The following is a 57,201-nucleotide window of genomic DNA, read 5'->3' as shown; positions in this document are numbered from 1 at the left end:
GCCTGGATGTGGTACTACAAGAATGTGGGCGGCGAAAAGTGCCCGATCGTGGACACCTTCTGGCAAACAGAAACTGGTGGCCACATGATTACGCCACTGCCCGGTGCTACACCCTTGGTGCCCGGTTCATGCACATTGCCACTGCCCGGCATTATGGCGGCGGTGGTGGATGAAGTGGGTGGTGACCTGCCGAATGGCCAGGGTGGCATTTTGGTGGTGAAGCGCCCATGGCCATCGATGATTCGCACCATTTGGGGCGACCCCGAGCGCTTCAAGAAAAGCTACTTCCCTGAAGAATTGGGCGGCAAATTGTATCTTGCCGGTGACGGCGCGGTGCGCGACAAGGAGAGCGGTAATTTCACCATCATGGGTCGCATTGATGATGTGTTGAACGTCTCAGGACACCGCATGGGCACCATGGAAATTGAAAGCTCTCTGGTGGCCAACGAATTGGTGGCCGAGGCGGCGGTGGTGGGGCGCCCCGATGAATTGACCGGTGAAGCGATTGTGGCCTTCGTGGTGTTGAAGGGCGATCGCCCCACAGGTGAAGCCGGACAGAAACTGGCCATGGACCTGCGTAACTGGGTGGGCAAGGACATTGGCCCGATTGCCAAGCCCAAGGAAATTCGTTTTGGTGACAACTTGCCGAAAACACGTTCAGGAAAAATTATGCGTCGGCTTTTGCGCAGCCTGGCCAAGGGCGAGCAAATTACACAGGACACTTCAACCCTGGAGAATCCGGCCATTCTGGATCAATTGGGCAAGCCGCTTTAATTGAACCGGCCCCTTCCTTGAACAGGGAATATCTCGCAGTTCTGAAAACCAGTTCCACTTCGGTGGACTGGTTTTTTTTGTTTGAAAGAATCAAGTCACCGGGAGTAACTTCATGAGTTTTACACTCAGCCTAACCCGGTTTTTCTCGGTGCTCACCTTTGCTTTCATGGTTTGTATTGCCACTGCGGCAATCATGGAGGACTACGGCGTTGGGCGACAATGGATAGGTTACTTTTTCATTTTTATTACCTTGGGCGCTTACGCCGTTATTGGTCTGCTCAGCCGCACCTCGGATATGCACGAGTACTTTGTGGCCTCGCGTACCGTGCCTGCCGTGTACAACGGCATGGCCACAGCGGCAGACTGGATGAGTGCAGCGTCATTTCTTGGCGTCGCTGGCACGCTGTTCTACAGCGGCTTTGAGGCGCTGGCTTTGCTGGTCGGGTGGACAGGCGGTTTTGTGCTGATCGCCCTGTTGATTGCGCCCTATTTACGGAAGTTCGATTTCTACTCGGTGGGTGATTTCCTGGCCGCCCGATACGCAGGTGCAGACAAAGGAAAGGCAGTCAGACTGATCTGCGTGTTCATCACAGTCAGTATTTCTTTTGTTTATGTGATCGCTCAAATTTATGCCGTGGGTTTGATCACCTCTCGCTTTGCCGGTGTCGAATTTGGTATCGGTGTTTTCTTTGGGCTTGCAGGTATTTTGGTGTGCTCATTTTTGGGGGGCATGCGGGCCGTAACCTGGACTGCGGTTGCGCAATATATCGTGATGATTTTGGCGATTCTTATCAGTGTAGGCGCATTGATGGGGTTTACCGGCAAGGGCTCCGGCGAGCGCTTTGTGGATGGCGGCCCTACCAATTTTCCTGAGTATGTGCGCGCACAGGAACGCAAGTTTTTTGCAGACCCCGCTGAAGCAGAGGTGCGCAATGTTTACCTGCGGGAGGCGGATCGTTATCAGTTGCTGATAGATACCTTGCCATCATCTTGGGCGGAAGGGTATGAAGCACGCCGCAAAAACCTGGAGCTGGCCCGTTACGATGGCTCGACGTTTCAAGAAATCAAAGCAGCCGAGCGGGTGCTGACCAGCTACCCTAAAGACCCTCAAGATGCCAAGCGCAAATGGAGCCAGGAAAAGCAGCGTTACCTGGACAAGGTGAAAGCCAGCGTGCCGCACTTTGGTTCGGTGCAAGATGACTCCGGGTTATCCAACAACAAAGCCATGCTGAGTTTTTTGGCTGTGGCATTCACATTGATGTGCGGCACGGTTGCGTTGCCACACCTGATTGTCAGGTTTTTTACCACCCCGAATGCATCGCAAACGCGGTGGTCCGTTGTATTCGCCTTGGCGTGTATTTTGGGTGTGTATCTGGTTTCACCTTGGTTGAGCTTGTTGGCCAAGGTAGTGGTTTATGAAAACCTGGTGGGGTTAAGTTATAGCGATGTGCCGAATTGGGTTGCTGCGTGGTCTCGTGTCATGCCCGGTTTGGCGACTTTGCAAGATGTGAATCAGGATGGAGTGGTTCAGTTTGCCGAAATTGGTTTGAGCCCCGACATTTTGGTGTTGATTACGCCAGAAATTGCGGGCATGCCGTTTTTTCTTTCAGGTTTGATTGCCGCAGGTGGCCTTGCTGCCGCCTTGTCGACCGCCGATGGCCTGTTGCTGGCGATTGCAGGCAGTTTGTCGCATGACCTGTATTACCGGGTGCTCGACCCCGAGGCCACTGCACAGCGCAGGGTGACCATGTCGAAAATTGCGCTATTGAGCGCAGCGTTGATGGCTGCCTGGATCACCAGTTTGCAGCCAGGCAATATTGTGGTCTTGGTGGGCTCTGCATTTGCTTTGGCAGCCTCAAGCCTGTTTGTGCCACTTGTCGCCGGTATTTTCTGGAGCGGTGCCACACGCCGTGGGGCCTTGTGGGCCATGGGCACCGGGTTTCTCAGTTCAAGTCTTTGCCTTGCGTTGACCAATTCATCGTTCATGGCTTTGTTTAATCTGGATGCTGTGCAAATTGGGGGTTTGAGCGGCGTGGCCAGTGGTGTGTTTACCATTCCTTTAAGCGCATTGGCCATGGTGGTTGCCTCTCTGTTGGGTGGGCGCAAAGACGAAGCACCCGCTGTAATGCGTGTGTTGCGGCTGCCCGAATCGGAAGGAAAAGTGTGATGCCGAGAGAATGCACTGGATACCCAAGGCGATTCTTTGCTATACTCTCGCGCTTACCGCGGAGAGATGGATGAGTGGTTTAAGTCGCACGCCTGGAAAGCGTGTATAGGTTAATAGCCTATCGGGGGTTCGAATCCCCCTCTCTCCGCCAATAATTAGTTTATGTTTATCCGACATAGACCCATGAAAGCCCCAAAAGCCTCAGTGCTTAGGGGCTTTTTTGTTTTTTATCGTCCAATGTGAGGTATTGCAAGCCATGCAGACTAGGGGGTATCTTTGGGGGCATCGGTGAAAGATTTTGGGGGTATTACTCAAAAGCTGCCGAATCTGGAGTTTTACATGCCCTTGACCGACCAAGCCATCAAGAAAGCCAAGCCGGGTGCACGCCCCATTAAACTGAGTGATGAAAAAGGGCTTTACCTTTTGGTTACGGTTTCGGGTTCAAAACTATGGCGGTGGAAATACAGGGTTGATGGCAAAGAAAAAGTGATGGCCTTGGGTTCATATGGCGATGTTTCCTTGGCGCAAGCGCGTGAACTGATGGGCGAAGCGCGCAAGGTGCTCCGGGCTGGTACAGACCCAATGGCAGAGCGCAAAGCCACCAAGCTGGCAAAGCAGGTGGCGGCAGACAATTCATTTCAATCCGTAGCCATGCAGTGGTGGGAACAGTGGCGAATTGCAAAAAGCCCCCGCCATGCTGATGACGTAATCAGGCGGTTAAAGGCCGATATTTTCCCCGCTATCGGAAAGCGGCCCATTTCAGCGATTGAAGCGCCTGAACTGGTGGCAATGGTGAAGGAAATTGCAGAGCGTGGCGCTTTGGACATTGCCAAAAGAGCTTTGCAAACTAGCGGGCAGATTTTTAGGTACAGCATCGCCCACGGATTGGCCAAGCGAAATCCAGCAACTGAAATAAAGCCTGCTGATGTGTTGGCTTCGCGGGCAAAAGTGAACTATGCACGGCTGGACGCAAAGGAATTGCCCGAACTGATGCGCAATATCGAGGCTTACCAAGGCGCAACCGTAACCCGGCTTGCCATGAAATTGATGGCACTAACATTCGTTCGTACTTCTGAGTTAATTGGGGCGCGGTGGGATGAGTTCGACTTTGAAGGCGCACGCTGGAACATTCCGGCGGTGCGCATGAAAATGAAAACGCCCCACATTGTGCCTTTGTCATCTCAGGCAATTGATGTTTTGCAAACCTTGCACATTGTTTCTGGACGTTCTGCCTTGCTGTTTCCCGGTGAGCGGGATCATGCAAAGCCAATGAGCAACAACACCATTTTGAAGGCGCTGGAACGCATGGGCTACAAAGGCCGGATGACAGGCCACGGCTTCAGGGGTATCGCTTCAACCATGCTGCACGAGATGGGCTTTAGTCATGCACACATCGAATTGCAACTGGCCCACCAAGAACGCAACCAAGTGAGCGCAGCCTATAACCACGCGACCTACTTGGATGATCGCGCGAAGATGATGCAGCATTGGGGGGATTATCTGGAAAACTGCACAAAGGGCAATGTGGTGGCTTTTAAAAGCAAAACAGCCTAATCATAAACTTACGTTTTCGCCAGCCCTAGGCTGATCCCCGAAACCCCGTTTTCCCTGACGGATTGGGCTGGCAACTTAATAAAGGGGATCTTTGGGGAAGGTCATGCAATTCGGTAGGGATGTTTTCCGCTTCAATAGTTGCCTGAAGGAGATCAAGGAACTTTCTGAAAAGAAATACTCGGAGAAGCCAGATTTAAGTTTTGAACTATCTCCCGATGAAAAGGCTGAGCTGAATCGCTTTGTGAATCGTGAAATCGAGTACCGAGACCTTTCAATGAACGTTAGCTTACATGTTGCTTTGCAGAGTGTTGCGGGCCAGCATAAAAACCCATTTATGTACTCGCAACTCTCAAATTTGTTGGAGCTTGAAACGTGGGTTCCCACCGAGGCATTACAGATACTGGCAGGTATTGATCCCGATGCTGCAATCCTAGATTGGAGTTATGAAAACTTTATGGGCGCAGAAGTAAAGGAGCCAAGAATCAAACATGCGACTTGCTTCAGCGACAAGTCAGACCTGTATGACTATCCCGTAGAGGACGATTTTAAGTACAGTTCTAGCGAATTAAAGGGAATGATTCGGAAGGCTAGAGAAGATGGAAGTACCCAATCAGATATTGATGAGTTGCAAAGAAGATTGGCTGAGGTAGAACTTTGGGCCAACGATGAGACTTCGCAATTCAAAACTAAGGTTTTATCGTTGCGGGCGACCATGTTGGGCATTTTAAAGCGGAAGTGGGACAGCGGCGATCACGACCCTTCTCAAAGACAGAGCCCGGTTTATTTCGTGCGTTGGGCAGAAAAGCGAGGTTTTGAAATTGAATGGGTTGACTGGGCACGTAAGTATCAATTGTTACCGGAGGGCGAGTCTGCTGACACAGCCCCTTATTTTGACGCTGACAGTGAGCATTACCCAGAGTTGTTACATATTGCAGTCACCGCTTGGGAACATGCAAAAAACACTACAGGTAAGACGCCCAAGCAACGAGTAATTTCTTTTTTAAACGAGAGATATCCAGAACTTACAGTTGCATCGAAAGACGCAATTGCTACAGTCGTAAATTGGAACAAGAGCGGCGGTCGTCCCAGAACAGGGGGGTAGGTTTTCGTAAAAACCTCTCAAATATTTCATCTATTAAATTTTTGGCTGGCTTTTTAAAGTTCATACCGTACCCACTCACATTGAAAGGAACGGTATGAAACAAAATGAAACAGCAGCTAACCCAGCAAAACCCCAGTACGCACGAGCCAAGGCGGCTTGTGCCCACTTTCAAATTGCTAGATCAACCCTGTGGCAGTGGGTTAAAACCCGCAAAGGCTTTCCCAAACCATTGAAGGCCGGGGAGAAAGTCACGCTTTTCGATATCAACGCCATTGACGCTTTTCTCAAAGCGCAGGCAGAGAAATAAGGAGGGCGGATCATGAAAAAAGAAAAAGCCACTTCCCCCGAGAAGAAAGCGGCCCTTGAAGCAATCCGGGATCAGTTTAAGGGTAATGACAGCGCAACGCAAAGACGGCGGCTTATGGCGGCCTTCAAGCGCGGCTGGGCCATCTCTACGTTTGAGGCCATGCGTTATCTTGATGTTTACTTTCCACCGGCTCGAATCAAAGAACTCCGCGACCTTGGTGAAAAGATCAAAACCCTTTGGGTCAATGTACTGACCGAATCGGGCGAACTCCACAACATCGGATTGTATGTGCTGGAAAGCGGGGTAAATCATGAGTGTAATTGATGGCGTGATTTTGGCTTTTTGCATAGGCGCGGTGTTGCCGATTTGGTGCGCTATACCTACGCAGTACCTTGCCTACCTTCTAGAAAAACTGGGGTGGCATAAATGAGCGGGGCCGCTATCTTGAGAATTAAAAAGCTCACAGGTAGCGGCATTATCAGAAAAGCGGCGCGCCATAACAAGCGCACCATTCAAGCGGAGTTGGGTGCATCGTCATCGATTGATCCAACACGTTCCCACTTGAATGAAACCCTCTTGGGGCCGCTAACTGCTGATGCTGTGGCACAACGTGCCAAAGACCTAATGGCGGCGGCAGGTATAACAAACCTACGCAAAGACGCTGTGTTGGGGCTGGAATTGGTGTTCAGTTTGCCAGTGCAGCACGGCCTTAACGAGCGTGATTATTTCATGGCCTGTACGGCATGGGCTGGTGACTTTTTCGGCGGTGAAAAAAATCTGCTCAGTTCAGATTTGCACAGGGACGAGGTACAGCATCATTGCCATGTGTTGATTTTGCCGTTGATCGATGGGCGAATGAACGGAGGCAGGCTAATGGGCAACCGTCAAAAACTGATGGCGATGCAACAAACCTTTTTTGATGTGGTGGCCTCACGCTTTGGGCTGCACAAAGCCCCAGCAAAGCTATCCGGCCTCACAAGGCAGGTATGGGCAAAGTCTGTGCTTCAAGCCTTGCAGGCGGGCGCAGATTCGGTGTTAAAAAGCAAAGTGTGGGCGGTAGTGCGTGATTCAATTGAACGTGATCCAGCCCCTTACCTTCAGGCTTTGGGAATTGATGCGCCAACGCCAAAAAAGCGCATGAAAACGATGACAGAGATTTTTACTGGCAAGGGCAAAGGAAAAGAGCAAGAAACAAAGTCTATAGACTTCGGATCATGCCAAAAAATGCCAAGTCTATGCTCTGTAGACTTCGGCACAAAAACGCTGCTACCTGAAACCACTGAACCACCCAAAAGCAAACTGATGGTAGATGTCGTAAGGGTTCGAGATTCAGAACTTGACCCGTCAATGTTTGATTCAGAAACGGGCGAGTTTTACAGCCCACCGCCAAAAAATGACAGCCGTCAAAAGCAGGCGGCGCAGTGGGTCGAAAAAGCCTTAAAGGAAAGGCGAAACATGCTTGGCCCATCGACTGGCAAAGGCATGTAACAACATTTAGCCAAGAAATTTCGTTTTCAGTGGAGTTATAAGCATGGCGAAGGGTGGTTCAAGGTATGGGGCTGGCAGACCCGGTTACAGGCTCAAAGCTGAACAATTGCACCGGGTAGACGTGCGCATATGGGCGCGGCGTGGGCTGCTTGCTGATGAGCGGTCTTTTTCGTGGTGTTGGAACCGGGGAGGTGAGCCAAGCGGCACCATTACTGTGCAGGTGACGCCGCAAAGTGTGGTGAATCTGATTTATTCGGCAACGATTCAACAAACTACGCAGCACATAAATGAGCGGGTGAACATTATTCAAACACCGTGCAGGTTTGGTGGTCAGCGGCCTTGGTTTCAGTGCCCGCGCTGTGCCAGACAGGTGGCCTTGCTTTATATGCGGGCGGGGCGCTTTGCTTGCAGGCATTGCCAGCGGGTGGCGTACAGCTCGCAATCAGAGGATGTAATGGATCGCTCATGGCGAGAACAGGGGCGGATTGAGTCCAAACTTGGGGTGGATTGGCAGCGGCCAAAGGGTATGAGGTTGCAAACCTATGAACGGCTCATGAACAGGCTGGCTGATTGTGAGATGAGAAGGGAAAAAGCGTTTTGTGTGGCTGTGGCTCGATTGTTTCCAGAAAGATTCACAAATACAAGCAGCAGGTGATTGATGGGTATCTTCACGATTCTCATCACTAAAACCTTACTCGCTCATCAACCCTAGTGCTTTCAAAGCGGTAATTAAAGCTTGCTGCACTTTCCGATCGCGATCGCTATGTCGTCGGTCATTCCGTCAACTAGCGGAAGTAGTTCGTTGTGTGTCTTCTTTTCTTTAGGGCTTAGTTCTGAGAGGCTGGACCTGGACTCAAGATACTGCCCTTTGTAAACAGCCATAAAACGCTTGGTGTGGTTATTAAATGTAAATTCCATTCCACCAAGAGAGATACATTTAAAGTAACTGCTGGTTTTTAGGTCATCAGCAAAGCAGTATTGGCCTTTCTCGTCCCCTACATCTTTAATCTCATAGGCTCCGAATTTTAATTTTTCTTCTGTAGTTAAGGGTGAGACGCCTTTTAACGTGAAGTTGTCTTTGTTGTTAAAACCCTTACCTTGCCAACGCTTGGTTGCTTTATCAAAGCCAAGCCCCCCTGCCGCTTCGGTCGAGCATATCCAGGTAGATGCGTGCCATTGAGTTGGCGACAATTCGTTGGCTAATAACGTACTTGAATAAATTACCAAAGCAAGTGCAGTCAGTCTTTTCATTTCAGGTATCGCAGTTTCCAGAGTCTAAGGTTAGCATCAACGTTTAGAGCGTAAGGTTGATGATCTCAAGAGTTGTGTGCTTACGTTACAGAGAAATCGGGGAGGAAAGTATGCTTTTTGACGGTGATATAGAAAAAACAATTGTGGCCACTGCCGTAGTTGCTTGGTTCGCACATGGGTGGTACCTAAATGAGCGGCTGAAGTTGGTCCATGAAAAATTGGACTTAGTTTTGGAACAGTTCCACCAACATCGGGAATAATTTATACGACAACGCCCCTCTGCTCGATGATGAGAGCGAGTTAATGGGGGGCTAATAAGCAGGGAGAGTTCGGTTTTTGCACGAATGGTTCACATTGAGCCAATCAAAACAAGCAGTGAACAAACCTCCCTAAATTTCCACAATTTGTGGGATTGGTGGGAGATGGTGTCGGATAGGCATCAAAATATAGTGGGGGTATTTATGGGGGTATTTAAGGATTAATGTATTACAGAAACTCGACCTGAAGAGGCTTTCAGGAAATGATATGAACGACCCTCTCGCCAGAAATTACAAAAAGCCCTTAACCTAGTTCAGGGCTTTTTTCATTTCTGGGCGGCAGGGAAGCAAAGTCCCTGCGGACTTTGCGTGGGGGATTCGAAGCTTTTCGCCTATGAGCGAAAAGCCGGGAGAATCGACCTTGCAAGAGACGAACGTGAGTGAGGCTCGCGGCAGGGGCGTTAAGGTGGCAAACTAACGCCGGCAGTTAGCAGCATTCAAACCAGGAGTACCCCCATGTCTACTACCCCCATCAAAATTCAGGTCTGGACCGATTTCGTGTGCCCGTTCTGCCTTCTCGGAGAGTCAATTATCGAGAAGGCCATCGAAGGCTTAAATGTCGAAATAGAGTGGATGCCGTTCGAGCTTCGACCCTACCCAACACCCACCTTAAAGCCTGAGGATGAATACCTGCCGCGGGTGTGGAAGGCGTCGGTGTACCCCATGGCTGAACGCCTTGGGGTGCCCATTCAACTGCCCACCGTTTCCCCTCAACCCTACACACGCAAAGCATTCTTGGGACTGCAATATGCGAAGCAACAGGGGAAGGGCAACGAATACGCAACCGCCGTGATGAAAGCGTTTTTTCAGCAAAACCTGAACATTGGTGAAGATCAGGTACTGAAAAAAATTCTTGCAAATCTGGGATTGAACCCGGCCGGACTGGATGAGTTCGTCAGCTCGCCCCAAGCCAACGCGCAGCATGATGCTGATTTGCAATATGCAAAGCGGGTCGGTATTCAGGCCGTGCCATCTTTGGCAGTGGGTGCACAATTTTTCTCAGGCGTGCCCAGTGTGCAGGCCCTGCGGGATGCAATTCAGCGGGGGAGGTAATTGCCTGTCCTAGGGATACTGCGGGTTTTCCGCACATGTGTGCACGGGTTATTCTGTGGGCAAATATTGCATCCACCTAGAAGGCTTTCATGAATTTATTCTCCAAGCTTCAGCAGCGTGCGGCTGTTGGAAAACCCCTGCGCGTCGGCATGATTGGTGCTGGCAAATTCGGTTCCATGTACCTTTCCCAAGTACCACGCACGCCCGGCATTCACATGGTGGGCATTGCTGATTTGTCCCCGGCACGGGCGAAAGCTGCACTTAAAAATGTGGGCTGGAAAGAAGAGAGCTATGCGGCCAACTCCTTGGAGCAAGCCGCCAAACAGGGCAACACCGCGATTATTGACGACGGCATGAAGCTGATTGAATCGCCTTTTGTCGACATTATCATCGACTCCACAGGCAACCCGGCGGTGGGCATTGCCCATGTGCTGGCCTGTTGTGAATTTAAAAAACACATTGTGATGGTCAATGTGGAGGCGGACGCACTTGCAGGCCCCTTGCTGAAACGCAAAGCGGATGAGGCGGGTATTGTGTACTCGCTGGCTTATGGCGACCAGCCTGCGCTGATTTTTGAAATGGTGGACTGGGCGCGGGCCGCTGGTTTTTCTGTCGTGGCCGCGGGCAAAGGTACCAAGTACCTGCCTACTTATCATGAAAGCACGCCTGACACCGTGTGGAACAACTACGGTTTAACGGCGGAAGACGCAGCCAAAGGCGGCATGAACGCGCAAATGTTCAACAGCTTTCTGGACGGAACCAAAAGCGCGATCGAAATGGCGGCAGTGGCCAATGCCACAGGCCTTGCAGCCCCCAGTGGCTTGAAGTTTCCGGCAGTGGGTGTGGATGACTTGGCGCGAATCTTAAAGCCACGTGAACACGGCGGCATTCTGGACCAACGCGGGCAAGTGGAGGTGATCTCCAGTGTTGAGCGTGACACACGCCCAGTGTTCCGCGACTTGCGTTGGGGGGTGTATGTCACCTTCGCTGCCGACAGCGAATACGTGGCCCGCTGCTTCAAGGAATACGGCTTGATCACCGACCCCAGTGGACAGTACTCCAGCATGTACAAACCCTTTCACCTGATTGGTCTGGAATTGGGAATTTCGGTGGCGTCCATCGGTATTCGCGGAGAAGCCACTGGCGCTCCCATTTGCTGGCATGGTGATGTGGTGGCCACTGCCAAGCGTGATTTAAAGGCGGGTGAATTGCTGGACGGTGAGGGTGGTTACACCGTGTACGGCAAGCTGATGCCTGCACAGGAATCGCTGGCCTTGGGTGGATTGCCTTTGGGCTTGGCACATGGTGTGAAATTGCTCAAACCCGTGAAAGCCGGACAAGCCGTGAGCTGGAATGATGTGGCGTTTGACGCCAATTCCACGGCGGTGAAGTTTCGCCGTGAAATGGAGCAATCGTTTTAGAGAGGTTTGGCAAAGTCAGAGTTGGCGGGCGCCTGGCCTGGCTTGTTCAAAGCCACGCGGATCTCGTTTTGGTATTGCCACATGGCGCCAGTGATCATGTCGGTGATGCCCAAATCAATAAACGCACCACCGGCCACGCCTGCGGTGCTCGCACTGCTGACCAGGCGAATTGTTTTGTCTTCATAGCCGGGCGCCTTGCAGGCCACGATGATGTCGTCCTTGTCTTTGCCCACCGTGATGCTGTTCTCTTTTCCGGTCACCACGCCAAGTTCGCCTTCGCCGTCCCTGCTCAAGGTACACACGGTTTGCTGGGGCTCCATTTTAAAAATAAGCGTTTGACTGGTGCCTTGAGTAATCGAAGCGCAACCCGTGCAAAGAACGGCAGCCATTAAACCGAATTGACGAATCCCCATAGTCCCCTCGCATGGTGTTGTTGATTGAACACCATGCTAGGCATGTTATTGCTCTACGCCAATCTGCTGAATGTTGTAATCAAATTGACTACTCTGTTTATAGGATATATCCCGTAAGGCGAAGGGTTTAAATTGCTTCAACAAGTTCAAAGACATTGGGGGAGAACAAGCGATGGCGACAATACTTCGGGGGTTTTGTACATTATTGGCGGTGGCAGGAATTTTGGCAGTGAGCATGAGCGTGGGTGGATGCGGTGCCTTGAACAGCATGGGTGATGCCGTGGGTCATGGCATTGCTTCGCGCATGTTGGCCAAGCATGTTGGCCAGCCCTATGCGCCCATTCAAAATGATGCAACTTATGGAAAGTTTATTGGCGAGGAAAAACTTTCCAATGGCATGGTGGTGAAAAAGCATTTCACCGATCGTATGGACAACAACGCGATTCTTGACAACTCCCGTGAAGGAATTGGATTCGACAGCAAGAAGCGTATGGCTACTTATTTCCTGGTCGACAAGAAAGGTATTGTGCAGGATTGGGCCTTTGGTTATGTCACCGTGGGTACAGGATTTTCACTGGGCATGGTCAGCCTGACTGAAGCGTTCAACTCCAAAGACCGCGAGGTGTACATGGACGAAGTCGACAGCGTAGTGCGCACCAAGAATGACGAGCCCTACACCGTCTGGAAAAACGCAAAAAGCTGATTTACTTGGCGAATATTTGATCCATGTTGGCAAATGCCTTGAATTCAAGCGCATTGCCGCATGGGTCCATGAAGAACATGGTGGCTTGTTCGCCCACCTGGCCTTTGAATCGAATGTAGGGTTCGATCACGAACTTGGTGCCCGCAGCTTTTAGCCGGTCGGCCAGTTCGTTCCATTGATCCATGGTTAAAATCACGCCGAAATGTTTGGCAGGCACGGCATGGCCGTCCACACTGCTGTTGGCTTTGCAGCCCACTTCTTCGGGTGCCAAATGCGCCACAAGTTGGTGACCATAAAAGTTGAAGTCCACCCAGTGTGGGGCGCTGCGGCCTTCTTCACAGCCAATCACCTCGCCATAAAATTTGCGGGCTACCTCAATGTCGGTGACCGGGAATGCAAGGTGGAAGGGCTGAAGTGTGCTGTGTTTGGCTTGCGGAGCAGACATGTGATTTACCAGTGAATGTGCGATTGATCTTCACACACTATAGGGTTGTTCGGGTTTCCAGGCCAATCGTGGAAACCCGAATATTACTGACATGCCATGGGTTGGTTAAGGCGTCACAATGTTGAAGTTACCCGTTGCTTTCTCTAGCATTCCAAAAAATTGGCCCAGCTTGATCGTGCTGCCGTCAATTTTGGTTTGATCCGAAAACAGCAAATCAGTCGCACCCGCCTCACCAGTCATCATGTTCAAAAAGAATGGTTTGCTCAATGTGAGTGTGGCGGCTGAACCTGGTTCAGGCTGAGCTGCCTTGTGGTGCAGTACGCTGTTGTGAATGCGCAGGACGTAGCTTTCCTGCGTGTCGGAAAACACAAGGTTGATCTGAATGTCTTCGCCCTCGGCTTTGTCGCTGTTCAGCGACGCCGCCATGGCCTCCAGAAAACGCTCGGTGGGCGTGTGTTTCAGCATGTCGATAAAGGCTGTGCGTTGAAACCCTTCGGCGTAGCCACCTTGGCGCAGCTCAAGTGCACCGGTCAGGTAAAAGTTACGCCACGGCGCCGATTCTGCCATGTAGCCCATCTGGTCGAAACTTTTTGCCAGCAAGGCTTTGGCGCGTGCATTTTCAGGGTCGGCATACACGGCATGCTTCAGCAATTCAGCCGCCCAGCGATATTCGCCTTTGTTCATGGCGTCTTCTGCTTTGTTCAGCAAGGCATCCATGCCGCCTGCCACATCCACATACCGCTTTGCAGCTTCAACCGGGGGCAGGGGGTTCAGGTTGGTGGGGTTTGCATCAAACCAGCCCATATAAAACTGATACACCGCTTTCACATTGTGTGACACGGTGCCGTAGTAGCCGCGCCCACTCAGAAAGTTGTTCAAGGCCGGCGGCATTTGAACCTTCTCTGCAATTTCCATGGAGGTGTAGCCCGCATTCATGTGGCGCACGGTTTGGTCATGAATGAAGCGGTAGGTGTCGCGCTGTTTTTCCATGAAGTTACGCACGTTCTCGGCCCCCCACACTGGCCAATTGTGCTGGTGAAACATCACTTCGGCATCGCCTGCGTAGGCAATGGCTTCATCCATGTAACTGGCCCACTTCAACGCATCGCGCACTTTGGCACCGCGCGGGGTGTACAGGTTATGCAAGGTGTGGCCAAACAGTTCCGCACTGCCAAAGGCTTTCAGGGTGGGCAGGTAAAACACGAACTCGGAGGGCGCTTCACTGCCAGGCACGTTGTGGAACATGAATTCAAGGCCGTCGAGCACGTGGGTTTCTTTGGCTTCTTTCACCACCAGCGTAGGCTGTAGTATGCCCACCTTGCCGTAGGCCACGGCTTTGCCCAAACCGTTGTCAATCAAACCCTCAGGGCTGCGGGGCAGGCGTTTGCCATACATGTAGATCGACCTTCGCGCCATGGCCATGCCCACCAGCAGGTTTTCACTGGTGGCTTCTTCCATGAAGCCAATCGGGGCCACAACAGGTATGTTGCGTGCAGCCACTTCTTCGGCACTGAGCACTCCCAGAGCACCTCCAAAATGGTCCACGTGGCTGTGGGTAAATACAATGGCGGTCACTGGTTTGTCGCCCAGGTGTTTCCGTGCAAAAGCCATGGCGGCGCGCGCTGTTTCCTCGCTGGTCAGCACGTCCACCACAATCCAGCCCGTGTTGCCTTCAATCAAGGTCATGTTGGACAAATCAAAGCCGCGTAACTGGTAAATGCGGTCGGCCACTTTGTACAGGCCAATTTGATTGTTCAGGCTGGCCTGCCGCCAAAGGCTGGGGTTCACCGTGCTGGGGGCTTTGCCTTCGATGAAGTTGAATTCGTCGTAATCCCAAATAAGCTCACCGGCGTCGTTTAACACCTTGCCTGTGGGTTTGGCGATTAAACCTTTGCGCGCATCGGCGTTGTTGGCTGGGTCTGCAAGGTCGGTACTTTTGGCCACTTCAGCGTGAAAAGCCTGTGTGAAAGGGCTTGCCGCACTGTTGGGATCGACTGAGGTGGGGGTTTTTGAACAGGCTGCCATCAAGGCAGACGTGCCCATAACAAGGGCAGCCAAGACCAGGTTTGTTTTCATGCTGTCTCCGGAATATTTTTTGATTTTCCTTATTACAGCATAAAAGTGGCATTAAGCGTGCCAGTAATTCAGTGGATCGACTGTGGTGACGTTCAACTGAAAAATTTGTTGATTACCGTGACAACAAACACAGTGGCCAGAATCAACGGAATCCAGAATGCAATCGCAAAGTGGGTATAGCGCTCAAGCCAACCGCTGGCACCATTTTTATTGCTTGTCAGCATCTCAGCGGTCATGTTGTGACGTTTCCATTGCCACACCACCAGCAGGCAAATCAGCAAACCGTTGAAAGGCAAAATGGTGTCGTAAAACACGTCAACCAACACGTCAAACAGCGATTTGCTGGCGCCGGAATAAAAAGCGAAATCGCTGAGCCATTTCACTTGCCCAAACGACAAGGCGCTGAACATGGCACCTATCGACACAGCTGCAATAACAATGCCAAGTGCTGCATTGCGGGTTTTCTTGCCCTCGGCTTTCAGGGCCGCCACTGGCACCTCAATAATCGACACTAGCGAGGTAATGGCGGCTACAAACGCCAACAGGAAGAATGTGGCTGCGATCAGGCTGGACATGGCATAACCGAATTTCGGCACCATGGCCATGAAAATATTCGGGAAAAACGAGAAGATTAAGCCCACCGAAGAATCGCTCAGTTCGCTGGGGTTGGTGTTGGGGTAAATGGCGAAAATTGCGGGCAGGGTCATCAAGCCTGCTACCAGCGCCACACCAGTGTCGGTGCAGGCCAGCATTTTGGCTGACTGCACCAGATTGTCTTGTTTGCGCAAATACGAACCATAAGTAATCAAAATACCCATGCCCAGCGACAGCGAAAAGAATGCTTGCGACAAGGCACCGTTGACCACACTCCAGGTGATGCGGTCCAGTTGCGGTGTGAAATAAAACTTCAAACCGGCAGTGGCGTTGGGCAAGGTGAGCACAAATACAGCCAGACCAATCAGCATGATGAACAGCATGGGCATGAGCAAACGGGATGCTTTTTCAATGCCATCGCGCACACCACCTTTGAGCACCATGATGACCATGCCAATGACCGCCGCAAGGTAGGCAAATATCCATGGGCTGGTGATAAAGCCCCCAAAATAGACAGGGGTGGCCAATTGGTCCAGTTGGCCCATCAGTGCCAGCAGAAAATAGCCCAGCAGCCATACTGTGAGTACGCTGTAAAACACGGCAATCATGAATGGTGTGATCAATGACAAAGCACCAGCCAGCACCCAGGCTTTGTTGTTTCTGGAAACCTGCCTGAATGCTCCCAAAGGGTTTTGGTTGGTGGCGCGGCCCAAACTAAGCTCGGCGAGAATCAGCGGCAGGCAAATGGCGATGACGAAAAAAATGTACAGTAACAGGAATGCACCGCCACCATTTTTGGCTGCGGCCACAGGAAAACCCACCAAATTACCGATGCCCACCGCTGACCCTGCTGCGGCCAGCACGAAGCCGATTTTGGAACTGAACTGGTCTGGGTTGTTTTGCATGGTGGCGACGTTTCCTGAATACAAAAGGACAAAAAATTGGGATTGTTAGCCAAATTATATGACCGACACGTACTGCCTACTTTGCTGGATTTCGCCTGCGGCATGAAAGCCATCAACAGGCAACGCCAGAAAGTGGTACCCAAAGCCACAGGGCTGGTGCTTGAAATTGGTATCGGTACCGGGTTGAACATGCGCCACTATGACGCTGCCAAAGTTGAAAAAATCATTGGCCTGGACCCTGCCATGCAAATGCATCGTCTGGCGAAAAAACGCATCGACCAAACCGGCTTGAGCGTAGAGCTTATGGGGTTGCCCGCCGAGAAAATTCCACTGCCCGATGCAAGTATCGACACCATCGTCATGACCTACACCCTGTGCACCATTCCAGAGCCCGTGCAAGCCTTGAAGGAAATGCGCAGAGTGTTAAAGCCGGGCGGTAAGTTGCTGTTTTGCGAGCATGGCGCGGCACCGGATGAGAAAGTGCGCAACACACAGAATCGCTTGCAGCCCGTGTGGGGAAAACTGGCGGGTGGTTGTCACTTGAACCGGGACATTCCCGCTTTGCTCAAGGAAGGCGGGTTTTTGGTGGATGACATTGAAACCATGTATGTGCCAGGCCCCAGGGCGTTCACTTACAACTACTGGGGCCAGGCGTACTGCGAGCCAGCTTGATCTTTTGAATCAGGCTTGCAGCGTGGCCGGGTAACCGGCTTGGCTGACAATCGTGGCCAAGGTGTGTCCGTCCAGACGAGAGTCAATTTCTACCTGTTTATTGGCGACATCGACCTGCACCTGTGCCTGTGGGTCTTTGGCCAATACAGCCTGTTTCACATTGGCGGCACATCCGCCGCATTTCACTTTTTCTACACTCAAGGTAATCATGTTTTGCACTCCAGTTGGGGGTAAACGCAATTCTAATGCATGTACTTTCTCGGGCAATTGCCATGGCGGTGTCATGAAGACTCTCCCATCGAATTGAACATATGGATATGCTGAAGCTTCCAATCATGGTAAGGTCAAGGCATTGACCTTGACATGGTGTTAAGGTTGAAAATGCTTCCATCACACCATGGAGAGCAAGCATGAATTCCGACCCGTCCAATACCATCGACATTGCTGTGGGCGGCATGAGCTGTGCTTCATGCTCCAGCGCTGTCGAAAAAGCATTGTTGGCCACACCCGGCGTCATTAGCGCAACGGTGAACCTGGCCACCGAGAAGGCCCGCGTACAACTGGCCAAACCCGATCTGTTGCAACACGCGATCGCGGCGGTTCAAAAAGCAGGCTATGACGCGGAGCCTATTGAAACTGCCAGCCAGCCGAGCTCAGCGGGCGCGTCCAGAGCGGGTTCGCACACCACAAAACAAAATGATCATGAAGGCATGATGGTGTTGTGGGGGGCATTGCTCACCTTGCCCTTGGTGTTGCCCATGGCAGGAATGGTGTTTGGCAAGCACTACATGTTGCCTGGCTGGATACAACTGCTTTTGGCCAGCCCGGTGCAATTTTGGTTGGGCGCCCGTTTTTATCGGGGAGCATTGAAAGCAATTCAAAACCGCACGGGCAATATGGACCTTCTGGTGGCCATTGGTACTTCTGCTGCATTTGGTTTGTCGGCTTACATGTTGGGCGAGGGCAACCCGCATTTGTATTTCGAGGCGTCTGCCGCAGTGATCACCTTGGTGATGTTGGGCAAGTGGCTGGAGGCACGCGCCAAGCGGCAAACCACTGCAGCGATTGCTGCGTTGCAAGCCTTGCGGCCCGACACTGCCACAGTGCTTCAGAACGGGCAAGAAAAAGTGCTGCCGATTGCCAGTGTGGCGGTGGGCATGCAGGTAGTGGTGAAGCCCGGTGAGCGAATTCCGCTGGATGGCCGTGTGCTGGAAGGCGAAGGCCATGTGGATGAGGCGCTGATTACCGGAGAAAGCCAGGCGGTTGAGAAATCCCCCGGAAGCCTGGTGACGGGCGGTGCTGTGAACCTGGATGGGCGCTTATTGATTGAAGTGAGCGCTGTGGGTGCTGAAACAACACTGGCAAAAATCATTCGCCTCGTCGAAGACGCGCAAGCGGCCAAACCTGACATTCAAAAGCTGGTGGACAAGGTGAGTGCCGTATTTGTACCGGTGGTGTTGGTGATTGCAGCGCTCACTTTGGTGTATTGGGTATTTTTGGCTGAAGGTGGCAACCTTGAGTTGGCCATTGTGAATGCGGTGGCTGTGTTGGTGATTGCATGCCCTTGCGCCTTGGGCTTGGCCACACCTACTGCAATCATGGCAGGCACTGGTGTGGCGGCGCGCCATGGAATCCTGATTAAAGATGCTCAGGCGCTGGAGCTTGCTCACCGAATTAACGCTGTGGTGTTTGACAAAACAGGCACTTTGACTGAGGGCAAGCCATCTGTGGGTGCAGCAGTGCCTTTTAACAGCAATAGCCTGCACAGCTTTCTTGCCAAGGCAGCAGCTGTTGAAGCGGGCAGCGTTCACCCGCTGGCCGCAGCTGTGCTGGCTTACGCGCAAGGGCAGGGCGTTCAATGGCCGTCGATCACACAATTGCAGGACCAGCCTGGGCGTGGTGTCAGTGGCATGGTGAATGGCACACGTGTGTATGTAGGTACTGCGCGGTGGATGCGTGAACTGGGTGTGCCGGAATCGGCGTTGAGCGCGGTGAACCAAGCCTTGCCAGACAACGCACCCACCCATGCCTGGGTTGCTGAAGACCAGCAAGGTGAAGTGGCCTTGCTGGGGGCCTTGGGTTTTGGTGATGCCCTGAAAGCAGGTGCTTTTGCAGCTGTACAAAATTTGACCAATTTGCAGGTGAAATCTGTGTTGTTGACAGGCGACTCCAGAGCCAGTGCGCAACGCGTTGCCCAGGCGCTGGGTATTTCAGAGGTGCAGGCTGAACAATTGCCGCACAACAAGAGCGAGGCAGTGGCCCATTATCGCCAGCAGGGCCAGGTGGTGGCCATGGTGGGCGATGGAATCAACGATGCGCCTGCGCTGGCAGCTGCGGATGTCAGTTTTGCAATGTCCAGTGGCACAGAGGTGGCCATGCATGCAGCCGACATCACGCTGATGCGTCCCGACCCCGCCTTGGTGGCTCAAACCATTGACATTTCCAGACGCACATACAGCAAGATCAAACAAAATCTTTTCTGGGCTTTTGTGTACAACGCAGTGGGAATACCCTTGGCCGCGATGGGACTGCTTAACCCGGTAGTCGCAGGCGCAGCCATGGCTTTGAGTTCAGTCAGTGTGGTCAGTAACGCTCTGTTGCTGACTCGCTGGAAACCCAAACTATTGAAACCTGAAACAGTGGAGTTGTGAACATGTACGCAGAATGGACACGCAAAGATTGGTTCACGATTGGCGAAGCCGCCATGGAATCCGGGATCACCGCAAAAATGATTCGGCATTACGAAATGGTGGGTTTGTTGCCCGAGGCCAACCGCACCGAGGCTGGTTATCGTTTGTACAACAGCCGGGATTTGCACTTGCTGCGTTTTATCCGACACTCACGTGACCTCGGTTTTTCGATCAAGCAGATCGAGGAATTGCTTGGCCTGTGGCAGGACAAAACGCGCCCAAGCAGGGAGGTCAAAAAACTTGCGCAATCACACCTGAATGCACTGGAAGCGAAAATTCGCGAATTGAATGCTATGAAGGCCGAACTGGAACGCCTGGTTCAGTGTTGCAAAGGTGATTCCCGACCCGACTGCCCGATACTCGATGGGTTGGCTGCTGAATAATCAGATCAGTGATTGCCGGGAACGACAGCAGCATACCCTAGGCCTGCCGCGCCAATATTAGCTTTGAAGCATCTGCTGAATCACACTTTTCAAGACTCGAGCAATGTCGTCAGCCTTCATGTCCGGGTCGCGTATGGCGCGAATTTGAAGTCCATCAAACAGGGCCATCAGAATGGTGGATTTCGCAGCCAGGTTAAGCTCGCAGGGTGGCGAGTCTTTCAAGGGCTGAATGCCTTTGATCAGATGCGTGACCTTCTCGCGAATCACCGCATCAGTGCCTTGAACCGTGGCGGCAATTTTCGGGTTTCGTGCGGCCTCTGCCAAAATCTCCGTGTCAAGTTCGCTTCGGTCAATGCGCCGTTGCACACCTTCATCCACTGTGCCCAGCATGGCTTTCAGAATGTCTTTCTCACCTTGAATTTTTGCGATTCGCTCAAGCGCCTGGTCCAGGTCACGCTTGACCATGGCTTCAATAATCGCTTCCTTGCTTTCAAAGTAGTTGTAGATGTGGCCCGCACTCATTCCGAAAGATTTCGCAATCTCCGACATGCTGGCACCATGAAAACCGCTTTTTCGAAAACACTCTGCGGCCGCATCCAGAATTTGCTGGCGGCGAAGTTCTGCTTTGCTGGTCACGGTTTTAGCCTCGTTGATCATTGCTGCTTCCTCCCGATTGGTAGCCGCTTGCTAGGTTGCCGTCACTCTCGGTCCAGCCACCCCCCAATGCCTTGTACAAGGTCACCAGGTTGGCGGTGCGCGCCAGGCGAACCGCGATCAGGTCTTGTTGTGCCGAATAAAGCGCCCTTTGCGAATCGAGCACATTCAGATAGCTGTCAATGCCGCGTTTAAACCGGGCCTCGCTGAGTTTGTAACTTTCCGAGGTGGCTTCCACCAAGGCATTTTGAGCCTCCAGTTCTTCATCCAGTGTGCCCCGTGCAGCCAAGGCATCAGCCACTTCACGGAATGCGCCCTGTACTGTTTTTTCATATTCAGCCAATGCAATTTGCTGATCTGTTTTTGCGACCTCGAGGTTGGCACTGTTGCGGCCAGCATCAAAAATCGGCAAGTTGATTCTGGGGATGAAGCTCCAGGTACGCGAGCCCGATTCAAAAAGGCCATCCAGTGAAGAGCTGGCAGTGCCTGCATCGGCAGTCAACGTGATGCTGGGAAAAAACGCGGCACGTGCTGCACCAATGCGCGCATTGCTGGCTTGAAGCAAACGCTCTGCTGACTTCACGTCGGGGCGGCGTTGCAATACCTCGGAAGGAATGTCGGCGCGCAATTCAACCATGGCAGCGGCTCCCTCCAGGTTGCTGTCGGGCAGCAATTCTTTGGGAATGTTTTTGCCCACCAGCAGCTCAAGCGCATTGCGGTCTTGAGCCACCGCACGTGTAAATCGGGCCACGTCTGCTCGGGACACTTCGACGCTGGTTTGAGCCTGGCGCAAATCAAGTTGAGAGGCCACACCCAAATCAAAACTGCGCTTGATCAAATCGTAGGCATCACGCTGGTTTTTCAGGGTGTCTTGTGCCAGTTCAAGCAAGGCTTGATCAGAGGCCAAGGTGAGATAACTGGAAGCAACTTCAGCAATCAAACTGATTTGTGTACTTTTGCGCGCTTCTTCGGTGGCCAGAAAACGCTGCAAGGCCTCTTCATTGAGGCTGCGCACCCGGCCAAACAGATCGAGTTCATAGGCAGCAAAACCCACTGTGGCACTGTACTGTTTCGGGGTGGCACCGCCTGAACGACCGCCGCTTAAATCAGCGGGCAAGCGTTGACGATTGCCCTCACCGTCAGCAGAAATCGTGGGGAACAAATCGCTGCGCTGCACTTGGTAGAGCGCACGTGCCCGCTCAATATTCAGCGCTGCAATTCTCAAGTCCCGGTTTTCTTTCAAGGCCAGTTCCAGCAATTGCTCCAGTCGCTGGTCCACAAACAAATCTCGCCAGGCCAGGTCAATTGCTGCCTGCGCTGCAGGGCTGTCGGCTTGGTAAGCCTCGCCCTGTGGCCAGTTGCTGGCCACCGGCGCGGCAGGTTGTTCATAACTTGGAGCCAGTGTGCCGCAACCGGCCAGAGCCAGCGCGAGCACCACTGGTGTGAGTTTCCATGCGTGAATCTTGTTCATGTCATTCTCCCTGTGCAGTGGCGTTTTTCTCGGCCCGTTTTTTTCCAAACAAGCGGGTGACCACCACAAAGAACATGGGTACAAAGAAAATGCCCAACACGGTTGCAGAAATGGTGCCGCCCAATACGCCGGTACCAATTGCGTTTTGGCTACCCGAGCCCGCACCGGTTGAGATGGCCAATGGCACTACACCCAAACCAAAGGCCAGCGACGTCATGATGATGGGGCGCAAACGCATGCGCACCGCATCCAGCGTGGCTTCCAGCAAATCACGTCCCTGATCAAATTGCTCTTTGGCAAATTCAACAATCAGAATCGCGTTTTTGGCGGACAAGCCCACTGTGGTCAACAAGGCCACCTGGAAGTACACGTCGTTGGCCAGCCCACGGCCACTGGCCGCAAGCAGGGCACCCACCACACCCAAAGGTACAATCAGCATGACTGCGAAGGGAATGGACCAGCTTTCATACAGCGCTGCCAGACACAAAAATACGATCAGCAAGGAAAGCGCGTAGAGCAGTGGTGCCTGCGAACCCGACTGCCGTTCCTCGTAGGACAAACCGGTCCACTCAATGCCCATGCCCTCAGGCAGGTTTTCTGCAATCGCCTCCATGGCGTCCATGGCGTCGCCTGAACTCATGCCGGGTGCAGCTTGCCCCTGAATTTCAACAGCGGGAAGGCCGTTGTAACGCTCAAGGCGTGGAGAGGCCATGGACCACTCTGCTGACGAGAAGTTGGAGAAGGGCACCATTTCGCCGTCGCTGTTGCGTACGTAGAACCGGTTCAGGTCTTCGGGCAACATGCGGAATGGCGCATCGGCCTGCATGTACACGCGCTTCACACGACCTCGGTCCAGAAAGTCATTGATGAAACTGCCACCCCAGGCCGAGGTGAGCGTGTCGCTGATTTCTGAAACCGTGACACCCAGTGCGCCAGCCTTGGCATTGTCAATGTCAAGCTGATATTGCGGCGTGTCGGCAGTCGCATTGGGGCGAACGCCGGTCAAAATCGGATTCTTGGCAGCCTCGCCAATCATGGTGTTTCGGGCCTGAATCAGCGCATCACGGCCCAAACCGGTGCGGTCTTGAATAAACAGGTTAAAGCCGGAAGCATTACCCAATTCCCGAATGGCTGGGGGTGCAAAGGCAAATGCCTGTGCCTCTGGCCAGCTTGCAAATTCTTTGGATGCACGTTGCACAATGCCCGCTGCCGAGTTTTCCTTGCCGGGGCGTTCGCTCCAGTCACGCAGCCTCACAAAGCCAATGCCTGAGTTTTGACCTGTGCCCGAGAAACTGAAACCTGCCACGGTGAACAGGGACTTCACATTCTCGCCTTCTTCATTCAGGAAATAGTCTTCCATCTTGGCCAGTACCTGCAGGGTTTGTTCCTGCGTGGCACCTGCCGGCAATTGCACCTGCGTGAAGAACACACCTTGGTCTTCATCGGGCAGGAATGAGGTGGGTAAGCGGGTGAACATAAAGGCGGTGACAGCCAACAGGCCACCATAAATAATCAGGTAACGGCCCGACTTGTGCAGCATGCGCCCCACCGCGCCTTGATAGCGTGCATTGCTTGCATCAAACTTGCGGTTGAACCAGCCGAAGAATCCTTTTTTCTCGTGGCTGTGACCCTTCTCAATGGGCTTGAGCATGGTGGCGCACAAGGCCGGTGTCAGCACCAGTGCAACGATCACCGACAAGGCCATGGCCGACACAATGGTGATTGAAAACTGCTTGTAAATAACGCCTGCCGAGCCCGGGAAAAACGCCATGGGCACAAACACTGCCGACAGCACCAAGCCAATACCCACCAAAGCACCGGTAATTTGATCCATCGATTTTCGTGTGGCTTCCAAAGGCGATAACCCTTCTTCGGCCATCACGCGTTCCACGTTCTCAACCACCACAATGGCGTCGTCCACCAGCAGGCCAATGGCCAACACCATGGCAAACATGGTCAGTGTGTTGATTGAAAAACCGAATGCAGAAAGCACAGCAAATGTACCCAGCAATACCACGGGCACGGCGATGGTTGGAATCAGCGTGGCTCGGAAATTTTGCAGGAACAGGTACATCACGAGGAACACGAGAATAATCGCCTCGATCAGGGTTTTGACCACGCCTTCAATCGAAATTTTTACAAATGGAGTTGTGTCGTAAGCCACATCCCATTCCATGCCTTCGGGAATCAGGGGAGTGATACGTTCCATCTCTGCGATCACGCCTTCGGCAGTGTCCAGTGCGTTGGCACCAGAGGCCAGACGAATACCGATACCCGATGCATTGCGTCCGTTCCAGCGGGGCAGAATGTTGTAGTTCTCACTGCCGTAGTCAATTCGAGCCACGTCCTTCAGGCGCACGGTGGCACCACCTTCTGTGGTGCGCAAAATAATCTGCTCGAAGTCTTCCGGTTTCTCCAGCAAAGTTTGTGCGGTGATGGTTGCAGTCAGTGTTTGACCCTTCACAGCCGGCGCACCACCCAACTCACCTGCAGACACTTGGGCGTTCTGGGCTAACACGGCATTGCGAATATCGCCTGGTGTCACCCTGAACTGATTCATTTTGTCCGGGTTCAACCAGATGCGCATGGCATAGGGGCTACCAAACACCTGCACCTCACCCACGCCGTTCACGCGGCTCATGGTGTCTTGTACGTTGGTGGTGATGAAGTCTGCCAACTCGGTGGAAGTGTATGCACCATCCACGGCTGTGAAGGCGATCACCAGCAAATAACCCGTTGAACTTTTGGTCACCTGAATACCCTGGCGTTGTACCGCATCGGGCAGCAAGGGCACGGCCAGGCTCAATTTGTTTTGAACTTGAACCTGAGCGATGTCAGGGTTGGTACCTGGTTCAAAAGTCAGCTCGATTCGCAGTCGCCCAGTGGAGTCACTGGTCGACTTCATGTAGCGGAAACCATCCAGTCCGGTCATGCGCTGTTCGATCACCTGAGTAACTGAATCTTGCAGGGTTTCTGCGGACGCACCTGGGTAGGTCGCTTGAATGGTGACTGCAGGCGGTGCAATAGCCGGGTACTGCGCCACAGGCAAGTTGAAAATGGCCAACGCGCCGGCCAGCATGATCACTATCGCGATCACCCACGCAAAAATGGGGCGATCAATAAAAAATCGGGACATGGTACTACTCCTGCCAGGCGTTATTTACTTGTTCTCAGAGTCGGAAAGGATTTCCACTTCCTGACCGGGACGAACTTTCTGGATACCTTCGACAATCAGGCGATCACCTGCTTGAAGGCCTTCTGCGATTAACCATTGGTCGCCAATGGCCCTGGCTGTTTCCACGCTGCGTTTTTCAACTTTGTTGTCTTGACCGATGATGAAGGCAGAAGGCGCACCGGTTGCATCGCGCATAATTCCCTTTTGCGGCACCAGAATACCGTCTTCGCGCACACCTTCTTCAAGCGACGCGCGAACATACATGCCTGGCAATAGCTGCAATTTCGGGTTGGGGAACACTGCGCGCAAAGTCACGGTGCCTGTGTTCTGGTCCACGGTTACATCGCTGAACTGCAACTTGCCTTCCTGTGCGTAGCTGGATCCATCTTCAAGCTTCAAAGTTACTTTGGCGGCGTCTTTACCGGCGCTTTTCAATACGCCACTTTCCAGGTCGCGCTTGAGTTGAAGCAGTTCGCTGGTCGATTGTGTCAGGTCCACATAGATGGGATCCAGTTGTTGAATGGTGGTCAGCGGGCTGGCTTGACCTTGCTGAACCAAGGCACCTGGGGTAATGCTGGATCGACCAATGCGCCCACTGATGGGGGCGGTCACCTTGGTGTAGTTCAAGTTGATTTGCGCCGATTGAACTGCGGCTTTGCCCGAGGCTACATCGGCTTCGGCCTGCTTCAAGGCTGCATAAGCATCATCACGTTCTTGCTGGCTCACGGCATTGAGCTTGGCCAGTTCCTGGAAGCGATCGTTTCGAATTTTTGCACTCGTGAGGTTGGCCTGCGCTTTTTCAAGCATGGCTTTGGCACTGGCATATTCGGCCTGGTAAGTGGATGCATCAATTTGATACAGGGAGGTGCCCGCTTTCACATCGCCACCCTCCTGAAACTGGCGTGCCTTGATAATGCCATTCACTTGGGGGCGTACCTCGGCGATGAGGTAAGGGCTGGTTCGGCCAGGCAATTCGGTGTAAAGCGACACAGGCTTTGCCGCCACCTCAAACACCCGAACTTTGGGCAAAGCGGGGGCAGCCGCGGCATTTGCACCGCCTTCTTGACTGCCGCAACCGGTCAGGGTCAACGTGCCAACAGTCAACAAGGCGCTGGTGCCCAGCGCCATTTTTCTTATATTAATCATGGTACTACCTCGAAATTAACAATGCGGGAACAGTAAGTAGACTAGAATGCTGAATGAACGTTCATTTTTTCATTGAAAAAATTTGCTGTCAAATTGGGGTTTACCACTGAGCAGGAATGAGATTTGCTCAAAAGCCCTCTTGGGCTTCTAATGTGATCAATCAGTTTTATATCAGGGGGAAAAGATTTGGACCTTTCATCAATCGTGATTGTCGGTGGTGGTGCAGGCGGCTTGGAGTTGGCCTGTAAACTCGGGCGCAAGCTGGGTCCTGACCGCGTTACCCTGATCGACGCCAAGATGTACCACATCTGGAAACCCTCGCTGCATGAAGTGGCGGCAGGCACGCTGGACATTCATCAGGAAGGTTTGTCTTATCCCATGTTGGCCCACAACAATGGTTTTAACTTTGTACTGGGTGCCATGGAGGGGTTGGATGCCCACGGCAAACAGCTTGAAATTGCTGCGGTTCGCGACGATGTGGGCGATGAGGTGTTGCCCAGGCGCGTGTTGCAGTTTGGAACGCTTGTGATTTCCGTGGGCAGTCAATCCAATTATTTTGGTGTGAAAGGTGCGCAAGACTTCACCATTTCGCTGGATGGGCCGCAACAGGCCGAGAGTTTCCGCTTGAAAATGCTCAAGCATTTGGCCACGCTTGATTTGCGCAAGAAACTGGATCCATCCGCAAGCCTGGACATTGTCATTATTGGCGCCGGTGCCACCGGTGTTGAGCTGGCCGCAGAGTTGCGCGAAGCCAGCCACGTTCACAGCCGTTATGGTTTTAGCCGGATAAACGCAGCCAGCGACGTGACCATCACCATTCTGGAAGGAGCACCCAGCATACTGCCTGTGCTGCCAGAAAGTGTGTCGAGTGCAGCCTTGCGTTTGCTCGAGCAGCGCCACATTACTGTAGTCAACAATTGCAGGGTGGTGGAAATTTCACCCAAGCAAGTAGAGGACGCCAGTGGCAACCGCTACAAGGCCGATTTGTGCGTGTGGGCCGCGGGTATTAAGGCGCCCGCTTGGTTGGCCAATTTGGGTTTGCCCGTGAACCGAAACAATCAGCTGGAAGTGGAGGGTGATTTGCGGGTCAAGGGTCAGCAGCACATTTTTTCGCTGGGTGATTGTGCGGCCTGTGTGCAACCCGATGGCAGTATGGTTCCGCCCCGTGCACAGTCTGCGCACCAGCAGGCTGACTACATTTACAAAACCATCATGAATGCAGAGCGAGGTAAGCCCGCTTTGAGCAAGCCTTACCTGTACAAAGACCATGGCTCTCTCGTATCGCTCGGTTCTCGCAGTTCCGTGGGCAGTTTGATGGGCGGATTATTCAAAGCCAGCAGCATGTTTGTGGAAGGTTTTTTTGCACGCAGCATGTACGCGAGTTTGCATTTGATGCATCACTATGCCGTGCTGGGCGGCATGAAAACTTTTTTACTCGCCATGGCGCGTTATCTGCTCAAACGCGCCACACCTCTGGTGAAGCTGCACTAAGCCCGAATCGGCGTGTTTGTGGATCAGTGGGCGCGCAGGTCGTCCACAGCAAGCCTGCCGAAATTCGGACTCAACAGGTACTGCACCAAGCGTTCACCGGTTGACTCTGGGCTGCTCAGCGAATTGCTTTTTTTTAACTGGATGAATCGTTGTTTGTTGGGGAAAAGCGATTCGTCGGTTTCCCGAATTTGTGTTTGCATGGCGGTGTCGATCACCCCGGGTGCAAGGCTGCAAATGGCAACATTCGGCAGTTGATCTTGTTGCACAGCCCGAGCATGCATGTCGAGCGCGGCCTTGGTGGCGCAATACACGCTCCAGCCCGGGTAGGCACTTTGGGCAGCGCCACTGGATATGTGCAGTATCCGAAGTTGTTGGGTGCCCAGAATTTTCCGGGCCAGCAAGGCGCTCAGGGCCAAAGGCACTGCAACATTGAGCTGAACACTTCTGGAAATATCGACAATGGTTTGCGCACTCAATGGCCCTATTGGAGACACCAGGCCCGCGTTGTTAATTAAAAGCAATTGTGTTGCGTTTGCAATGAATTTCAGCAGTTGGGGGCTGCTTTCAAGCTGCTCAAGTGCGCCGGGTTCTGCCAAATCAAGGCTGATTTGCTGAAGATCTTCGTTGTATTGCTGTTGAAGTTCAGTGTTTTGTGATCGGGAAATGCCCAATACAGCATGCCCTTGATGCAGCAGTGCGCGGGCAATACCCAAGCCCAGCCCTTTACTGTGCCCCGTCAAAATTGCTTTGATCATGGTTTTTGATTCAGTTTCAAATACAAAATGGAGCTGGCGAGCAACAATGTGACTGCGTTGGCCACCACAACAGGCCATTGCTGCACCAACAAACCGTAAACCAGCCACAGAAGCACACCCAAACAAAAACACGCGTACATGCCCAAAGAAATGCTTCGGGTGTCGCGTGTTTTCCAGCAATACACCACCTGCGGAATAAACGAAAAGGTGGTGAGTGCTGCGGCCACAAAGCCCAAAGTTTGGGCCCAATCCAGCTGCATCAGTCGGCCTGTATTTTCTGGGCTGTTTCCTTGTAGGCAGCAATGCGCCCACCGCCTATGGCGATCGCTTTGTTGATTGCTGCACGGGCTTCATTCTTGCGATCCAGCTTGATTAGCGTTTCCGCCAGGTTGTTCCAGGCATCAGCCATGTCGGGGTACACACCCACTGCCTTGCGGTAGTGCTGTTCGGCTTCCACATAACTTTTGGCCCCATAGGCCAGGTTACCTAAACCAAAATGAAACCAGGGCTCGGTGGGCCAGGTTTTCGCACCCTGTTGGTAAGCCTGCCCGGCTTTCTCAGTGTTTGAGCGCTCAAGCGCAACCGCTGAATTCAGATAGCCTTGTGCATTCACGTAGCTGGGTGGTTCGGCGGTGGTTTTAATCACGGTAAAGCCCCAGTTCTGTGAGCGTTCCCAAAGTTTCAGAAAGGTGGCCACGGGAATCAACTCACGTTCCTTCGGGCCAGAGCGCAAAATCATGCTGTTGCTGCCAGGCTCGTAACCCACCACCACGGCGTAGTGCCATTGCGGTGCAATCGGGAGTGAAAGATTCAGCAAAACCACCACCGGTGCGCCAGCATTCAGGGCGTCAAACAGGGCGGGAAGTTTGGGTTCAATTTGGTAACTCAGGTAGCCCAAACGGCGAGGTGCAGCCAGCATTTCAAGTTGCAAACTGCCTTGGCGGCCAGGCAAGTAAACCAGCTCAGCCAGTTTGTTCGGATCGGTATTTTCACCGGCATGGTTGAGCACCATGGCCAATGTTGACGGGCCGCAATAAAACTCTTCCTGTGCGAAAAACGGCACGTTTTTGAGTTCAACTGGGGCTTGAGACTGAACGGTGTTTTGAAGGTCTTGCGGGACTGTTGGCAAAATTGAACAAGAGGCCAACAGCCCTACAAGTACAGCTGAGCCCGCCAAGCGGGCCCAGGCGGTACTGGAAAAACGTAATTTCATCGAACGGAACGGGTAAACGGAAATACCTTGGTCAGGCCAAGAATGTCGGTTACCAACAAAATAATGAAGATGGTAAATAGTACACCAACAATGCCGGCACCTGCGGGTGCGTTCTCAATGTGGGCGGCCAACTTCTGGGCTTCTTCTTCTGTCATGGAATCAACACGTGCCTTGGCAACTTCAGGGCTGACGCCGTGAGCTTGCAGGGCTTTGGCAATGTCTTCACGGTCAAAGAATTGTTTGAGTTCGGAACGGTCTTGCTGATGCATGGCAACCGCTTCTTCGGTGCTCACGATTGCTGCGTGGGCTGGTGCCACAATAAAGCTGCTTGAAAAGCTCAACAAAACTGCCATTGCTGTTGCGCGCATAGTTTTAGTCATTTTATTACTCCATCATTCTTGTGTGTGGGAAAGACCATCATAGGGTTAAACAAGCGTTACCGCCTATTTATTCCGAGTCAACCAAACGAAGGCCGTTGCGTTTTAGTTGACATCACCGCAAGGAGGATTTGTGATGAAAACTCGATTGTTCAGGATTTTTTCGGCCAGTTTTGCAGTTCTGACTGGTCTTGCCTTGGCGCCCATGCAGGCTCAGGCCGTAAATATTTCAATTGGCGTAGGCGGGGAAGTGCTTCCTGGCGTATATGGCTCTGTCAATATCGACAACGGGCGCTACCCAGCTCTGGTGTATGCCGAGCCCCTCATTGTGACTCGTCCGTCACGTATTCTGGCACCGGTGTACTTGCATGTACCCCCTGGGCACCTTAAAAAATGGGGTCGCTATTGTGGACGCTATGACGCGTGTTCACGACCAGTGTATTTCGTAAGATCACGTGACTATTACGATTTCAGCCCGCGCTACATCGAACAGCGCTACGTGTACCGGGACCGAATCACGTATGTGGATCGGGGTGGTTATGATCGCGACCATTACTACGACCACAAGCACCGTGATCGCCGGGACTATGATCGGCGGGAATATCGCCGTGACTATGATCGAGATGAGCACCGTGGGCACGGCAAACACTGGAAGCATGATGATCGAGGCCATGGACATGGCAAACATGGTCGAGGTCGAGATGACTAAGTGATAAACAATAAGTTTTAGTTTCATTTCACAAAGCCGGCTGGTTCAGCCGGCTTTTGTTTTTTTACAGTCACGGGTTAATTAGTTGTAAGTAAAAAGCTTACATCGTGTAGTGGTTGGTGATGTCAATCAATTGTTTGGTTAGTTTTTGAATGCACATCGCGATAAGCTTTATCTAGTTGAAATATAAGTGAAATATTTTTCTTTTACCCAAATAAGAGGGTAAAATTCATCCTATTCATTCCTATTATTCACAGTGTTGAATGGCAAAGTGATTAAGTAATATTTTGATTAACACTTTTTGACTAACCCATTCGACAAAGACAAGCCCATCATGAAAACTCAGTCCAAATTACTTCAGCGAGGCGCGCTCATGATCGAGCTGGTGCTGACACTGCCAATTTTGCTGGCTGTGATTTTCGCGATCGTGGAGTACTCGGTGCTGTTGGGGGCCATGTTGATCATGAACAACACCACCAGTGAGGCAGCGCGGCAAGCCACCGTGTATCGCAGTGGTTTTGCAGTCGGTGATTATGAAAGCCTTGCGCAAGATGCTTTGGAAGACCTGCTGCCCACTTACGTGGGTTCTTTCCGGGAAAGCGTTGTGCCTTCCGTGAATTCGTTTGCCTGCGGCGACTCAACCTGCCTGCGGGTGCGACTCGATTATCCCAACTACAGCAGCAATCCACTGGTTGGTAATTCCTTTTTCATTCCTTTGCCTGAGAATTTGTCAGCAGAGTCCACAACACGTGTGGAGCCCAACGATGGTTAAGCCCAATTCTCTTCAATCGCAACGTGGTGCCTATTCAATTTTGACGGTGTTTGTGCTCATGATGAGCATGGGTGCCCTGGGGGTGTTGGCGGTGGGGCACATGGCTTGGGAAAAAACTCGCTTGCAAGGTGTTGCTGACCTGGTTGCCCTGACTGCCGCCCGTCAAATGGCCAACGGGCCCGAGTTTGCGGAGGCACAGGCAATTGCCCTGTCCAACGGGGTAAGCGCCAACGATGATTTGACCATTGAGTGCATTATCGACGATGCACCCACCGCTGATTGCGACAACTCCATCACCAGCCGGGTCACGATTGTTCGCCCGGTCAATGGTTTGCTTGCTTTTTTGCCGAACCGGGAAATCTCTGTGCTGGCTGAAGCCACTGTGGCACCCACTGTGGTGGGATCAGTATCCAGCGGCCTGGTCAGCATCGACAGCAATCAATCCGCATTGCTCAACGGTTTGTTAAGCGGTCTGGGTGGCGGTGCAATTAATTTGACGGTGGCCCAGTGGGGCAGCTTGTTGGGCAGCGATATCCGTGTGGATTTGTTGGCATTGTCGGCAGAATTGGGTGTTGCCAATGTGAATGATTTGCTGGCCTTGAATGTGTCGGCACTTGGGCTACTTCAAGATGCCCTGTTGGTGGGTAATGCTGATAATGCGGAAAAAATGGAAGTGGAGGGTGTTCTCAGTGCCTTGAGTGGGCCGTTGAATAACGTCAACGTGACTGTGGGTGATCTTGTGGCCCTCGATTTATCGGGTAGAACCAACACCACGCTTGATATTAACCTTGGGCAACTGGCACAGGTGACTGTGCTGAATGCAGTGGAAGGTGTGGGTTATGTATTGCCTATTTCATCGGGTTTGCTGAATCTTGATGTCGGCGTGAATATTCTGGAAGCGCCCCAGGTATTTGTGGGCCGAAAAATGCCCTACAAAGACCCGATCGCCACGGGCCGAACAGCACAAGTTGCCTTGGATGTTCGTATTCGTCAGCCTTTGAATATCAACCTGGCGCTTGTTAGTTTGAGTGCGCTTGATCTAGGGCTTCAACTGCGTGTGGCGGGTGGCCTGGCCGAGGTAAATGAATTGACATGCCGGTATCCGCGCTCAAGCAACAACATGGTGATGACGGTTGTACCCGCAGTGGCGGAAGTATGCATTTCGGACAGCGCGAGTAATCTGAACACCACCGTGGGTGCGCTGGAATGTGGTGCACCGGCCGATATTCTTGACGTGAATTTTTTGGGTTTGGTGAATGCCGGCGTTACTTTGGCCGCCGAGACCAGTTTGCGCTCTGACCCAGTTCAGCACAGTTTTAACGGGGTAGCGCCTTTCAGTGAAACGATTGAATTGAGCGTGGGCGAGACACTGGGCAATTTGCTGCAAAACACAGAATTGGACCTTGGTATTGACCTTCCATTTGTGGGGCCACTGATAAGTGGCGTTGTGAACGGTTTGGTGAACTTGTTGCTGAATGCGCTTGAACCTGTCTTGAGTCCTATCCTGGGGCTTGTGGGCAATATTCTCGATGGTTTGCTACAGGTGTTGGGCGTGGATTTAAATACGGTCACCGTGAATGTGGATTCCATGGACTGTCAAAGCGTAGTTTTAACGCGTTGAAATCTATATCAGTCCACGGGTACGGCATCGTTTTTTTGGAGGCCGTAGACGGCCGCCAATGCTGTGCCGGCCAACACCACCAAACCGCCGAACAAAGTGTGCCAACCCACGGTTTCACCTAGAAAAAGGTTGCCCCACAGCACGCCGAATACCGGAGTTAAAAAGGTGACGGTGAGTGCCGAGGTAGGCCCAATGTCCATCACCAGCCTGAAGTACAGCAGGTAAGCCACACCACTGCACAACACACCCACACCCAGAATGGCCAGCCAGCTGCTCATTGCAGGCATTTGCTCAGGCAGGTAAAACGGTACAAAGGGCATCAAAATAAACGAACCCATCAGCAAGCAACCAAACGCGTTGGTGAGCGGGTCAATGTCACTGCCCAGGTATTTCGCCATGTTGGTGGCAATGCCATAGCAAGCCGCAGCGCCCAGTGCCGCAGTTACACCCAGCCCAGTGCCTTCTGTGTTCAGGGTTGCCGCATCAAAACCCACAATAATTGCCACACCCAGTAAGCCCAAAACAAGCCCAAGTAAGGCCATGGGCGAGGGCACGGCGCGTGTCCATACCAAGGCAACAAGCGCAGCCCAAATTGGAGCGGTGGCGTTGATAATTACCAGTACCGATGCAGTGACCGTGAATGACGCGTAGGCCACCAAAGTGAAAGGCAAGGCGGAGGCAAATACGGCAATTACAGCAATTAACTTCCATCGCTTTGCAACTTGGGTTTGCTTGCGGGTGAGTGCAAAAAGCCCACCCAGAAACAGTGCGCCGAACACCACCCGAAGTGCCGCCATAAAAGCGGGCGCCATGTCGGCTGCCGCGATTTTATAGAACACAAAAGAAGAACCCCAGATCATGGACAGCAACAATAATCGCAGTGCACTGGCTTGACTCATGGTTTTCAGCAGGTGGTGAGTGAATGCGCAAGTATGCTTAAATTGGTGGTCTCCATGCAGGGATTCGAGAACAATTCTCAAAAATTTTGAACATTTTTGAGCAACGGCGCTCAAAGTGGGCTGTGCAAAGAAGCAGCAGTCAAAGGACTAACAATGTGGTTGGTGAAGTACGCATTGCGAAGACCCTATTCCATGGGCGCGTTGGCGATTCTCGTGTTCATTCTGGGTTTCTCATCCCTTCGGCAATTGCCGGTCGATATTCTTCCTGAAGTTAAAACGCCTGTTGTGAATGTGGTGTGGACCTACCAAGGTTTGAACGCGCGCGAGATGGCGACGAAAATAACCTCATTCTCCGAGTTGGCCCTGTTGAATAACGTGGACAACGTGAAGGAAATTTCTTCAGAAACGTTCAATGGCGTTGGACTGGTTCGGGTGGTGTTTCAAAACAACGTGGAAATTGATGTGGCTTTGTCCCAGGTCGGGGCAATTTCACAAACTATCTTGCGCCGAATGCCGGCTGGCACCAGCCCGCCCATTGTGGTTCGCAACTCCTTGTCCAGCCGGCCCATCCTTAGCATGGTGGTGTCTTCCGACACGCTCAGTCAAAGCCAATTGGCCGATTATGCCCGCATTCAGTTGCGCGGGCAGGTGCAAAGTATTGGTGGTATGCGGCTAACCTTGCCGTATGGCGGTGCAACCCGCCAGATCATGATTGATTTGAAGCCCGATGCACTCCCAGCCTTCGGGCTTTCCGCTGCCGATGTGGCACAGGCTGTGAACCAGCAAAACCTCACCCTGCCTTCAGGCAATGTGCGGGAAGGCATGCGCGACATGCAAATTTCCGTGGATGCAAGCCCGGAAAGTGCCGAGGTGTTTGCCAACCTGCCGATCAGCGCGAGGGATGGCCGAATCATCAAGCTTCGTGATGTGGCCGATGTGCGCGATGGAGGTGCCATTCAAACCAACCTGACCCGGGTGGACGGCAGCAGCGCCGTGCTGGTGTCGATGATCAAAATTGGCGATGCGTCCACCACTGAAATCATCGAGAAAGTGAAGGAACGGTTGCCGGAAATTCAAGCCGCTGCCCCAGCAGGTGCGAAAATCACACCCATTTTCGATCAGTCCATTTTCGTTCAAAGTGCGGTAGACATTATCGCCAAGGAAATTCTGATCGTGGGTTTTCTGGTGGGCCTGGTGGTGTTCATTTTTCTGGGGTCGATCAAATCCAGCCTCATTGTTCTGGTGTCGATTCCACTTTCACTGTTCGTCGCGGTGATTGCAGTCAAACTGACAGGGCATACCCTGAACCTGATGAGCCTGGCGGGTCTTGCCCTTGCGGTGGGTATTCTGGTGGACAACGCCATGGTTGAAATTGAAAACATCAACCGCAATATTGGGCTGGGGCTGAATGCACCGCAGGCCGCATTGGCGGGGGCCAAACAAGTGGCGTTCCCTGAATTCGTGTCTACCCTGTCCACCTGTATTGTGTTTACGCCCATTTTCTTGCTGGAGGGCATTGCGGGTTATGTGTTCCAGCCATTGGCCATCACAGTGATTGCTGCATTGGCGGCGTCGTACTTCTTTTCGAGAACGGTGGTGCCCACCTTGGCTGCGCTGAATCTCGGCAAGAACGACAAGCACTACAAGGGTTTTCACAAACTTGAAGCATCCATCGACCGTTTGGGTGACGGCATTGCCAACCGACTGCCTGCCTTGCGCGCCAAGTGGCCTGTAGTGGCCCTGGTGGTGGTGTTGGTTGTGGCGAGTGCGGGTACTTTGCTGGCCATCAGCCCGCAGCAGTATTTCCCGCGCACCGATGCGGGCTTATTGAAGCTGTACGTGCGCGGCCCTGCAGGCACGCGTGTGGAGGAAACTGCCAACAAGTTTGCACAGGTCCAAACCAGCATTCGAGAATTGATTCCTGAAGATGAAGTTAAGCAGATCGTGGAATTGATCGGGCAGCCCGACCCGGTCAACATGTCTTGGGTAGATACCATGACCATTGGCAGTTTCGATGGTGAAATGCTGATTGAACTGAGCCCGAAAAAGGCCAGCACGTTTGAGTATCAAACTTTGCTGCGCAAAGAACTGACTGAACGTTATCCCGATTTCAAGTTTTTGTTTTTGCCTGCTGACATTACCAATCAAACCTTGTCGGGCCTAACACCCACCTCGGCTGAAATTCGGGTGATTGGAAGGGATGTGCCTGGCAATATGGGCATTGCGCAAGAGCTGCTCAAGAAATTGAATGGGTCTGAAGACATCAGTGATTTGATGTTGAGACAGGTGGGCAATTTGCCGGAGTACGTGGTGTCGATTGATCGAGACCGTGCCCTTGCCTTGGGCATTACTTCGGCCGATGCCTTGCAAACCTTGTTGGGTGTGTTGGGCACAGGCGGCACGGTCGCACCCAGTTATTGGTCCGATCCCCGCGCGGGTATTTCGTACGTGGTGCAGGTGCAAGCACCGTTGCAAACCATTAACTCGGCCGAAGATTTGCTTCGTTTGCCAATTACCACGCCCGGCGGAGAAAGCATTCAACTGGGCGCGATAGCAACCATCACACCACGCACCGTGCCGGCCACGGTGGTGCGTTCTACCCTGCAGCCAGTGGTGAGCGTGCTGGCCAATGCGCCTGGGGCAAATTTAAGGGTTCTCGCCGAGCAATCCCAAAAGGCGGTGGCAGATTTGCAATCGCGTTTGAAACCGGGCAACAAAATAGAAATTAACGGCCAGGCCACGGCGATGACCGAGGCCTTCAGGGAACTGGCGGTTGGATTGCTGGGTGCCTTGGCCTTGATTGTGCTGGTGATGGTGTTCAACTTTCAATCGTGGGTTTTGCCTTTTGTGGCCTTGAGCAGTTTGCCAGTGGCGCTGTCCGGTGCGGTGGCTGCCTTGTATGTCACCGGAACACCGATCAGTGTTCCCGCGCTTATGGGTTTGATCATGACCATGGGTATCACCACGGCCAACAGCGTGTTGCTAACCTCGTTTGCGCGTGATGCCTGGGTGCAGGGCATGGGTGCCTGGGATGCCGCATTGCAAACCGTGCGCCAGCGCATTCGCCCAATTTTGATGACTGCCTTGACGATGATTGTGGGCTTGATACCGATGGCCACTGCGCTGGGGCAGGGCGCTGAGCAAAATGCGCCATTGGCCCGCGCGGTGATTGGTGGATTGATGACAGGCTCGGTGGCTACCTTGATTTTGGTGCCTTTGATTTTCACATTTGCAATGAAAAACGCAGTACCCGGCAAACCGCTGGTTGAGGAGTAAATAGTGAGTAAAACAAGCGTGAATAAAACAAGTGTGAGCAAACCGTTTTTAATTGCAGCCACTGCCACAGTACTGGTGGCAGCGGGCGCTGGTTTTGTGTATTGGGGGCAGGACGCAAAAGCGAATTTAAAACCTGCTCAAGATCAGGTAAGCATGCCTGTGGTGAATGTGGTGCAACCTGCGTTATCGCAGGCCAGCAGTGAAATTCAATTTTCAGCAAGGCTTGCTCCTTCTCGCGAGGCCAGTTTGTTTGCCCGCAGTTCAGGTTTTGTGGAGGCACGCTATGCCGACATTGGCACACGTGTCAAAGCGGGTGAAGTACTTGCACGTATTTCAGCACCCGAATTGGAGGCTTCGCTGAATTCTGCACGGGCGGCACTGAATCAACGCGAAGCAGAATTGCTGCTTGCAACACGCAATCGCGAGCGGGTTGAGCCTTTGGGTACTGCGGGTGCAGTGTCGGCCCAACAGGTTGATGAGTTGATGGGCATTGAAGAAGTGGCCAAAGCCAATTTGAATGCTGCAAAAGCGGAGGTGGCCCGCTTGCAAAGTGAATTGACCTACCTGACCTTGAAGGCACCCTTTGATGGTGTAATCACCGAGCGCAACATTGACCGGGGCGACAGGGTGAGCCCAAACGACACACGCATGCTTTACCGAATCATCAACAGCGATGTGATTCGGGTGCAGGTGGATGTGCCGCAACCCCAGTTGTTTCGCATTGAGCAGGCCAGCAAAGCCAGCCTGATTATTGCAGAGCGCCCGGGCCAAATGATTGCCGTGAATTTCAAGCGATCTTCTCAGGAATTGCGTGCAGACACAGGCACCGTGCGCATTGAATACGAGTTTGATAACCGTGAACTGGCCTTACCTGCCGGTTTGAATGCCAGTTTGAAAATTGAATCAAACGGCAAAGGCAAAAGCGTCACAGTGCCTGCCAACACCATTGTGTATCGGGATGGTGGCGCTACTTTGGTGGTGTTGAATGCCGACAACCAGGTTGAGTTCAGGAAAATTACCTTGGGTAAAAATTTCCCGACCACGGTGGAGGTAGTTCAGGGTGTAAGCGTTCAGGACCGCGTAGTCGTGAACCCCAACGCTTTGTTGAAACCAGGGCAGCAGGTGGAAGTGGCGAAGCCCGCAGCAAGCTGAAAGCCTTGACCTATTCAATTCACTAGTGTGCTTCGTCTTCCATGCGCTTGCGAAATTCAATGGTGTCGCCATCGGCCAGCAGCTGAGTAATTTTAAGTGGTGCACCGGTGGCATCGAGTGTCAGCAAGCCGACTCCACTGCCGTTGACCAAGCGCTCACCACGACTGCCGTGATCGGGTTTGCGCGGCACAATGCGCATTTTTCGGCGTTTGGTAAACCAGTTCAAAGGTGACCACGGGGCATATAACCAGCGATTCATGCGGTCAAGAACATCGAGCAGTTTGCGCGGAAATTCATTTCTAAAACCGCTGCTGGTAATTTGCCAAATGTTGGGGCTGTTTTTCTTGCTGCGAAGTTCCACTTCATAAGCGAATGAATAGTGCACATCGCCAGAAAGAATCACAAAATTTTGGGGCGTTTTGCCGTGCCGGAATAAATTCAGCAGTGTATTCGCGGCGCCTCGATGCGCCATCCAGTTTTCGGCATCTACCATCAAGGGTTTGCCAAACCAGGTGAACACTTTTTGTATGGTTTCAATCAATTTGACGCCGAATATTGGGGCTGGTGACACCAGCAACACAGCATCATGACCCAGCAGCCGTTGTTGTAACTCGGACAGCGATTCCCAGTCCATCAGCCCGGAAGGGTGTGCAGGGTTGAATTCCGACCGCCAGCGGTTGGTTCGCGTATCAATCACCATCAGAGCAGGTTTGGTGTCCCACTTGTATTGCCAGCCGCGAAAGGCAATCAATTCGGAAATCAAATCTTCATGCGCTTCCTCACCGGGCAATTGCAGCGCCTCATCGCAGCGCTTCATCATGTCATCAGAAAAGTTCTCTGGTGCATTGCCCCAGGCCTGGCAAACCAGGTAGGCCACGAGCGCATTGCCGATGATCCGGCGGGAGAATGGCTCACCGTAAGCGGTCTCTTCCCACTCGGCACTCAGGTTCCAGTCGTCGGTGATGTCGTGGTCGTCGAACATCATGGCCACGGGTATGTGGGCCATCAAGCGGTGCACACAGTCCAATTCCGCGACGAACTCCTCCATCGCTTCCAGTTGTGCTTCATAGCGTTCTGCAAATTCGGTGGGCACTTCCGGTGGGATGGTCATGTCTGTGTAGCGCCAGGGAATGGGCGACCACACCAACAGGTACATGGCCATGACTTCGGACAGGGAGATCAAATGGTTTCGGGCACTGTCAGTGGTGAACACCGGTTTTTTCACACCCGTAAACAGCACGGTGCGAATGTCTTTGTTGGCCCTGGTTTTTGGCAACAATTGATCTCGCGTGTAATAGTGCGGCTGGTCGCGGTGCAGGGTATGGCTGCTGTGCAGTTGGGTACCCGGCAAAGGCTCGGCTGGCGAATTCAATTCATCCAATAAGCGGTGTATGGCCACCAGCATGGGGCCTGCTACGTCGTCGGTGTAAATTTGATCGCCACCCATCATCAGCAGTGCTGGCCATTCAGTGGGGGTGGTGACCAGTTCCAGCAAGTGTTGGTCGGCCCGAACCAGGCCATCACCGGCCGAGCTGCCTTCCTTGCGCGCATAATGCGGCTTGCGGCAAGAACCGTGCAGTACGCTGCGAACCTGGCTGTGAATGACAAACCCCAGCGTGCTTCTGCCCGGGTAAAGCAAGTGTGGCGCTTCCTGGGTCAGGTTGATCCATTCGCCATCTGCCCCATGTTTGTAACTCAGTTCATAACCCACCCAGGTGTCGGCCGGCAGAGGCATGTTCAAGGGCAGGTCAATCAGGTGAATGTAATAGTGCTCCGCCACTTTCAATTCACGGCAATGCCCACGAATTTCATGCACCTGCGAATCGTGTTTGTCCGGGAACAGGGCAAGCCGCCATTGCACGGGTTGCGATGTGGCCAACCACAAAGTGATTCGCTCGCTTTGCATGCGACGCAACACGGGGCCAGCCAGAAGGGTGTTGATGCTCATACTGCGATTGGGGTGAGGTGTAAGAATAATGCACAAACCCTACCAACGTTTAGCTAGTAATTTGGTGGACAGCCCACACATGGGTTACCCCTTGCAAGCCTCCAAGGCGGCAGGTTTGCTGCCTGCTTTTTGAATGCAGGTTTTCAGGCTATCCAGATTGGGCAGGGATTTGCAGTGGGGCACATCGACCATCGGCTGTGTGCTGTTAAAGCCGCAAGCGTAAAAGGATGTCACCGGATTCACCGATTTGTTGATCACCTTGTTACACACCGGTTTCAGGTTGTCGTTGACCCAATTGTCGTAGGTACTTGACTCGTTCTCGAATTCGGCTTTGTCTGCATTCAACTGGTCAGCCTGAAGGTTAAAGGTGTTCACCGCTTCATTGAAATTCGCAACTGCCTTTTGATCGGGCTTGCCCGCATCCAGTTTGGCTTTCTGGTTTTGCAAGGCAACGCGCCGCTCGCTTAAGAGTTTCTCGCTGCCACGCAGGTCGCTGGCCCGTTGCTCCAGTGTGTTGAACCGCTTCAGGCCCTGCTGTTCGAGTTGTAAACAGGCCCGCAAGTCGCTTTCATTTGCCTGTTCCGGGGCTGGAGTTTGAGCTTGCAAGGCGGGGCAGGCCAAGAGCATCAGTAATGTGCCGATTTTGGCTTTGGACATAGGCATGTTGACCATCCATGTGAACCGCAAGGCCCTGATCGTAGCAGATCAATCGGCAAATTAAATCGCTGTATCAATTGATTAAATAAGTAAGAATAATTATCATTACTGTTCATTAAAAAAATATGAGCGTTCAGCAATGAATAAGGTCGGCAGTCTCAACTACTGGGTTGTGAATCGGGTGTTGTCAGCGCTACTGGGCGGCTATGCATTCACGTGGGGCTTTTCATCCTTGGGCATCGCCGGCCTTGCCGCGCTCGGTGTTGATTTTCATGAGGCCGAAACCGGTATTTTGATGCTTGCATTTCTGGTGTTTCTGGGCGTTTTTCTGTGGGCTTTTGCCAGCAGCAGTGTGGCCCGTGTGTGGGCTGTGTTGGCAGGGGGTGGGGTGTTGATGACCCTGTCGGCCTGGTTGATTCAGCAAAGCATGCTGTCTTGAAGGGGAAGGTTGGTGTTCAGTAATTTTCGATTGTCCATGACCTGGGTTCACACCTGGTTTGGTTTGGTGTTGGGCTTTGTGTTGATGGTCTGTTTTTTCTTCGGATCGTTGTCGGTATTTGATCGGGAAATTGACCGTTGGGCCATTCCTGAAACGCGGTTCGACGCGCAGCCCATGCCGTCTTTTGACAAGGTGTTGCTGCCTGCTTTGCAGCAACTCGAGCCTGATGAGGTGGACTACGCCACCAACATGCCCAAGCTGCACGACCCCGCCAAGGGCGAGATGACACCGCGCACCGAATTGCCGGTGGACGAATATTGGGCTTATGTTACCCACCGCGACCCTGTTTTGGCGGCCGGTGTGGGTTATGGCGTGCCTTTGGCGAAAAACCCGGAAGACCACAACCACATTCACAAGAATGTGACGCTGGACCCCCGAACTGGCGCGGTGTTGCCTGATGACAAATTGAAAATTGGCAGCCACTGGTTTTACCCCATGCACTACAGCTTGCAGTTGAAGTGGAAAAACCTGGGTATCTGGATTGTGGGTTTGGCTGCACTGATGATGCTCGCGGCCTTGGTCACCGGTGTCATCGTGCACCGCAAGGTATTCCGCGAGTTTTTCACCTTCCGGCCCTGGAAGCGAACACAACGTGCCAGCCTTGATTTGCACAATTTGACTGGTGTGGTGGCGCTGCCTTTTCATTTCTTTTTTGCATTCACGGGTTTGGTTATTTTTGCCAGTTTTTATTTTTTGCCGGTGACCAGCACCCTGCTTGACCCCCTGCACAAGCAACATGAAATTCACGAGGCGGCCACAACCGGTTTGCCGCACGATGCAGCGGGTGTGCCAGGCACCATGAGTAGTGTGGATGCAATGGTTGAGGAGGCAAAACGCCGGTGGGCAGCCCGTGACATGGCGGGTGAGGTCGGTTTTCTCGTAATGCACCACGTAGGCGATGCCAACAGTTATGTGAGCATTTACCGCGCTGGCAGTGACCGCGTGGCCTTGGTGGGCGAGGGCATTCATTTTAAAACCAGCACGGGTGAAGTGCTCAGCGAAGACCCGCCACGCACGCCGGTATCTGAGGTGAATGAGTTCCTGACGGGCTTGCATTTGCAGCACTTTGAGCACTGGTTCTTGCGTTGGCTGTATGTGTTGGGTGGCTTGCTCGGTGCCGTGTGTATTGCGACTGGTTTTATTTTTTTCGTCGAAAAACGAAAATCCCAACATGCAAAAAGCGGCAGCAATGGCAGTCGTGTGGTCGATTCATTGGCCGTTACTACAGTGACCGGCATGGTGATGGCCGCAGTCGGTATGCTGGTCATCAATCGAATTTTGCCAGCCGACCTATTGGGCAAGGCCGATTGGGAAAAAGCTGCATTCTGGACTGTGTGGGGCCTTAGCTTTGTTCATGCTTACGTTCGCAGTGCGCCTGTTGCAAATGGTTTGTTCAACCCGGCCTGGCGTGAGCAATGCTGGGGAGTAGTAGCACTCAGTATTTCAGCGGTTCTGTTGAACTGGGCCACCACTGGCGACCATTTGATCAAAACAGTGTTCACTGACACGTATTGGCCTGTCGCAGGCGTTGATTTGAGCCTGATGGCGTGTGCCGTGATGAGCGGCTGGGCGGCATTGAAACTTGCACGCCGAGAGCGTGGTGCGGATGTGCCGGTTGGTAAAACTGAAAAACAATCTGGATCTGACACGGGTGAGGTGGCCCATGCCTGAGGCATTTTATTTAACTGCCGCCGCTTTGCTCAGCCTGGCGGGCATGGCGTGGTTGGCCTTGTCCATGGATGTGCATTGGGCACAGGTGAAGCAGATTCCCTTGGCCGATAGCCAACCACCTCGAACGGTGTTGAAACTGTTGGGTTATCTTGCCCTTGTTGTGTCACTGGTGGTGTGCCTTGTTGCAGATCGACCTTCGATTGCGGCACTGGTGTGGATCATGTTGATGGTTGGCGCTGCTGTGACGGTGGCCCTACTTTTAGCCAACAAGCCGCGCATGGTGAAATCATTCTGGCCTTTTTAGGCATGCTCAAAAAAGCTGTCAATAAAAAAGCCCGCAGATCAAAACCTGCGGGCTTTTTATATCGAGAGGCCTTACTGTCGAATTAAATGATCAAACGCGGCCAGTGAAGCATTCGCGCCTTCACCCATGGCGATGATGATTTGCTTGTAAGGAGCGGTTGTGCAGTCGCCCGCAGCGAACACGCCTTCCATGCTAGTGTGGCCTTTGTGGTCCACCACGATTTCACCGTGCTTGCTCAATTCCAGCGAGCCTTTCAGCCAGTCGGTGTTGGGCAGCAAACCGATTTGAACAAAAATACCTTCCAGTTCAACCTGCTTCACTTCATCCGTTGCTCGGTCTTTGTAGGTAAGGCCGTACACTTTGCTACCGTCGCCATTCACCTCGGTGGTCAGTGCATTCAAAATCACTTTCACATTCGGAAGGCTGTACAGTTTTTTCTGCAATACCGCGTCGGCTTTCAGCTTGGTGTCGAATTCAAACAGGGTGACTTCTTTCACAATGCCGGCCAGGTCAATGGCAGCTTCTACACCGCTGTTGCCACCACCAATGACCGCAACACGCTTGCCTTTGTACAAGGGGCCGTCGCAGTGCGGGCAGTAGGCCACGCCCTTGTTGCGGTACTCGGCTTCGCCTGGCACATTCATTTCGCGCCAGCGTGCGCCGGTGCTCAAAATGATGCTTTTGCTGGTCAGCTTGGCACCGTTTTCCAGTTCAACTTCAACCTTGCCGTCGCTCAGTTTCTGCAGGCCTTTGGCGCGTTGCAGGTTCATCACGTCGATGTCGTATTCCTTCACGTGTTGTTCCAGTGCAGCCACCAGCTTGGGGCCTTCTGTTTCTTTCATGGAAATGAAGTTTTCAATGCCCAGTGTGTCCAGAACCTGGCCACCGAAGCGCTCGGTGACGATGCCGGTTCTCACGCCTTTACGCGCAGCATAAATCGCAGCGGCTGCGCCGGCGGGGCCACCGCCCACAATCAGCACATCAAACTCGCCTTTGGCATTCAGTTTGGCTGCGTCCTTTTCAGCAGCGCCAGTGTCCAGCTTGGCGACAATTTCTTCCAGTGTCATTCGGCCGGAGCCAAAGCTTTCGTTGCTATTCCCTTGTGTACCTTGAAACACGGTGGGGACTGCCATGACCTTGCGCTGTTCAACAAGTGGCTGGAACATGCCGCCATCGATCATGGTGTGGCTAAATGCCGGGTTCAATGCTGCAATGGTGTTGAATGCCTGAACAACGTCAGGACAGTTGTGGCAGCTCAGTGAAATGACGGTTTCAAAATGACCGCCGTTTGCAGGCGCCTGCAAGCCTTTGATTTGTTCGATTACGTCTGCCTCCACCTTGGGTGGATGGCCACCCACATGCAGCAGGCCCAGTAGCAGCGAGGTGAATTCATGTCCCATGGGCAAACCGGCAAAACGCACGCGGCCTTCCTCACCTTGCTTGGCAATTGAGAATGAGGGGCGCAGGTTGTAGTTGCCGTCAAGGCGCACAGACACTTTGTCTGAGCACTCCGCGATTTCTTGCACCAGCTGTTCCATATCGCGTGCTTTGTCACCGTTGTCCAGCGAGGCCACCAATTCAATGGGGTGGCGCAGCATCTGCAGATAGGTCTTCAGTTGTTGTTTGATGTTTGCGTCGAGCATGGGGTACTCCGGGGATGTTCGTCAGATGTGTGTGAACAAGGGGCCGCTCCCTTGTGGGGAGCGGTTTACTGCTAAAAATTCAAAGGTAATTTGAATTTAGATTTTGCCAACCAGGTCCAGTGATGGAGTCAAGGCGGCGTCGCCTTCCTTCCACTTGGCAGGGCAAGCCTGGCCAGGATTCTTGGCGATGTACTGTGCGGCTTGAATCTTGCGCTTCAGTTCGGATGCGTCACGGCCAATGCCAAGGTCGTGCACTTCCATCACTTTGATCACGCCCTGTGGGTCGAGTACAAAGGTACCGCGCAGTGCCAAGCCTTCTTCTTCGATCATCACACCGAAGTTGCGTGTAATTTGACCGGTGGGGTCACCAATCATTGGGAAACGGATTTTGCCGATGGTTTCTGTGGCGTCGGCCCAGGCTTTGTGTGTGAAGTGGGTGTCGGTTGACACAGAGAACACTTCAACGCCCATGGCTTTCAGTTCCTCGTACTGGTCAGCCAGGTCGCCCAGTTCAGTGGGGCACACGAATGTGAAGTCAGCGGGGTAGAAGAAGAACACAGACCACTTGCCCAGCACGTCGGCTTCGGTCAGGTTGATTTCTTTGCCGTTCCAGTAAGCAGTGGCTTTGAATGGCTTGATTGTGGTGTTGATCAGAGACATTTGAAGTCCTCCAAAAAGTTAATGAACAGTCAGTAAATTAATTCATCGCAATTTTAACCAATAAATTGTGCGATTGCAAAAGTTAATTGAATACTTTCATTAATGCAAAATAGCTATCGTTCTGATTGTTGTCTTGAATCGACTCTAACCTTCTAATCCATAAGGGAAAAGGGTTTGGTGGGTATGTTAAGAAATTGAAATTGAGAATTATTTGGAAACTGAGCTCTTAAAAAGATAGATTATTTTCGAGATTTCATGATTTTCAAGAATGATATGTTGTAGTGCACAATTATTCGTTGCGACACGGGTAAACAGTTTTTCCTTTTGACGCGTTAAACATGGATAGTCCGAATCTGCTCAGATCTAATTTCAAGCGGACATTCAAGGAGATAGAAATGCGAAAGGGGAAAACATACATCCAAAGCGCCTTGGCGGTTACTTGTGCCGCCTTGTTTGTAGCAGCTTGTGGCGGCGGCGGCGATTCTGCCGCCACAGGAACGCTGCGCACCGCCATGACCGACGCGCCGTCTTGTGGTTACGACAATGTGTTTGTGACAGTGGACCGAATTCGGGTCAACAGCAGCGCCACGGCCAGCCCCGACGGTGGCGGTTGGTCAGAGATTGTGTTGGACCAGCCACGCCAGATTGATTTACTTGATTTGCAAAACGGCGTGATTGAAGAACTGGGTGAAATCACCTTGCCGGTCGGGCGAATTCAGCAGGTTCGTTTTGTGTTGGTGGACAATGCCACGGCTGACCCTGCAGACATTGACTTTGATCCGGATGCTGACCCCACACGTGCACCCAACCACGTGGTGTTCAGTGCGGGTGGCTTCGAAGACTTGAAAACTCCCAGTGGTCAACAAAGCGGCGTGAAAATTAATGTGGGCATTGATGTGGCTGAAGGGCAGGTTGCCGATCTCTTGATTGATTTCGATGCATGCAAGTCAGTGGTTGAAGCGGGAAATTCTGGTAACTACTTGCTGAAACCAGTGCTGACTGCAATTCCACGCTTGTCGTCTGGCGTGCGTGGCAGTGTGGCCGACGCATTGGTGCCTGAGGGCGTCAGTATTTCTTTGCAGCAAAATGGGGAGGTGGTGCGCGCCACAGCGCCAATTGAATCAACAGACTTGGCCGCCAACGGTAGATTTGTTTTGTCCCAGGTTCCTCCTGGCACTTACGATTTGGTGTTCACTGCATCGGGTTTTATTACCAAGGTGGTCACCGATGTCGTGGTTCCTGAAGGTCAGCTAGTGAATTTGGATTTTGATTCGGTTACTGCGGGTGATCAAAATGAAATTGCGCTGCTTCCAGCCACTGTAGAAGGTGATGCTGTAGGAGCCGTGACCAATACGGACGATGTAAAACCCGCCACTTTTGTTGAAATCACGCAAACCTTGACTGAGGGTGCTACGGTGTTGATCAATTCAGCCCAGTTGTCATTCGAAACATTTGATTCCGGCGGTGTGATGACTGGTATGGGTGACACCGCAGGGTATTCATTCACTTTGCCGGTGGATGCGCCTCAGGTGGCCCCCTATACAGCCACTGGTGTGTTCAACTTCAGTGCCGACAGCGGTGTGGAGGGCGAATACACAGTGATGGCGATTGCAGAACCAGTGGACTTAACACCGGTGGTACAGATGGCTGCCGCCAACTTTAACCCCGGATTTGTGGGCACCACAGATTCTCCTCGTGAAGTCATCACCAAAAACTTTGATTTCTCGAGTGCGCCTGCACCGTAAGCATTATTCTTGGTGATTAACCAAGCCCGCCCAAAGCAAATTAAACATGGTGTTCACCACAGTGGCTTTGGGCAAAGCGGGTTGGGTTAACCACCATTTGGCCAGTTGCTCGCCCGCGCCAGACAAAGCGTGGGCAGTGGCCACAATTTCTTCTTCCGGCATAACACCTTTTAAATCGTCCAGTAAAAAAGCGATGCGGTTCACTGTGTCGAAGCGCAATTGAGCTGCGGCTTGCGCCGCTGGGCCAGCCACCGCTGCACCACTGTCGTAGAGAAATCGAAATGCGTCCCTCTCGAATTCGACAAATGAAAAATAACCCTCGATGCCGCCGCGCAAGCGACCCTGAAGACCGTTGCCCTCGAGAGCACGCTCAATGATGTAAGTGTTCAGCACTTCCCGCGCCTTCTTCAGGCAAGCAAGGTAAATACCGTCCTTGTTTCCAAACAGTTTGTACACCACTGGGCGGGTCACGCCTGCGGCTTTGGCAATGTCTTCCATGGCTGTGCCTTGGTAACCCCTTTCCACAAACATCCGCTGCGCAACTTCGAGCAGTTGACGTTCTCTGTCCTCAGGTTTCATGCGGGTTTGCACTGGTTTTAACATTGTTAACTCGTTGAATTTACTATGGAAAAACTACACTAGACGTATTACAACTTCATAAACTAATCTCTAGTTACAGTAATGTAACTTAAGGGTCGAACACAAGGCCCCTTGCAAAAAAGAGAGAGACATGAGGACGACAATCTGGGGTGGAGCCATTGTATTGGCTTGGGCTTTGCTATTGGGTGGGTGCATGGGCGATTCAGCTTCGCCGCAGGCTGACAGCCCCACCGTTACCAATCCCAATGAGGAGGAACCCGACACACCGGTGGATCCGGAAGATCCAGACAACCCTGGTGATGGCGATGGCGATGGCGATGGCGGGGACGGCGGCGGTGTTGAGTCTCCCTTGTTCCCCAAAGACCCCGTGGTACGAACTGAGCCAGCCGGCACCGGCGCTGCACCAGCGGGTGCCGAGCGCTGTGATCCGCTGGACCCGGCCTACTGTCTGTTCCCGTTTCCGAACAATTACTTCACAACCGCAGATACGCAAACCGACACCAAGATGCGGGTGAATTTGAATGCATTGGCCATGCCCAAGAATATTGCGGGCAAGCCCATCGATCCAACTGACTGGAATCGCAATGACGGGTTTTCTCCCGGCCAACCCATTCTGACACGTGTACCCGGGCTTGATTTGCAAAAAACCGGGGCAGTGCCTATTACCAATATCGAAGCGAGTTTGCAGCGCAATCAGCCCATTGTGTTGATTGACACCCTGACTTTGAAAAAGCAACTGATTTGGGCTGAGCTGGATGCCAACATTACGCGGGGGCGCTTGGGCTTGCCAAACGTAGATCCTGGCCCCGCGCTTGTCATTCGGGTGGCCAAGAATCTGGAACCTGGGCGACGTTACATCGTGGCCATGCGCAACCTGAAAAACAGTGCCGGTGACACTATCCAGCCCAACGCGGTATTCAAAGCCTACCGGGATGGCACGCCGCTGGCGAATGCTGCGCAAAATGCGCGCAAACCGCTGATGGAAAATATTTTCAGTGTGTTGGGCATGGCGGGTGTTGAACGTGACAACCTCTACCTTGCATGGGACTTCACTGTGGCATCGGGGCGAAACCTGACTGAACGCCTGATTCATGCGCGCGATGTGTCCATCGAAGCGACAGCTGCGCAATCGCCCAACTTCACGATTGATGCCGTGATTGAAAATCCGGAGAACGGATCGGCCAGTGAAATCACCGCGCGGCGAATTCGGGGGCATATTGATGTGCCGTGTTTTCTCACCAGCCCCAATTGTTTGTCGGGTGGCACCTATAACTACCCGTTGGTGCCCACCGGCAGCCCGGCCACAGCCCTGCCTCAGCGAAACCCCCTGACGCCAAATGCCAGCGTGCCGTTCATTTGCTCCATTGCGCGCAAAAACCTGGACACGGGTGAACCTGCGCGCGCGTCCTTGTATGGTCATGGTTTGCTTGGCTCGCGCGATGAAGGCAACACCTATGATTTGAATGTGCGCGTGATGGCCGAGCGCCACAATTTCCTGTTCTGCATGGTGGATTGGGCCGGCTTGGCCACGGGCAATCAGCCTGATGATCCCGATGACAATCGCAAATACGATCCCTTCTGGGATGCGGCGGGCGGTGATTTGGCCAGTACGGTGTTGATGTTGACGGACTTCAGCGGCTTCAATCGCCTCACCGATCGGTTGCAACAGGGCTTTTTGAACTTCACGATGTTGGGTCGGGCCATGATTTCCGAGAATGGATTTTGTACTCACCCCGCTTTTCAGAAAGAGGGCAAATGCCTGATTGACCGCAGCGAATTGTTTTACGACGGCAATTCGCAAGGCGGCATCAATGGTGGACCTGTCACAGCGATTTCGCCGGACATTCAAGCCGCAACGTTGGGTGTACCGGGCATGGCCTACTCCACCTTGTTGCAGCGTTCGGTTGACTTCGCACCGTATGCCCCCGCATTTTACGAGGCTTACCCGGCCTCGCTGGATCAGCAATTCATTCTCTCGCTGATTCAGATGTTGTGGGATCGGGGTGAGAACAATGGTTACGCCTGGAGTTTGGCCCCAGGGCGGGAGTTACCAGGCACGCGACCCAACAAACGTGTGTTGTTGATCCCCGCGTTTGCTGATCACCAGGTGTACATGAACACCGCGGAAATCATGGCGCGAACCATTGAAGCGCCCTTGCAGTGCCCTGCGGTGGTGGGCGGTCCTTCCGCTCAGCGCGGACCGGCGGTGCTCAAGCAGGCCCACCCTGCTGTGCGTGCCGAACAGGAGCAGTTTCCGAGTGTGTCTTTCGGGCGCAGGCACCCGGATGACCATCCGTATTTCGGTTTGCCGTGCATCAAAAAATATCCGCATGCAGGCAATGCACTCACCGTGTGGGACAGCGGCCCCATGACTAATGCCGATGGTTCTGCAAACCCCAATGGCAGTGCGCCGCCGCCGCTGGACAACCGACCCATGACCACAGGTTATGGTGCCGATCCGCACGGCCACCCCCGCAACGAAGAAAAAAACATGGACATGAAGTCTGCGTTCTTGAAAAAGCAGGGTGCGTTGATTGACGTGTGCAATGGTTTGCCTTGCACATCACGGGGCTTCAACCCCGCATTGAAATAAGGAGTATTCGTCAATGAAAGCACTTCAATGGAATGTGGTTTTTCTGTGCCTGTTGCTGTCAGCTTGTTTGAACTCGGACAACGGTTCAGTAACTGCATCGCGAACCGACACCAATGAGAACGACCCACCCGTCATTGTAGATCCACCCCCTGGAAACGGTGGTGGCAATGGCGGTGGCAACGGTGGTGGCAATCCGAATTTGCTCGATACCTCTCAATTTCGTGCAGCCTCAGCCAAGCGAAATATTGACCCGACGCCTGCACAAATTCAGGGTGTGGTCACCAGCAGCACGCCGTTGGTTGGCAAGTTGCAACAATTCAATCTGGGTGGGTATGGCGGCTTCGCATTCAATGGTCCGCAAGACCTTGTGAACTTCGATATCGGTGGACCACCCGCCAATGGAATTGGCGATGGCACTTTTGTACGTGTGTTTGTTCTGGAGGGTCAGGCCGAGCCTGCGAACCGGTTGGTGTTTGTCACCATCGATGCGATAGGTGCGGGCAATGTGATTCAAAACAAACTGAAAGCGGCCGTTGCGCAGGCTGCGAATGTGCCACCCAACAACGTATTGTTTGCACAAACCCATTCACATTCTGCTGCCGACTTGCAAGGCCTGTGGGGTGGCGTACCTGCCAGCTGGTTGAGTTGCGAACAAGCCGACCCCGCGCAAGCTTGTGACCCGGCATTGAAAGGCGGCTTGTACCAGTTGGCTGCAGAGGCGGCTGCTGAAGCCGTGGCCAGGCTTAAGCCAGCCTATGTTGATTTTGCACAAACTGTGCTGGAAGGTGAGGCGCGCTTGAACAACTTCCGCCGCTGCGATCCTGATGATTCCCGCATGCCCGATCCCACACTGACTTTGTTGCAAGCCCGCACAGCGCGAGGCGAGGTGTTGGGTTCGGTGTTGAATTACTCAGCACACCCCACTGTGCTGGGTTCCAGCAACCGCTTGGTGCACACTGACTGGGTCGGCGGCGCGCTGCGATTGCTCGAGCGAAATTTCGATTCAACCGTGCTGTTTTACAATGGCGCGATTGCAGACTCTTCGCCACGCGCACCCGCAGCAGAAGACCCTTATGAAAAAGCCAACGCCATGGGCGTGGCTGTTGCACAAGCGGCCATGAACGTTTTAAGCCAGCGCAAGAAAGTGGAGGGCGGTTTGCAAGTTGCGCATGCCAATGCTTTTTTGCCTGTGACCAACCCTTTGTTTGTTGGGGCAGGTGGCTTGCGCAGCTTCAACGGTTATTACAACTTCACGCCGCTGGGCGAAGAGCTGGCAGCCAATATTCCAGGCTATGAAAACTTGCCTCAGGTGGCCTTGTATGCGGAAACGCCAGTCACTCGAATTCAACTGGGACAAGGCGAGGGAAAGGTGCTGGAGTTGGTGACCATTCCCGGCGAGGGGTCAAAAGGCATGGCCGATTCAATTCGCGCACGAAGCGAAAACCCCATGATGCTGCTAGGCCTAACGCACAATTCTCTGGGCTATATTTTGACGGAAGATGAATTCGGAAATGGTTTGTTCGAATGTCAGTCGTTTTATGAAGAAACCGTCTCGCTGGGGCCTTTCACAACCCCAGCTTTAAACATGCAGGCCTATGGCCCGCTGTTTGATTAGAACTTGGACTTGGCCTTGTCAAAGGCTTCTTTGATGTTGTCCCAGGCGCTGTTGGCACCTTCTTTCAAGCTCTCGAAAGCCTCAGCGCTGGCGCCCTTGAGTTCTTCAAGTTTCGAACGACCTTGCGCCAGCTTGGCTTCAAGCGCCTCGATGGATTCGTTCAACTCTTTTTTGGCGTCGGCTGACTTGCCGTCGGCTTTGGCCTTCAGTTTGTCCAGGTCTGCTTTCCACTCGTCCAGTTGGGCGTTCAGTTTGGCCTTGTAATGTTCGAGGTCTGCCATGGTGTTTACTCCTTCATGTTTTGAAACTGGAAGTGTCAGGGTAACAACACTTTGTGACGTGAAGTGACCTCATTTGGAGAGTGCTTCCTCTAATCTTGTCGACCTTCTCTGTAAATTGCTTATGATGTCGCTATCTTGTCCGCAGGGCAGTTCAAGGCAGTAATCACCATGTCTCTGTTTGAAACCACAGAAGTTTTGGTTTTCTTCAACGTGCTGCTGCAGCAGCTCGGTGCCCCTGTGCCTGCGGTGCCCACCATGATCCTGTCGGCCAGCTTGTCAGGCCAGTGGTCTGGTATCTTGTTGCTCGCAATCGTGGCCACCTCGGCTTCGCTGATTGCGGATTGGGCCTGGTATCTGGCGGGCCGCTTCTATGGTTATCGGGTATTGTCGGTGTTGTGCAAACTGTCAATCAATCCTGAATCGTGTGTCAGCCAGACAGAATCGCGCTTTCGCGTGTGGGGCCCATGGTCGTTGGTGGTGGCCAAGTTCATTCCCGGGTTTTCTACAGTGGCACCGCCCATTGCAGGCGCGGTGAAAATGTCCATTATCAGCTTCACCATTGCGTCGGCAGCAGGTGCGTTTTTGTGGGCCATGGCAGCTTTACTTGCAGGCTGGTTGTTTAAAGATCAGGTCAATGCCGTATTTGCTGCTTTGCAAGACAATTTGTTTGTTGTGGGCTTGGTGGCTGCGCTGATTTGCGCTTTCTGGCTCATGTGGAAACTGTCTCGCCGTGATGCATTCCAGGCGAGATTGAAACTGCCCAAAGTGCCTGCCGCAGAAGTTTTGGGCATGGTTAAAGCTGGCCAGTCCAACCTTCGCCTGGTCGACCTTCGCCCTGCGATTGTTCAAGAAGCCGAGCCATTGGCTGGTTGGTTGCCTGCCAATGCAGAAAGTGCCCTGGCCGCAGCCCGAGCCTGGCCAAAAACCGATGTAATCGTCACCATGTGTGCCTGTCCCGACGATGTCAGCGCAGCCCATGTGGCTGGCCTTTTACGCAAACAGGGTTATGCGCAGGCCAGAGCCATGGACGGTGGTTACGAGGCCTGGTTGGCCAGCAAACAACCGAATTAGGCGCCAGTGCGCCACTGGCGCAGCAATCGCTCTCGAATTCAAATCAAATTCCTGTAACCTTTGTGGCTTGTTTAGCGTAATAAGCGTTGAGAATTTCGTTTATTTTAATAATCCAATTTTCATTACGGAACCTGACCATGCGTTTGTTGACCAAAGCCCTGATCGGCGCTTTCAGCTTTGCCCTTGTTTCCACACCGGTGATTGCTCAAGAAGTAATTCAATTTGGCGTTGGCCTTTACCAGCCCGACAAAGACAAAAATGACGCCACTTACACACCTTTGGCGCAGTATCTGGAAAAAAAGCTGGGTAAACCCGTGAAGTTGCGCACGGTGAGCAGTTGGGAAGGTCTGGCGAAATCGCTGGCCAATGGTGAAACCGACATTGCCTTGATGGGCCCATGGGGCTATGTGTTGGCCAACAACGAAGCAAAAGCGCAAGCTGTTGCCACCATTGAGTACGAAGGCAAACCAGAATATTTCGGAATCATGGTGACCAACCCGAAAAGCGGCATCAAGAGCATGGCCGACTTGAAGGGCAAAACCTTTGCGTTTGGTGACAAAGGTTCAACGTCTGGCTATCTTATTCCCTTCCATTATTTTCAGAAGCAGGGCATTAACCCCGACACGTATTTCTCGAAAGTCATCAACACCAGCCACCAAGCAATTCAGACCCAGGTTACCCAAGGCGCAATCGATGCGGGTGCAGATTACAACCGCAACCGGGATGCAATGATTGCTGATGGATTGATCAAGGCCGAAGATTCAAAAATCATCTGGACTTCCGACCCCCTGCCCAACGATGCGTTTGCAGTCAGCTCGAAATTGTTTGAAGACAAGGCCTTTGTAGCCAAGTTGCAAGAGGCCCTGCTAGGCATTGGTGCTGAACTGAAGAATCAACCCAACTTGTTGCCACCGCGTTACACGGGTTTTGCGAAAAAAGACAACAGCTACTACAAGCCAATTCGTGATGCAGGCCTGGCCACTGGCCGCTTGCAGCCCAAATAAGAGGGCCGTTTCACCACCATGAATTGGATGCAGTTCAAGTTGCGCCTCAAAGGCCGGCTCGGGTTTTTCGGGCTGGTCTTTTTATATGCGCTCATTGTGTTCGCCTGTGTGTTCAGCTTGGCCACGGCTGGCGATTTGTCCATGGGGCGCAACCCTGTGGCCAACTTTATTAAAACCGCCACTGAATTCGCACGGCCCAGTTTTCTTGATGTGTGGTTGGGGGACGCGGCTTACGAATACAAAAGCGACGATGGCACTGTGTTGCGAACAGAAAACCGACAGGAAGTAGAAAAGCAGTGGCTGGTCCAGCTGGGTTTTGCCACCTGGACAACCTTTAAAATCGCCACGCTGGGCTCGTTGTTGGGTGCAATTCTGGCGTTGCCCTTCGGTGTGCTCAGCGCAAAAAACATTAAGGCCCCGCGAGTGCTTACCGCGTTCTCGCGTTTGGTGCTGGACACATCGCGTTCCATTCATACCTTGGTGTTTGGTTTGGTGTTGGTGGGCATTGTGGGCCTTGGCCCCACAGCAGGTATTCTGGCGATTGCATTTCACAGTCTGGGTACCTACGGCAAGCTGTTTGCAGAGTCGATAGAAACACTGGACATGGCCTCGATTGAGGCCGTGAAGGGGGTGGGTGCAAGCCCTTCGCAAACCTTTTTCTGGTCTGTGTGGCCCAATGTGTTGCCACAGTGGGTGAGCAGCCATTTGTACCTGTGGGAATACAATATCCGCGACTCCACCATTCTTGGCATCATTGGTGCGGGTGGTTTGGGCCTGCTGATTTCAGAGGCGGTTGCCTTGTTTCAATGGGGCCGCTTGTCGAGTATTCTGATTGTGGTGGTGTTGATGGTAACTGCATTTGATGCCATCAGTCGCAGAATTCGGACGGCCCTCCTATGAGCACCAACATCATCGACATTCAAAATCTGGAAATGGTGATCGCAGGGCGACGCATTTTGAAAGTGGACTCGCTTCACATTTCCCGTGGCGAGAAGGTAGCCATTCTGGGTCGCAACGGCGCGGGCAAATCAACTCTTTTGCGGTGTTTAAACGGGTTTGTAAAACCCACGACCGGGCACATTGTAGTTAACAGCCACACCGTGTTTCCGCTTCGTCGTGAGCGCGATTTGCGCTTGGTGCGTGCACAGGTGGGCCAAGTGTTGCAAGGCCTGCATTTGGTTGCGCGCTTAAGCGCCATGGAAAATGTTTTGGTGGGTGGTTTGGCACGTATGCCGCGCTTGCGCAGTTGGGCGCGAATTTTCACGAATGAAGAAACCCTGCGTGCGCAAGCTGCATTGAAAGCAGTGGGCATGGCCCATCTGGCAGAAAAACGCGCAGACAAGCTTTCTGGTGGTGAACGCCAGAAGGTGGCCATTGCCCGCATGTTGATGCAAGAACCCGAACTGGTGTTGGCTGATGAACCCACAGCGGCGCTTGACCCTACAGCGGCAGATGAGGTGTGTGAACTCTTGGTAAAGGCCACAGAGAATTCCACGCTGATTACCGTGGTTCACAACGTGAGCCTGGTCCCCCTTCTTAGCCAACGGGTCATCGGCCTGAAAGCCGGTGAAGTAGTTCTTGATTGCGTTAGCCATGAATTAACGCAAGCGCAACTTGATCATTTGTATGAGTGAATCATGACTGAGAAGGCAGGGCGCAGTTGCCCGATTCGATACCAGTACGGTGCGGCCAAAATTGCACAGGTACCCGCTACACAATGCGATGTGTTGTATGTGGTGGGTGGTTTGTATGGCAATCCTTTTGCACTGAATGTGGTTGAACAACTGGCCTCGAAAGAATTGGGTAACGTTCGCATTTGTTTTAATGGCGACTTTAACTGGTTCAACAAATCGCTTGAAGACTTTGTTCACATCAACCAGCGTG

The 57,201-nt window shown here is 52.7% G+C and carries 52 protein-coding genes and 1 tRNA gene (2 of these 53 running past the window's edge); 31 read left to right on the top strand and 22 right to left on the bottom strand.

All coding sequences use genetic code 11. The annotated features are described in order from the left end of the window. From acs to PY990_RS04455, 8 genes are all read left to right on the top strand, one after another. Window positions 1–774, top strand: partial view of an acetate--CoA ligase gene (acs, locus tag PY990_RS04490; RefSeq protein ID WP_275270594.1) — the final stretch only. Its footprint begins 1,209 nt before the window's first position; the window shows 774 of its 1,983 coding nt (coding positions 1,210–1,983); the start codon falls outside the window, past its left edge; its stop codon occupies window positions 772–774. 112 nt (window positions 775–886) lie between these two features. Further along, window positions 887–2,941, top strand: a complete 2,055-nt coding sequence (locus PY990_RS04485; protein ID WP_275270593.1) for a VC_2705 family sodium/solute symporter — start codon at window positions 887–889, stop codon at window positions 2,939–2,941. A gap of 60 nt (window positions 2,942–3,001) precedes the next feature. Next, window positions 3,002–3,092, top strand: a tRNA-Ser gene (locus PY990_RS04480). Window positions 3,093–3,280: 188 nt separating this feature from the next. Further along, the gene (locus tag PY990_RS04475; RefSeq protein WP_275270592.1) at window positions 3,281–4,495 is read left to right on the top strand and encodes a tyrosine-type recombinase/integrase; all 1,215 of its coding nucleotides are present in this window, start codon (window positions 3,281–3,283) and stop codon (window positions 4,493–4,495) included. A 103-nt stretch (window positions 4,496–4,598) separates the two neighbouring features. Then, window positions 4,599–5,597, top strand: coding sequence for a hypothetical protein (locus PY990_RS04470; RefSeq protein ID WP_275270591.1), 999 nt, complete (start codon window positions 4,599–4,601; stop codon window positions 5,595–5,597). A 94-nt stretch (window positions 5,598–5,691) separates the two neighbouring features. Next, entirely contained in the window at window positions 5,692–5,904 is a 213-nt protein-coding gene (locus PY990_RS04465) for a helix-turn-helix transcriptional regulator (RefSeq protein WP_275270590.1), read from the top strand. Between the two features lie 12 nt (window positions 5,905–5,916). Next, window positions 5,917–6,228 carry a helix-turn-helix domain-containing protein gene (locus tag PY990_RS04460; RefSeq protein WP_275270589.1) on the top strand — a complete coding sequence of 104 codons (312 nt, stop codon included), beginning with the start codon at window positions 5,917–5,919 and terminating at the stop codon, window positions 6,226–6,228. A 102-nt stretch (window positions 6,229–6,330) separates the two neighbouring features. After that, window positions 6,331–7,392 (top strand): plasmid recombination protein, encoded by a 1,062-nt coding sequence (locus PY990_RS04455; protein WP_275270588.1) that lies wholly within the window; start codon window positions 6,331–6,333, stop codon window positions 7,390–7,392. Between the two features lie 302 nt (window positions 7,393–7,694). Here the strand turns inward: PY990_RS04455 and PY990_RS04450 are convergent, their stop codons facing one another. Both PY990_RS04450 and PY990_RS04445 read right to left on the bottom strand, forming a co-directional pair. Then, window positions 7,695–7,859: a hypothetical protein gene (locus PY990_RS04450; RefSeq protein ID WP_275270587.1), complete on the bottom strand. Its 165-nt coding sequence runs from the start codon at window positions 7,857–7,859 to the stop codon at window positions 7,695–7,697. A 262-nt stretch (window positions 7,860–8,121) separates the two neighbouring features. Next, complete coding sequence (locus PY990_RS04445; protein ID WP_275270586.1) at window positions 8,122–8,643, bottom strand: hypothetical protein; 522 nt, start codon at window positions 8,641–8,643, stop codon at window positions 8,122–8,124. Window positions 8,644–9,416: 773 nt separating this feature from the next. Here PY990_RS04445 and PY990_RS04440 point away from each other — a divergent pair. Together PY990_RS04440 and PY990_RS04435 are read left to right on the top strand one after the other, a co-directional pair. Further along, window positions 9,417–10,013, top strand: a complete 597-nt coding sequence (locus PY990_RS04440; protein ID WP_275270585.1) for a DsbA family oxidoreductase — start codon at window positions 9,417–9,419, stop codon at window positions 10,011–10,013. A gap of 89 nt (window positions 10,014–10,102) precedes the next feature. Next, window positions 10,103–11,434, top strand: coding sequence for an NAD(P)H-dependent oxidoreductase (locus tag PY990_RS04435; RefSeq protein ID WP_275270584.1), 1,332 nt, complete (start codon window positions 10,103–10,105; stop codon window positions 11,432–11,434). Here the strand turns inward: PY990_RS04435 and PY990_RS04430 are convergent. Then, the gene (locus PY990_RS04430; RefSeq protein WP_275270583.1) at window positions 11,431–11,847 is read right to left on the bottom strand and encodes a hypothetical protein; all 417 of its coding nucleotides are present in this window, start codon (window positions 11,845–11,847) and stop codon (window positions 11,431–11,433) included. The two genes, PY990_RS04435 and PY990_RS04430, sit on opposite strands and share 4 nt — an antisense overlap. 172 nt (window positions 11,848–12,019) lie before the next feature. Here PY990_RS04430 and PY990_RS04425 point away from each other — a divergent pair, with 172 nt between their 5' ends. Next, on the top strand, window positions 12,020–12,550 hold the full coding sequence (locus PY990_RS04425) for a hypothetical protein (protein WP_275270582.1): 531 nt from the start codon (window positions 12,020–12,022) through the stop codon (window positions 12,548–12,550). A gap of 1 nt (window position 12,551) precedes the next feature. On the opposite strand, the gene PY990_RS04420 is transcribed toward PY990_RS04425, so the two are convergent. From PY990_RS04420 to PY990_RS04410, 3 genes are all read right to left on the bottom strand, one after another. Continuing rightward, window positions 12,552–12,995, bottom strand: a complete 444-nt coding sequence (locus PY990_RS04420; RefSeq protein WP_275270581.1) for a VOC family protein — start codon at window positions 12,993–12,995, stop codon at window positions 12,552–12,554. A gap of 105 nt (window positions 12,996–13,100) precedes the next feature. Beyond that, entirely contained in the window at window positions 13,101–15,071 is a 1,971-nt protein-coding gene (locus tag PY990_RS04415; RefSeq protein WP_275270580.1) for an alkyl/aryl-sulfatase, read from the bottom strand. A 92-nt stretch (window positions 15,072–15,163) separates the two neighbouring features. Beyond that, window positions 15,164–16,570, bottom strand: a complete 1,407-nt coding sequence (locus PY990_RS04410) for a sodium-dependent transporter (protein ID WP_275270579.1) — start codon at window positions 16,568–16,570, stop codon at window positions 15,164–15,166. A gap of 36 nt (window positions 16,571–16,606) precedes the next feature. On the opposite strand from PY990_RS04410, the gene PY990_RS04405 reads away from it, so the two are divergent. After that, the gene (locus PY990_RS04405; protein ID WP_275270578.1) at window positions 16,607–17,242 is read left to right on the top strand and encodes a class I SAM-dependent methyltransferase; all 636 of its coding nucleotides are present in this window, start codon (window positions 16,607–16,609) and stop codon (window positions 17,240–17,242) included. A gap of 9 nt (window positions 17,243–17,251) precedes the next feature. On the opposite strand, the gene PY990_RS04400 is transcribed toward PY990_RS04405, so the two are convergent. Next, complete coding sequence (locus PY990_RS04400; RefSeq protein ID WP_275270577.1) at window positions 17,252–17,527, bottom strand: heavy-metal-associated domain-containing protein; 276 nt, start codon at window positions 17,525–17,527, stop codon at window positions 17,252–17,254. A gap of 125 nt (window positions 17,528–17,652) precedes the next feature. Between PY990_RS04400 and PY990_RS04395 the strand changes: the two genes are divergently transcribed. Together PY990_RS04395 and cueR are read left to right on the top strand one after the other, a co-directional pair. Further along, window positions 17,653–19,893 (top strand): heavy metal translocating P-type ATPase, encoded by a 2,241-nt coding sequence (locus PY990_RS04395; protein WP_275270576.1) that lies wholly within the window; start codon window positions 17,653–17,655, stop codon window positions 19,891–19,893. Between the two features lie 2 nt (window positions 19,894–19,895). Next, complete coding sequence (cueR, locus tag PY990_RS04390) at window positions 19,896–20,315, top strand: Cu(I)-responsive transcriptional regulator (RefSeq protein ID WP_275270575.1); 420 nt, start codon at window positions 19,896–19,898, stop codon at window positions 20,313–20,315. A 57-nt stretch (window positions 20,316–20,372) separates the two neighbouring features. Here cueR and PY990_RS04385 read toward each other — a convergent pair whose 3' ends face one another. Genes PY990_RS04385 through PY990_RS04370 form a run of 4 tightly spaced genes read right to left on the bottom strand, consistent with a single transcriptional unit; the run spans window position 20,373 to window position 26,761 of the window. Further along, the gene (locus PY990_RS04385; RefSeq protein ID WP_275270574.1) at window positions 20,373–20,972 is read right to left on the bottom strand and encodes a TetR/AcrR family transcriptional regulator; all 600 of its coding nucleotides are present in this window, start codon (window positions 20,970–20,972) and stop codon (window positions 20,373–20,375) included. Continuing rightward, entirely contained in the window at window positions 20,956–22,440 is a 1,485-nt protein-coding gene (gene adeC, locus PY990_RS04380) for an AdeC/AdeK/OprM family multidrug efflux complex outer membrane factor (protein ID WP_275270573.1), read from the bottom strand. Before adeC ends, PY990_RS04385 begins: the two co-directional genes overlap by 17 nt. A gap of 1 nt (window position 22,441) precedes the next feature. Further along, window positions 22,442–25,576 (bottom strand): efflux RND transporter permease subunit, encoded by a 3,135-nt coding sequence (locus PY990_RS04375; RefSeq protein WP_275270572.1) that lies wholly within the window; start codon window positions 25,574–25,576, stop codon window positions 22,442–22,444. Window positions 25,577–25,600: 24 nt separating this feature from the next. Further along, a complete protein-coding gene (locus tag PY990_RS04370; protein WP_275270571.1) occupies window positions 25,601–26,761 on the bottom strand; it encodes an efflux RND transporter periplasmic adaptor subunit in 1,161 nt (386 codons plus the stop codon). Between the two features lie 186 nt (window positions 26,762–26,947). Here PY990_RS04370 and PY990_RS04365 point away from each other — a divergent pair, with 186 nt between their 5' ends. Next, entirely contained in the window at window positions 26,948–28,252 is a 1,305-nt protein-coding gene (locus PY990_RS04365; RefSeq protein WP_275270570.1) for an NAD(P)/FAD-dependent oxidoreductase, read from the top strand. A 23-nt stretch (window positions 28,253–28,275) separates the two neighbouring features. On the opposite strand, the gene PY990_RS04360 is transcribed toward PY990_RS04365, so the two are convergent. Genes PY990_RS04360 through PY990_RS04345 form a run of 4 tightly spaced genes read right to left on the bottom strand, consistent with a single transcriptional unit; the run spans window position 28,276 to window position 30,600 of the window. After that, complete coding sequence (locus PY990_RS04360; protein WP_275270569.1) at window positions 28,276–29,007, bottom strand: SDR family oxidoreductase; 732 nt, start codon at window positions 29,005–29,007, stop codon at window positions 28,276–28,278. Further along, window positions 29,004–29,267, bottom strand: a complete 264-nt coding sequence (locus PY990_RS04355) for a SemiSWEET transporter (RefSeq protein WP_008252246.1) — start codon at window positions 29,265–29,267, stop codon at window positions 29,004–29,006. Before PY990_RS04355 ends, PY990_RS04360 begins: the two co-directional genes overlap by 4 nt. Continuing rightward, window positions 29,267–30,220 (bottom strand): PA2778 family cysteine peptidase, encoded by a 954-nt coding sequence (locus PY990_RS04350; RefSeq protein ID WP_275270568.1) that lies wholly within the window; start codon window positions 30,218–30,220, stop codon window positions 29,267–29,269. Before PY990_RS04350 ends, PY990_RS04355 begins: the two co-directional genes overlap by 1 nt. Continuing rightward, window positions 30,217–30,600 (bottom strand): PA2779 family protein, encoded by a 384-nt coding sequence (locus PY990_RS04345; RefSeq protein WP_275270567.1) that lies wholly within the window; start codon window positions 30,598–30,600, stop codon window positions 30,217–30,219. The genes PY990_RS04350 and PY990_RS04345 overlap by 4 nt, the downstream gene beginning before the upstream one ends. 133 nt (window positions 30,601–30,733) lie before the next feature. Between PY990_RS04345 and PY990_RS04340 the strand changes: the two genes are divergently transcribed. From PY990_RS04340 to PY990_RS04330, 3 genes are all read left to right on the top strand, one after another. Beyond that, window positions 30,734–31,306 carry a hypothetical protein gene (locus PY990_RS04340; protein WP_275270566.1) on the top strand — a complete coding sequence of 191 codons (573 nt, stop codon included), beginning with the start codon at window positions 30,734–30,736 and terminating at the stop codon, window positions 31,304–31,306. Between the two features lie 301 nt (window positions 31,307–31,607). Further along, entirely contained in the window at window positions 31,608–32,078 is a 471-nt protein-coding gene (locus PY990_RS04335; protein ID WP_275270565.1) for a TadE/TadG family type IV pilus assembly protein, read from the top strand. Continuing rightward, the gene (locus PY990_RS04330; protein WP_275270564.1) at window positions 32,071–33,699 is read left to right on the top strand and encodes a pilus assembly protein TadG-related protein; all 1,629 of its coding nucleotides are present in this window, start codon (window positions 32,071–32,073) and stop codon (window positions 33,697–33,699) included. The genes PY990_RS04335 and PY990_RS04330 overlap by 8 nt, the downstream gene beginning before the upstream one ends. 8 nt (window positions 33,700–33,707) lie before the next feature. Here PY990_RS04330 and PY990_RS04325 read toward each other — a convergent pair whose 3' ends face one another. After that, window positions 33,708–34,598, bottom strand: a complete 891-nt coding sequence (locus tag PY990_RS04325) for a DMT family transporter (RefSeq protein ID WP_275270563.1) — start codon at window positions 34,596–34,598, stop codon at window positions 33,708–33,710. A 153-nt stretch (window positions 34,599–34,751) separates the two neighbouring features. Between PY990_RS04325 and PY990_RS04320 the strand changes: the two genes are divergently transcribed. Together PY990_RS04320 and PY990_RS04315 are read left to right on the top strand one after the other, a co-directional pair. After that, complete coding sequence (locus PY990_RS04320; protein WP_275270562.1) at window positions 34,752–37,874, top strand: efflux RND transporter permease subunit; 3,123 nt, start codon at window positions 34,752–34,754, stop codon at window positions 37,872–37,874. A gap of 3 nt (window positions 37,875–37,877) precedes the next feature. Further along, window positions 37,878–39,026, top strand: a complete 1,149-nt coding sequence (locus PY990_RS04315; RefSeq protein ID WP_275270561.1) for an efflux RND transporter periplasmic adaptor subunit — start codon at window positions 37,878–37,880, stop codon at window positions 39,024–39,026. A gap of 22 nt (window positions 39,027–39,048) precedes the next feature. Here the strand turns inward: PY990_RS04315 and PY990_RS04310 are convergent, their stop codons facing one another. Continuing rightward, window positions 39,049–40,974, bottom strand: coding sequence for an alkaline phosphatase D family protein (locus PY990_RS04310; protein WP_275270560.1), 1,926 nt, complete (start codon window positions 40,972–40,974; stop codon window positions 39,049–39,051). An 84-nt stretch (window positions 40,975–41,058) separates the two neighbouring features. Beyond that, window positions 41,059–41,637, bottom strand: a complete 579-nt coding sequence (locus PY990_RS04305) for a hypothetical protein (RefSeq protein WP_275270559.1) — start codon at window positions 41,635–41,637, stop codon at window positions 41,059–41,061. 133 nt (window positions 41,638–41,770) lie between these two features. Between PY990_RS04305 and PY990_RS04300 the strand changes: the two genes are divergently transcribed. The 3 genes from PY990_RS04300 to PY990_RS04290 are packed head-to-tail and all read left to right on the top strand — an operon-like array spanning window position 41,771 to window position 44,105. Continuing rightward, a complete protein-coding gene (locus PY990_RS04300; protein WP_275270558.1) occupies window positions 41,771–42,070 on the top strand; it encodes an iron uptake protein in 300 nt (99 codons plus the stop codon). Between the two features lie 12 nt (window positions 42,071–42,082). After that, window positions 42,083–43,801, top strand: a complete 1,719-nt coding sequence (locus PY990_RS04295; RefSeq protein ID WP_275270557.1) for a PepSY-associated TM helix domain-containing protein — start codon at window positions 42,083–42,085, stop codon at window positions 43,799–43,801. Next, the gene (locus PY990_RS04290; RefSeq protein WP_275270556.1) at window positions 43,794–44,105 is read left to right on the top strand and encodes a DUF3325 domain-containing protein; all 312 of its coding nucleotides are present in this window, start codon (window positions 43,794–43,796) and stop codon (window positions 44,103–44,105) included. The genes PY990_RS04295 and PY990_RS04290 overlap by 8 nt, the downstream gene beginning before the upstream one ends. A 71-nt stretch (window positions 44,106–44,176) precedes the next feature. On the opposite strand, the gene ahpF is transcribed toward PY990_RS04290, so the two are convergent. Both ahpF and ahpC read right to left on the bottom strand, forming a co-directional pair. After that, window positions 44,177–45,748, bottom strand: a complete 1,572-nt coding sequence (ahpF, locus tag PY990_RS04285) for an alkyl hydroperoxide reductase subunit F (RefSeq protein ID WP_275270555.1) — start codon at window positions 45,746–45,748, stop codon at window positions 44,177–44,179. Window positions 45,749–45,844: 96 nt separating this feature from the next. Beyond that, window positions 45,845–46,408, bottom strand: coding sequence for an alkyl hydroperoxide reductase subunit C (gene ahpC / locus PY990_RS04280; protein WP_105029543.1), 564 nt, complete (start codon window positions 46,406–46,408; stop codon window positions 45,845–45,847). Between the two features lie 395 nt (window positions 46,409–46,803). Here ahpC and PY990_RS04275 point away from each other — a divergent pair, with 395 nt between their 5' ends. Then, a complete protein-coding gene (locus PY990_RS04275; RefSeq protein ID WP_275270554.1) occupies window positions 46,804–48,153 on the top strand; it encodes a DUF4382 domain-containing protein in 1,350 nt (449 codons plus the stop codon). Between the two features lie 3 nt (window positions 48,154–48,156). Here PY990_RS04275 and PY990_RS04270 read toward each other — a convergent pair whose 3' ends face one another. Beyond that, on the bottom strand, window positions 48,157–48,756 hold the full coding sequence (locus tag PY990_RS04270) for a TetR/AcrR family transcriptional regulator (RefSeq protein ID WP_275270553.1): 600 nt from the start codon (window positions 48,754–48,756) through the stop codon (window positions 48,157–48,159). Between the two features lie 127 nt (window positions 48,757–48,883). Here PY990_RS04270 and PY990_RS04265 point away from each other — a divergent pair, with 127 nt between their 5' ends. Together PY990_RS04265 and PY990_RS04260 are read left to right on the top strand one after the other, a co-directional pair. Further along, entirely contained in the window at window positions 48,884–51,346 is a 2,463-nt protein-coding gene (locus PY990_RS04265) for a hypothetical protein (protein WP_275270552.1), read from the top strand. Between the two features lie 13 nt (window positions 51,347–51,359). Then, window positions 51,360–52,961, top strand: coding sequence for a neutral/alkaline non-lysosomal ceramidase N-terminal domain-containing protein (locus tag PY990_RS04260; protein ID WP_105029539.1), 1,602 nt, complete (start codon window positions 51,360–51,362; stop codon window positions 52,959–52,961). Here PY990_RS04260 and PY990_RS04255 read toward each other — a convergent pair. After that, a complete protein-coding gene (locus tag PY990_RS04255; protein ID WP_171099932.1) occupies window positions 52,958–53,242 on the bottom strand; it encodes a sll1863 family stress response protein in 285 nt (94 codons plus the stop codon). The two genes, PY990_RS04260 and PY990_RS04255, sit on opposite strands and share 4 nt — an antisense overlap. A 168-nt stretch (window positions 53,243–53,410) precedes the next feature. On the opposite strand from PY990_RS04255, the gene PY990_RS04250 reads away from it, so the two are divergent. The 5 genes from PY990_RS04250 to PY990_RS04230 form a co-directional block, all read left to right on the top strand. Continuing rightward, on the top strand, window positions 53,411–54,313 hold the full coding sequence (locus PY990_RS04250) for a VTT domain-containing protein (protein WP_275270551.1): 903 nt from the start codon (window positions 53,411–53,413) through the stop codon (window positions 54,311–54,313). A gap of 137 nt (window positions 54,314–54,450) precedes the next feature. Next, entirely contained in the window at window positions 54,451–55,317 is an 867-nt protein-coding gene (locus PY990_RS04245) for a phosphate/phosphite/phosphonate ABC transporter substrate-binding protein (protein WP_275270550.1), read from the top strand. Between the two features lie 18 nt (window positions 55,318–55,335). Further along, a complete protein-coding gene (phnE, locus tag PY990_RS04240) occupies window positions 55,336–56,217 on the top strand; it encodes a phosphonate ABC transporter, permease protein PhnE (protein ID WP_275270549.1) in 882 nt (293 codons plus the stop codon). Continuing rightward, complete coding sequence (locus tag PY990_RS04235; RefSeq protein ID WP_275270548.1) at window positions 56,214–56,951, top strand: phosphonate ABC transporter ATP-binding protein; 738 nt, start codon at window positions 56,214–56,216, stop codon at window positions 56,949–56,951. The genes phnE and PY990_RS04235 overlap by 4 nt, the downstream gene beginning before the upstream one ends. A 3-nt stretch (window positions 56,952–56,954) precedes the next feature. Beyond that, window positions 56,955–57,201, top strand: partial view of a hypothetical protein gene (locus tag PY990_RS04230; protein ID WP_105029534.1) — the beginning only. It continues 671 nt past the right edge of the window; 247 of the gene's 918 nt are visible here — the first part of the coding sequence; it begins with the start codon at window positions 56,955–56,957; the stop codon falls past the right edge of the window.

Origin of the sequence: Limnobacter olei, assembly GCF_029087225.1 — a bacterium.
Taxonomy (GTDB): Bacteria; Pseudomonadota; Gammaproteobacteria; order Burkholderiales; family Burkholderiaceae_B; genus Limnobacter; species Limnobacter olei.
This window is presented reverse-complemented; position numbering and strand designations above follow the sequence as displayed.

Excerpts from the sequence above, each read along its gene's own strand:
- PY990_RS04485 (WP_275270593.1), top strand. The coding sequence starts at position 887 with ATGAGTTTTACACTCAGCCTAACCCGGTTTTTCTCGGTGCTCACCTTT.
- PY990_RS04475 (WP_275270592.1), top strand. The coding sequence starts at position 3,281 with ATGCCCTTGACCGACCAAGCCATCAAGAAAGCCAAGCCGGGTGCACGC.
- PY990_RS04470 (WP_275270591.1), top strand. The coding sequence starts at position 4,599 with ATGCAATTCGGTAGGGATGTTTTCCGCTTCAATAGTTGCCTGAAGGAG.
- PY990_RS04465 (WP_275270590.1), top strand. The coding sequence starts at position 5,692 with ATGAAACAAAATGAAACAGCAGCTAACCCAGCAAAACCCCAGTACGCA.
- PY990_RS04460 (WP_275270589.1), top strand. The coding sequence starts at position 5,917 with ATGAAAAAAGAAAAAGCCACTTCCCCCGAGAAGAAAGCGGCCCTTGAA.
- PY990_RS04455 (WP_275270588.1), top strand. The coding sequence starts at position 6,331 with ATGAGCGGGGCCGCTATCTTGAGAATTAAAAAGCTCACAGGTAGCGGC.
- PY990_RS04450 (WP_275270587.1), bottom strand. The coding sequence starts at position 7,859 with ATGAGCGATCCATTACATCCTCTGATTGCGAGCTGTACGCCACCCGCT.
- PY990_RS04445 (WP_275270586.1), bottom strand. The coding sequence starts at position 8,643 with ATGAAAAGACTGACTGCACTTGCTTTGGTAATTTATTCAAGTACGTTA.
- PY990_RS04440 (WP_275270585.1), top strand. The coding sequence starts at position 9,417 with ATGTCTACTACCCCCATCAAAATTCAGGTCTGGACCGATTTCGTGTGC.
- PY990_RS04435 (WP_275270584.1), top strand. The coding sequence starts at position 10,103 with ATGAATTTATTCTCCAAGCTTCAGCAGCGTGCGGCTGTTGGAAAACCC.
- PY990_RS04430 (WP_275270583.1), bottom strand. The coding sequence starts at position 11,847 with ATGGGGATTCGTCAATTCGGTTTAATGGCTGCCGTTCTTTGCACGGGT.
- PY990_RS04425 (WP_275270582.1), top strand. The coding sequence starts at position 12,020 with ATGGCGACAATACTTCGGGGGTTTTGTACATTATTGGCGGTGGCAGGA.
- PY990_RS04420 (WP_275270581.1), bottom strand. The coding sequence starts at position 12,995 with ATGTCTGCTCCGCAAGCCAAACACAGCACACTTCAGCCCTTCCACCTT.
- PY990_RS04415 (WP_275270580.1), bottom strand. The coding sequence starts at position 15,071 with ATGAAAACAAACCTGGTCTTGGCTGCCCTTGTTATGGGCACGTCTGCC.
- PY990_RS04410 (WP_275270579.1), bottom strand. The coding sequence starts at position 16,570 with ATGCAAAACAACCCAGACCAGTTCAGTTCCAAAATCGGCTTCGTGCTG.
- PY990_RS04400 (WP_275270577.1), bottom strand. The coding sequence starts at position 17,527 with ATGACACCGCCATGGCAATTGCCCGAGAAAGTACATGCATTAGAATTG.
- PY990_RS04395 (WP_275270576.1), top strand. The coding sequence starts at position 17,653 with ATGAATTCCGACCCGTCCAATACCATCGACATTGCTGTGGGCGGCATG.
- cueR (WP_275270575.1), top strand. The coding sequence starts at position 19,896 with ATGTACGCAGAATGGACACGCAAAGATTGGTTCACGATTGGCGAAGCC.
- PY990_RS04385 (WP_275270574.1), bottom strand. The coding sequence starts at position 20,972 with ATGATCAACGAGGCTAAAACCGTGACCAGCAAAGCAGAACTTCGCCGC.
- adeC (WP_275270573.1), bottom strand. The coding sequence starts at position 22,440 with ATGAACAAGATTCACGCATGGAAACTCACACCAGTGGTGCTCGCGCTG.
- PY990_RS04375 (WP_275270572.1), bottom strand. The coding sequence starts at position 25,576 with ATGTCCCGATTTTTTATTGATCGCCCCATTTTTGCGTGGGTGATCGCG.
- PY990_RS04370 (WP_275270571.1), bottom strand. The coding sequence starts at position 26,761 with ATGATTAATATAAGAAAAATGGCGCTGGGCACCAGCGCCTTGTTGACT.
- PY990_RS04360 (WP_275270569.1), bottom strand. The coding sequence starts at position 29,007 with ATGATCAAAGCAATTTTGACGGGGCACAGTAAAGGGCTGGGCTTGGGT.
- PY990_RS04355 (WP_008252246.1), bottom strand. The coding sequence starts at position 29,267 with ATGCAGCTGGATTGGGCCCAAACTTTGGGCTTTGTGGCCGCAGCACTC.
- PY990_RS04350 (WP_275270568.1), bottom strand. The coding sequence starts at position 30,220 with ATGAAATTACGTTTTTCCAGTACCGCCTGGGCCCGCTTGGCGGGCTCA.
- PY990_RS04345 (WP_275270567.1), bottom strand. The coding sequence starts at position 30,600 with ATGACTAAAACTATGCGCGCAACAGCAATGGCAGTTTTGTTGAGCTTT.
- PY990_RS04340 (WP_275270566.1), top strand. The coding sequence starts at position 30,734 with ATGAAAACTCGATTGTTCAGGATTTTTTCGGCCAGTTTTGCAGTTCTG.
- PY990_RS04330 (WP_275270564.1), top strand. The coding sequence starts at position 32,071 with ATGGTTAAGCCCAATTCTCTTCAATCGCAACGTGGTGCCTATTCAATT.
- PY990_RS04325 (WP_275270563.1), bottom strand. The coding sequence starts at position 34,598 with ATGAGTCAAGCCAGTGCACTGCGATTATTGTTGCTGTCCATGATCTGG.
- PY990_RS04320 (WP_275270562.1), top strand. The coding sequence starts at position 34,752 with ATGTGGTTGGTGAAGTACGCATTGCGAAGACCCTATTCCATGGGCGCG.
- PY990_RS04310 (WP_275270560.1), bottom strand. The coding sequence starts at position 40,974 with ATGAGCATCAACACCCTTCTGGCTGGCCCCGTGTTGCGTCGCATGCAA.
- PY990_RS04305 (WP_275270559.1), bottom strand. The coding sequence starts at position 41,637 with ATGCCTATGTCCAAAGCCAAAATCGGCACATTACTGATGCTCTTGGCC.
- PY990_RS04300 (WP_275270558.1), top strand. The coding sequence starts at position 41,771 with ATGAATAAGGTCGGCAGTCTCAACTACTGGGTTGTGAATCGGGTGTTG.
- PY990_RS04290 (WP_275270556.1), top strand. The coding sequence starts at position 43,794 with ATGCCTGAGGCATTTTATTTAACTGCCGCCGCTTTGCTCAGCCTGGCG.
- ahpF (WP_275270555.1), bottom strand. The coding sequence starts at position 45,748 with ATGCTCGACGCAAACATCAAACAACAACTGAAGACCTATCTGCAGATG.
- ahpC (WP_105029543.1), bottom strand. The coding sequence starts at position 46,408 with ATGTCTCTGATCAACACCACAATCAAGCCATTCAAAGCCACTGCTTAC.
- PY990_RS04275 (WP_275270554.1), top strand. The coding sequence starts at position 46,804 with ATGCGAAAGGGGAAAACATACATCCAAAGCGCCTTGGCGGTTACTTGT.
- PY990_RS04270 (WP_275270553.1), bottom strand. The coding sequence starts at position 48,756 with ATGTTAAAACCAGTGCAAACCCGCATGAAACCTGAGGACAGAGAACGT.
- PY990_RS04265 (WP_275270552.1), top strand. The coding sequence starts at position 48,884 with ATGAGGACGACAATCTGGGGTGGAGCCATTGTATTGGCTTGGGCTTTG.
- PY990_RS04260 (WP_105029539.1), top strand. The coding sequence starts at position 51,360 with ATGAAAGCACTTCAATGGAATGTGGTTTTTCTGTGCCTGTTGCTGTCA.
- PY990_RS04255 (WP_171099932.1), bottom strand. The coding sequence starts at position 53,242 with ATGGCAGACCTCGAACATTACAAGGCCAAACTGAACGCCCAACTGGAC.
- PY990_RS04250 (WP_275270551.1), top strand. The coding sequence starts at position 53,411 with ATGTCTCTGTTTGAAACCACAGAAGTTTTGGTTTTCTTCAACGTGCTG.
- PY990_RS04245 (WP_275270550.1), top strand. The coding sequence starts at position 54,451 with ATGCGTTTGTTGACCAAAGCCCTGATCGGCGCTTTCAGCTTTGCCCTT.
- phnE (WP_275270549.1), top strand. The coding sequence starts at position 55,336 with ATGAATTGGATGCAGTTCAAGTTGCGCCTCAAAGGCCGGCTCGGGTTT.
- PY990_RS04235 (WP_275270548.1), top strand. The coding sequence starts at position 56,214 with ATGAGCACCAACATCATCGACATTCAAAATCTGGAAATGGTGATCGCA.